Below are 56643 nucleotides of genomic sequence, written 5' to 3'. Positions count from 1 at the left end.
CAAGGTGCGCGCCGATGTCCTGATCGACAGCTCCGAAATGAGCCCGCATGACCTGCGCGCCGAGTTGGGTCGGTTTTTCGACACTGGCAAGATCGAGAAATTGGCCGTATCGGTGCATTCGTTCAGCTACAAGCGTGGCGTGCCGCGCGGGCTGGATCTGATGTTTGACTGCCGCTTTCTGGCGAACCCGCATTGGGAGGCCGCGCTACGCCCGCTTGATGGGCGTGATCCGGCGGTTGCCAGCTATGTAGAAGCTGACCCGCGTTACCAAGAATTCTACTCTAAGGTGATAGATCTATTGTTGTTTCTTCTTCCGACCTATGTTGCGGAAGGTAAGTCGCATCTCTCGGTCGGGTTCGGTTGCACGGGGGGGCAACATCGCTCCGTCGCGATGACACAAAGCGTTGCCAAAGCGCTTGCGGAAGCGGGTTGGCAAGTGTCTAAACGTCACAGAGAACTGGAACGCAAAGCGCCCCAAGGGGCTCATTCGAAGACAGGAGAGCGCGCGTGATCGGGATCGTGATCGTGGCACATGGGGGGCTTGCGCGAGAGTATCTCGCGGCGGTCGAGCATGTCGTGGGGCCGCAAAACGGTATCCGCGCGATCACCATCGAAGATGACCATGACCGTGCCAGAAAGCAGGCCGAAATCCGTACCGCCGCCGATGCTGTCGATTTGGGCGAAGGGGTTGTCGTCGTAACGGATATGTTTGGTGGATCGCCATCAAACCTTTCGTTAATGGCGTGCGAACAGAAGGGGCGCGAGATCATTTACGGCGCCAATCTTCCGCTTTTGATTAAGCTGGCGAAGTCGCGCAGTCTAAACGTGCACGCCGCGGTTGAGGCCGCATTGGACGCAGGGCGAAAGTACATAAACAGTTATAAATTCCGTGAGGCGCCTGCCAAATGTCCGTGACCCGAAGTCTTGAGATTGTGAATGAAAAGGGGCTGCATGCCCGCGCCTCGGCCCGTTTTGTTGAAGTAGTTGAGGCGCATGATGCCTCGGCGCTGGTGAACAAAGACGGTCAAAGCGTTTCGGGCGACTCGATCATGGGGCTTTTGATGTTGGCAGCCTCCCGTGGAACCAGTATTGAGGTCACGACACGCGGGGCCGAAGCCGATAAGCTCGCCAATGCGCTGCAAGCGCTGGTCGAGGATAAGTTCGGCGAAGGCATGTAACCCGCTCGGAACCGAGAGGTCCATATGGTGGATGAGCAGGTCGAAATCGCGACGGACGAAGTGCACCCCAAGATTTACGACAAGCGTCGGCTGTCCTATGCGGGAACGTTTAAAAACCCTTTCAAAGTCGGAACGATCCGTATTCTGGAATGGCTGACGGCAAAGGCTCATTTGCTGTATCTGATCCGCAAATTTGAAAAGCGTGGCGCCCCGACAGGACGTGATTTTTGGCCGCAAGCTCTTGCTATTATGGGTGTTGATGTCACGACGCCACCCGAACAAATCGCCAATATTCCCAAGGAAGGCCCGCTTGTCGTCGTCGCCAATCACCCCCACGGCTTGGTGGACGGAATGGTGCTGGCCTATCTGATCGGGCAGGTGCGCGATGACTATCTGATCCTGACGCGCTCGCTGCTGACGGGCATCCCGGAAATCGAGCAATACATGCTGCCCGTGCCCTTTCCGCATGAGGAAAATGCCCGCGAAGACAGCCTTAAGATGCGCGCGGCATGTATGGCGCAGCTAAAACGGGGCGGGGTTGTTGTGCTGTTCCCGGCTGGGCAGGTGGCGCATTCCGCGACGCTGTTTGGTCCGGTGATCGAGCAAGAGTGGAACCCGTTCACTGCGAAAATGCTTGCGCGCTCAGGCGCTTCGGTCTTGCCTATCCATTTTCCGGGTCACAACTCGCGCGCCTATCAGATCGCTAACAAGCTAAGTGCGACGGTGCGCCAAGGTCTATTGCTATATGAGATCAAACGCGCGCTATACAAGCCACAGCATCCTGCAATCGGCCCGGCGAAAACGGCAGACGAGATCTCGGAGGCGTTGAAAAACCCTCGCCAGTTCCTTGCCGATCTGCGTGAGGAAACGCTGAGGCTCTGATCCGTTCGGCGGAGGGGGCGCTGCCCCCGCGCTTATGCGCCCCCCGGGATATTTCTCAAGAGCGAAGCGCGAAACTGTTTCTTAACCCTAATCGGGCATTCTGCAATCGCGGAACAGGCGGGGACGCCGATGACCGTAAGAGCGAAGACGCCCGGCTGCCGCCTCTCTAATGGCGCGCGCCGGGCGTTGATCTATCGGCTCTTTCGCTCTTGGTAAATATCCCGGGGGGGAGCCCGGAACGGGCGAGGGGGCAGCGCCCCTCTTAGCCGCCCGATAACAAAGACGCTGCGCTTGGGTGCCAAGCTTAGCGAGTGGGTACCGGCGTGTCGCCGCGATAGTCGTAAAACCCGCGTCCGGTTTTACGCCCAAGCCAGCCGGCCTCGACATATTTCGTGAGCAGCGGACAGGGGCGGTATTTCGTATCGGCCAGCCCGTCATGCAGCACGTTCATGATTGCCAGACAGGTATCAAGCCCGATGAAATCGGCCAGTTCCAGGGGACCCATCGGATGGTTCGCGCCAAGTTTCAGCGACAGGTCGATCGAGCGGACATTGCCCACCCCTTCATACAACACATAGACCGCCTCATTAATCATCGGCATCAAGATGCGATTGACGATAAAGGCGGGAAAATCTTCGGCGGAGGCGGCAGTCTTCCCCAGCTTCTCGACGACGGCCAGCAGGGTGTCATAGGTTTCTTTATCCGTCGCGATGCCTCGGATCAGCTCTACTAGCTGCATCACGGGAACCGGATTCATAAAGTGGAATCCCATGAATTTTTCGGGCCGGTCGGTGCGCGATGCAAGCCGCGTGATCGAAATTGACGAGGTATTCGACGTCAAGATTGTCGTCGGCTTGAGATGGGGCAGCAGGTCTTCGAAGATCGCCTGTTTCACGGTTTCGCGCTCGGTCGCGGCCTCAATCACCAGATCAGTCGGACCCAGATCGGTCAGGGTCGTCGTGGTCTTGATCCGCGCCATTGCCGCATCGCGCTCTGCTTGGCTGATTTTCTCGCGCGAAACCTGACGATCCAGGTTCTTGCCAACCGTTGCGAGCGCCTTATCCAACGCTTCAGCACTGATATCGTTGAGCAGCACCTCATAGCCTGCCAATGCGAAAACATGGGCGATCCCGTTGCCCATCTGTCCTGCTCCCACGATGCCAACTGTTTCGATCGTCATATTCTGCCCTTTCACAAAGCCGCCTTGACCATACGCGGCCAGCGCCCCCGTGCAAGAGGTGCGGCGCGATAGATCGTATTTTCTCAATAACCGTTTTGAAAGCCTTTCACGCCAAAGTGAGTTCGGGTGAGTCGAATTTAACTGAGGTGGGAAAAATGGCTTTCGAATATTCGGGCGATGGCGCCCTTGACTACTTTCCGTGTCGCTACGGGAAATCCAAACTGCTGTTTCGCGGTCCGTGCCGGTCGCTTGCGGGCGAGTATATTGCCGCTTTGGGTGGCACGGAAACCTATGGGAAATTCGTGAGTGATCCTTGGCCCACGCTTCTTGAAGAGCGACTCGGGCTGCCGGTCGTGAATTTTGGCTATATGAATGCGGGGACGGATGTCTTCGTCAATGAGCCCCAGATTGTTGAGGCGTCGCGGTCTGCACGTCTGAACGTGGTGCAGTTGATGGGCGCGCAAAACATGTCGAACCGATTTTACGCGGTCCATCCGCGTCGCAATGATCGTTTTTTGCGCGCATCTAGCCTGATGCGGTCGATCTTTCGCGGCGTGGACTTCACCGAGTTCAACTTTACGCGCCACATGCTGATTGCTCTCAAGGCGCGCGCCCCCGACAAGTTCGAAGCGCTGATTGCCGAGTTGCGCATCGCGTGGGTGCAGCGTATGCGCGCGCTTCTGGACTGCCTTGAGGGAGACAAGGTGTTGCTATGGCTTGGGGATTATCGCGCACCCGGTCAGCAAGACCCTCTGGGCGCTGAGCCGCTATTGGTGACAGCGGCGATGGTTGATGCGTTGCGCCCATTCGCAACGAAAGTGGTGCGGGTTGAGCCCTCGGTCACAGCGCGCAGCGGGGGTACGTCCGGTATGCATTTCGCCTCGATGGAAGAACCTGCAGCGCAGATGCTACCCGGCCCGATGGTGCATGCCGAAATTGCCGAGGCGCTAGAGCCTGAGGTGCGTGGCTTGCTATGATCCATTAAAAAAGGGGCCGGGAAAACTCCCAGCCCCTTTTTACGATGTCGGTCGGGGCGCGGTGCCCCGTGTGTGCTTACAGCTTTTCGGTCAGCTCGGGCACGGCGTCGAATAGATCGGCGACAAGGCCGAAATCGGCGACTTGGAAGATCGGAGCTTCTTCATCCTTGTTGATCGCAACGATCACCTTGGAATCCTTCATGCCCGCAAGGTGCTGGATCGCGCCGGAAATGCCGACAGCGATATACAGATCAGGGGCCACGACTTTGCCAGTTTGCCCGACTTGCCAGTCATTGGGCGCAAAGCCGGAATCGACCGCTGCGCGCGAGGCACCAACCGCCGCGCCAAGCTTGTCCGCCAGTGCTGCGATGATCTTGAAATCGTCTTCCGAGCCAACGCCACGTCCACCCGAAACCACGGTTTTAGCCGAGGTCAGTTCGGGACGATCACTTTCAGCGACCTTATCTTCGACCCAGGAACTCAGCGCGGGATCGGCGGCCGCATTCACGGTCTCGACTGGCGCGGCACCGCCTTCACCAGCGGCATCGAAAGTCGAGGTGCGGAAGGTGATGACCTTCGTGGCGTCCTTCGATTTCACGGTCTGGATTGCGTTGCCGGCATAGATCGGGCGCTCAAACGTGCCGGCATCGACGACGCCCGAGACATCCGAAAGGATCATCACATCCAGCAGGGCCGCGACGCGCGGCATCACGTTTTTCGCGTCGGTCGTAGCCGGGGCCACGATATGCGAATAATCACCCGCAAGTCCGACGATCAGCGCGGCGGTCGGTTCCGCCAGACGGTGGCCCAGCGAAGGGTCTTCAGCGACCAGCACCTTCGCGACGCCGTCGATCTTTGCCGCGGCTTCACCCGCAGCCGCAGCCGAGGCACCCGCGCAAAGCACGGTCACATCGCCCAGCGATTTCGCAGCGCTCACAGCCTTGGCTGTCGCATCAACCGACAGCTCACCATTATTCACTTCACCCAGCAGTAGAACGGCCATCACACGACCCCCTTCTCTTTGAGTTTCGCCACAAGCGTATCGACATCGGGCACCATTTCGCCCGCCTGACGCGACTCGGGTTCCTTGGTCGAGACCACTTCAAGACGCGGCGTGACATCGACGCCGTAATCGGCAGCGGTTTTTTCCTCGAGCGGCTTTTTCTTGGCCTTCATGATATTGGGCAGCGAGGCATAACGCGGCTCGTTCAGGCGCAGGTCGGTCGTCACGATTGTGGGCAGTTTGACCTCAATCGTTTGCAGGCCGCCGTCAACCTCGCGGGTGACTTTCGCCGTCTCGCCTTCGACCACGACTTCGGAGGCAAAGGTCGCCTGACCCCAGCCCAGCAGCGCCGCCAGCATCTGGCCAGTGGCGTTCATGTCATTGTCGATCGCCTGCTTGCCAAGGATCACCATTTTGGGCGCCTCTTCCTCAACCACTTTGGCGAGGATCTTGGCGACAGCCAGCGGCTCGATGTCTTGATGCACATCATCGGCAGCCACGACAAGGATCGCGCGATCCGCGCCCATCGCCAGCGCCGTGCGCAGGGTTTCCTGCGCCTGTTTGACGCCGATCGAGACGACGACGATCTCTTCGACCGCGCCTTTTTCTTTCAGTCGGATTGCCTCTTCGACGGCAATCTCGTCAAACGGGTTCATCGACATTTTGACATTGGCTAGATCGACACCGCTGCCATCCGCTTTCACACGGGCTTTCACGTTATAGTCGATCACGCGCTTTACCGGCACCAGCACCTTCATCGGCGTGTCTCCCTAATCTGGGTCCGCCTGTTGCGGGCGGACAGGTTCGTTCGGTAATTTTGTTACAAGAGCACGCGCCCAAGGGACAGGGGTAAAACGTCACTTTTGGGCGCGGGACGTCACGTCTTGACGACTGTTTGCGCTATCGCGCCGGATCGCCTGCCGTTACGTCGCCTTATAAGGCAGAATCGTAAAGGCCGCCCCGGTTAGGAGCGGCCTTCGTTTTGTCACATGCGTGAGGCAAGATCAGTCGGTCTCGGTCTCACCTGCGATTTTGCGATCGTTCTGCATCTCGAGCCACATTGCATTGGCCACCGCGATCAGCGCGGCCAGTGGAAGCCCGAGGATCCATGCGAAATACCACATATCTTGGTCTCCTTTCAGTAGGAATGGCTGTCGCTTTCGATCTCTTCGACCGTCACTTTGCCCCACAGAACCTTATAAACCCAGGCAGTGTAGGCAAGAATGAGCGGCATGAAGATGAGCGTGACGACGAGCATGACGAACAGCGTTTGCTGCGAGGACGACGCGTCCCAGACAGTCAGCGACGCATCGGGTTGAATCGAGCTGGGCAGGATGAACGGGAACATCGTCAATCCGACCGATGAAATCACCCCGAAGATGCCAAGTTTCGACAACAGCAATGTCGAGCCTTCGCGGCCCGCACGCAGACCCAGCGTGGCCAGTGCGATACCCAGCAGGCCAAGGATCGGCGCAATTGCGATCCACGGGCGATCCGAATAGGCCGATAACCAGCTGCCACCGTGTTCAACGGTCGAGAACAGCGGGTTGGAGGGGCCATTATCGGGCACGACCGAAGTGATCGCATAGCCCTTGATGCCAAAAGCCAGCCAGACACCTGCGAGGATATAGGTGACAAAGGCCACTATCCCCGCCACTGACCCGATTGCCCGAGCGCGAAGTTGCACCGGACCTTCGGTTTTCAGCGTGAGCCATGCCGCGCCATGCATCATCAACATCGAAATCGAGACGACACCGGCGAGCAAAGCAAACGGGTTAAGTAGCGAGATGAACTTGATGAAGAAGTTGCCCGGATAGAGCGGCATCAACATATCGTTCAATTGGAAGGGCACACCTTGCAGCACGTTGCCCACGGCCACGCCGAAGATAAGGGCAGGCACCGCGCCACCGACGAACAGCGCCCAGTCCCAGCCGTTGCGCCAAGCGTGACCGTCACGCTTGGAGCGATATTTGAACGCCACGGGCCGCAGGATGAGCGCGGCAAGGATCGCGAACATCGCAAGGTAGAAGCCCGAGAAGCTGACCGCATAAAGTGGTGGCCAAGCGGCAAAGATCGCACCGCCGCCAAGGATGAACCACACTTGGTTGCCCTCCCAGACCGGGCCGACGGTATTGATCGCTACACGACGTTCCGTGTCGGTTTTCCCAACGAATGGGAGCAACGCGCCCACACCCAGGTCAAAGCCATCAGTCAGCGCGAAGCCGATCAACAACACACCCAGCAAGAGCCACCAGATCACGCGCAGCACATCAAGGCTGATTAATTCGGAAAGAATCATTTGCTTACTCCGCTGGCATGGTGACGGAGGAACTGCGACCCGACAGGCGGTCTTCATGCCGTTGCTGCCAGTCCTGCGTCAGTTCCACGTCTTGATAGGGGCCTTTTTTGATGAATTTGATCATCAAGCCCATTTCGATGATGAAGAGCACGGTGTAGAGCGCGACAAAGCCTGCCAATGTGATCAACAGATCGCCAACCGACAGGTGGCTCACCGACAGCGCCGTGGGCAGAACCCCATCCACCGTCCAAGGCTGACGCCCGAATTCGGCAGTAAACCAGCCCAATTCGGCGGCAATCCACGGGGTCGGGATGATCCAGACCGCCGCGTGCAATGCCCAACGCGGATAGCGCATGCCTCTCCAGTTCGAGATGAAGAAGAAATAGGCCATCACAGCGATGAACGAGAAGCCAAGCGCCACCATGATGCGGAACGACCAGAAGATCGGCCACACGGTCGGCACCGTATCATTCGCCGCCTGCTCGATCTGTTCCTGCGTTGCGGTGCGCGGGTCATCGACATAGCGCATCAGCAGGTAGGCATAGCCCAGATCGCCGACATTCTCTTCGAACTGCGCTTTGACCTCGGGGCTGACATCGCCTTTGGCTTCGCGGATTTTGAGCAGATCGTCATAGGCGATGATGCCCTTTTTAATCCGCTCTTCCGAGCCTTCGACCAACTGGTTGATACCCTCGATCTGACCCGTCAGCGAGCGCGTGCCGATCAGGCCCATCGCCCACGGAATATGCACCGCATACTTGGTTTCGCGCGCTTCCTGATCGGGGATGCCGAACAGCGTGAACGAGGCAGGTGCCGGTTCGGTGTCCCACATTGCTTCCATCGCAGCGAGCTTCATTTTCTGGTTATGCGTGGTCTCATAGCCCGACTCATCACCCAGAATGACAACCGACAGCGCCGAGGCCAAACCAAAGGCCGCGGCAACTGCGATTGAGCGGCGCGCCAGTTCGAAGTGGCGTCCCTTGAGCATATACCAAGCGGAAACGCCCATCACGAACACGGCCGCCGTCACATAGCCCGCAGAAACGGTATGCACGAATTTCGCCTGTGCGACGGGGTTGAACACAACGTCGAAGAACGAGGTCATTTCCATGCGCATCGTTAGCGGGTTGAACGCAGCTCCGACGGGGTTTTGCATCCAGCCGTTTGCGATCAAAATCCACAGCGCCGAAAAGTTCGACCCGATGGCGACCAGCCACGTCACGACCATGTGCTTGACCGGGCTCAGCTTGTCCCAACCAAAGAACATCAACCCGACAAAGGTTGCTTCCATAAAGAAGGCCATAAGCCCCTCAATGGCCAGCGGTGCCCCAAAGATGTCGCCCACATAGTGGCTGTAGTAGCTCCAGTTCATGCCGAACTGGAATTCCATCGTTATCCCGGTGGCCACGCCCAGCACGAAGTTGATGCCAAACAGTGTTGCCCAAAACTTCGTCATCTGCCGCCAGATGGGGCGGTTGGTCATTACATAGACCGTCTCCATGATCGCCACGATGATCGAAAGACCAAGCGTGAGCGGCACGAAGAGGAAGTGATACATGACGGTCATGGCAAATTGCAGCCGTGACAGGTCAACGATCCCGATATCCATTCTCGTTCTCCGTTCCCTACTTACATCTGAGCTCAAGCTTAACCACATGGAAATGTGATTCTAAGATGTATTTTGTGATCGCGGGTCTGCACCCGATGGACCGATAGTTCAAAGGGCGAGTTGTCGCACGAAACTGTGAAGGTGTCGTTACGAGCGATTATTAATAGTGTTTTTTGGGTTTTGAAGTCGATCGAGGCGATTCGTCGCAGCGTTGACTGAAATCAAGGCAACTTCGCGACTGGCAAAAGCCCGGTCCGGGCTGCGATGCGACACGACAATGATACCCGAGTCGGGCAGCAGTTGACGCAATCCTTGCAGTGTTGCGCGCGCCGTTTCAGGGTCGAGGCCCTCGGTCGGCTCATCGAGTAGCAACACATCGGGGCGGCGTAGCGCGGCGCGTGCCAGTGCCAAACGTTTGGCCTGACCGCCAGAAAGGCCCGCCCCGCCTTCGCCCAGTTGCGCCGCAAATCCGCCGCGCAACTCGATCACCTCGTCAAGCGCGACCGCTTGCAGGGCGGCGTGGGCTTCGGCCTCGGGCAGCTTGGCCCCCTGGGGCAACGCCAAGGCCAGATTGTCGCCCACCGTCCCGCCGATCAACTGGCTACGTTGGGCCACCATCGTCAGATGCTCGCGCAAATCGGTCTCGGGCCATTGCGCCATCGCGACTCCGCGCATCTCAAGCGTGCCTACGCTGGGTGCAAGTAGCCCCGCCAGCACCGCCAAAGCAGTCGATTTTCCAGCCCCTGACGGCCCCGTCAAAAACAGCGTCTCGCCACGATGCAGATCGAAATCGAGCCCCTCAAACACCGGAGCCTGCGCACCGGGGCGCATAAAGCTAAGACCCTTCGCGCACAGTAGCGGTGCATCGGAGACGGGAGCAGGCTGGGTCGTGGCATCAGGGCGCGCAGGCGTGTCGCTAAGGTCCAGAACACGCGCGCCCGCCTCTTGCATCCGCCCGATTTCGGCCATGCCCCGGCGCAACAGCATCAGCGATTCCGCCAATGCCAGCGCGACGAACAGACCGATTGCGGCCCGCGCAGGCGTGATTTGCCCCGCCGCCGCCATTTGGCCGCCGATGGCCAAGGCCGCCGCCCCTGCAAGGGCCGTGGTCGCGCTGATCACTGCGCCAACGCGGCGATCCAAGGCTTCAAGGTTGCGCTTGGCGATCGCTTCGGCGTCGATCTGCGCCGCAATCTGCGCACTTTGCGCGCGCAAGGCACCCGCCACCGCCAGATCGGCCCGCCCGCGCATCAATTCCAGCGCATGGGTGCGGATTGCTTGCAGCGCGGTTTCCGCCTTGCGGGCATCGGACCGCGCGGCACGCGCCACCCAGATCAGACCGCCTCCGCCGCCGATCAGGTAAATCACGAACACCGCCAAGCCAATCGGCAGCCCTTCCAGCCACCACAGCATCAACAGCGCCGAAACCTGCACCATACCACCCGCCAGAAACGGCAGCGCAAGGCGCAGCAGCAACCCGTCCAGCGCATCAACATCAGAAGTCATCCGGTTGAGCGCCTCAGCGCCGCGCAGTTTCGCCTGATCCTCATGCGGACGTCGCGAGACGCCATCCATCAGCGCCAGTCGCAGATCGGCCAAGGCGCGCAGGGTCGCATCGTGAGTCAGCACCCGCTCGCCATAGCGCGCAACCGCCCGCCCCAGTGCCAGCCCGCGCACGCCTGCCGAGGGTTGGAAGAAATCAAAGCCCAGACCAATTCCGGCGACCCCGGCAGCAGCGGCCGCCGTCACGAACCAGCCCGACAGTCCCAGCAGCGCCGCGCCCATTGCAAGCACCAGAAAGGACAGGGCAAGCCCGCGCGTGAAGGCCGTCTTTTGCTGCGCGATAAGGCGCTCGATCAGGATCAAAAGCACTTTCATGACGCAGCCTCCAACGCGATGGCGCGATCCAGCGCGCTGACCATGGCGGGGTCGTGGCTGGCGACGATCAAGGTCACGCCCTGCGCGCGCAGCCCGACCAGCCCGGCAATGACTTTGGTGGCGGTGTCCGGGTCCAGATCAGCGGTCGGTTCATCGGCCAGCAGCAAGGGGCGATGGGCGAAATGGGCGCGCGCGATCAGCAAACGGCGCGCCTCGCCACCGGAAACACCGCCGCCCATATCGCCAAGCCGCGTCTCTAGCCCTTCAGGCAGCGAGGCCACGATTTCGCCCGCCGCCGCCGCATCAAGGGCCGCGTCGATATCGCCCTCTTGGCCCAGCGTGATCAACTGGCGCAGGGTCATATCGGCAAAGCGCGGTGTTTGTGGAATCCAGCCCAAGGCGGCGCGCCAATCATCTGCGCTGGCATCGTCCAGTCGCGCCTCACCCAGCGTGATTTCGCCCGCCTCAGGCACGATCAGCCCGGCGAGTGTGGTCAATAGCGTGGTTTTGCCGGCCCCCGAAGCGCCAGTGATCGCCACCGCCTCGCCGGGTTCAATCGCACCGTCGGGCATCGGAATGGACGCGGCCCCCTTGGCGGGGCGGATTTGCAACCCGGACCAGCGCAGCGTGCCACTCGCCAAAGGCTGCCCTGCGCCACCTTGACCTAACATCTTGCTGGCTTTGGCGATCTCGGTCTCGGCCGTGTCCAATTCGCCCGCCACGGCCAATGCGGCAGCGCGGTCATGCCAAGCGGCGGCCAGATCGCGCAGCGGCTGAAAGAATTCGGGCGCGATCATCAGCAGGAAAATCCCGGTCGCCGGGGTCATCTGAATGCCCCAAGTGCCAAAATGCATCCAGCCAATCAGGGAAAATCCGACATAAACAGCAACCATCGCCACGCCAATCGCGGCGAACAGTTCCAGCACCGTCGAGGACAAAAACGCGACGCGCAGCACCGCCATCGTGCGGCTGCGCAGATCCTCGGTCTTGACCTCCAGATCGGCACGCGAGCGCGCCTCGGCCCCCAAAAGCCGCAGATCGGTAATCGCTGCGATCCGGTCGATCAGCAGCTTGTTAAGCGCGCCGATCTCGACCATTTGACGCTCTGAAGCATCCTGCGCGGCCATCCCGACCAACGCCATGAACAGCGGAATCAATGGCCCCGCGAGCAGAAATATCACCGCCGCGGCCCAGCTTTGGGTCATGACGATGAGGATAAAGGCAAGCGGGACGATCCGCGCGCGAATGAAAGTGGGTTGATAGCGCGTCGCCCAAGGGCCAAGGGCTGCCAGCTTTTCGGCCATCAGCGAAGCGGTCTGCGAGGGCGAAAGCGCCGCCGCCCCGGTGGCTTGGCGCACGGCATGCTCTATCAGCCGCTTGCGAGCCTCGGTCAGGATCGCCTCGGCGGCATCCGCGCTTAGTTTCAGCGCCATCCAGTCCAGCACGATGCGCACAAGCGCGAGGGCGATGAAACCAGTCGCCCCCATCAGCGGCGACAGCGGCGGCGAGACGCCCGGTGACACCAGATCGCCAAGCACAAGCCCGACAAGGGCGGCCTGCACTGGCCAGATCAGCGCCGCAAAAACCGACAGCCAGCCCGCAGCTTTCAGGCGGCGCGCCTGTGGGGCGGCCACGCGCGAAAGGATTTGCTTTGGCGTCTGTAGAGTCGTTTCCGTCATATCATGTCCTGCGCTTGCTTCGCCAGATAGCGGGCTGCAGGGGGCGGGGCAATGGCCCTGCGACAATCGGCGCAAGACCGTAAGGCAATAAAAAACCGCCCGGACACGAGGCCCGAGCGGTGTTTTCGAGGGTTACCAGTCTCGAAAACGATGACCTCTTGGAGGGGTATTAACAGGGGGCAATATATTCGCGCCCGTAGGCATCACGATAGCGGCACTGGCCGGGCTGGTTCGCTTGCCCGATGAGGGCTCCGGCAACGCCGCCAGCAGCGGCGCCAAGCGCTGCACCCTTGATGCGGTCGCCATCTTTGGACACAGCGGCCCCCAATACGGCACCGGCCACAGCGCCAGTTGCGGCAGACCGATTTTGCGAGTTGCCCTGATACCCCTGAGTCCCCTGGCAAGCCGCAAGGCCCGTCACGAGCGGTAGAACGAGAAGGATTTTCTGCATGCGAATACGTCTCCCAATATTTTGCGCGTCCCAGTATAACGCTTTTATGCGCTCATGGGTTCCCAAATATTTTACGCATGTTTCGGTTGCGCAAAGGGTCGCGGACTTGACAGGCGGAAAGATAGTTGCGTCAAGCATGCCTGACATGAATTGCCAGTAAGGAAGCTTTGCCAATGACCTCTAATCCCGTGCGTGTCACACTGGTCGGTGCGCTGGTGACATTTGCGCTGTTTGCGACGGTGCTGATGATGATGCGCCCGCTGATGGCGATTGACGAGACGCGCTATCTGACCGTTGCATGGGAGATGTGGCAGGGCGGCTCGAAATTCGTCCCCCATCTCAATGGCGAGATCTATTCGCACAAGCCGCCGCTGTTGTTCTGGCTGGTCAATCTGGCGTGGATGGCATTCGGGCAAAGCGAATGGGCGGCGCGATTGGTGGCCCCTGCTTTCGGGTTGCTGTCGGTCTATTTGGTGGCGCGTCTGGCGCGAGCGATGTGGCCGGATGCGCCCGAGCGTGGCGGTTTGGCGGCGCTGATACTTGCGACCTCGGGGCTGTTCTTACTCTATGGCTCGACCACGATGTTTGACACGATGCTTACCGCAGCGACGCTGATCGGGATGCTGTCGATCTGGTCGTTGCAGCGCGGATTGCGGCTTGGGCCGGTGATCGGGCTGGGCGTTGCGCTGGCGCTTGGGGTGCTGGCCAAGGGTCCGGTGATCTTGGTGCATGTGATGCCGGCGGCGCTGTTGATGCCGCTTTGGGCGGCGCGCGAGGAACGTGTGCGGATCGCGGGTTGGTATGGCCGCATCGCTTTGGCCTTCGCAATCGCACTGGCGCTGGTGCTGGTCTGGCTTGGGCCTGCGGTGATCCTTGGCGGGGCGGAGTATCGTGAGCAAATCCTGTGGAAGCAAAGCGCGGGTCGCATGGTGAAGAGCTTTGCGCATAGTCGCCCCGACTGGTTCTTTATCGCCTTGCTGCCGCTTTATTTGTGGCCGTGGGGCTGGAGCCGGGCCGGGCTCGCGTCGCTAAAACCCAGCCGCCTTTGGGCCGATCCCGGCGCGCGGATGGTGAGCATTTGGGCGGTTGCGGCGCTGATCGCCTTTTCGCTGATTTCGGGCAAGCAGGCGCATTATTTGCTGCCAGAAATGCCCGCGCTTGCGCTGTTGCTGTCGGGAATGGTGCCAACAGCCGAGCCGCGTCACCGCGCTTGGCGTCTGGCTTGGCTGCTGCCCGGTTTCGGTGTGGCGATTGCGGCGGCGGCGGTGCCCTTTGGCGCGTTTCCCGAGCTGCCCGACGGCACGGGGTCTTGGATGTTCTGGATCATCGGCGTGGCGGTTCTTGCGCTGGCGGCGCTGATCTTGCTGCGCGCGCATGCCGGTTGGCGTGCCGAGGCTTGGGCCGCGCCGCTTGCTCTGGTGGCGATACAGGCGATGGTCTGGCCGATCCTCTGGCCGATTTACGATCCGGCACCACTGGGCGCGCTATTGGCGGCGCATTCACAGCATGGCGTGGCCACGACAGATACGGGCTATGCGGGGCAGTTCTCCTATGCCGGGCGGTTGCAGAAACCGGTGCAAGTGCTGGGCAATAGCGCCGATCTGGGGCGCTGGATGGCGGCGCATCCGGGCGGTATCGTGCTGGCCCCTAAAAAGATTGCCGATGTCACGGGGCTGGGCCAGATCGCCGAGCGTCATTTCCGCCAACGCGACTGGCGGATCTATCAGGTTGCCTTGCCTGCCGACCCCGCACCAGCCGATGTGCCAGCGCCCGACGCAGCACAATAGATCGCGCATAAAAATCACGCCCGACGCGCAAGGCCTCGGGCGTGATACTGCTTTCGACAGGTTCCGATTATCCTGCAGACTTATCGGTGGGCCGCTCTTCCAGCTTGACGGAGACGGTGAGCGGTTTGTTCGCGCGCAGCAACGAGAGTTGCACCGTGCTGCCCGGATTATCCGAGCCAATCGCACGCGTCAGATCGCGCGGGGTTTTCATCGGCTTGCCATCGACCGCCACGACAATATCGCCACGTTTCAGGCCCGCTTTTTTGGCGGGGGTGTCGTCGCTGACATCGGCCACCAGCACGCCTTCGGGCTTGTCCAGACCCAACGCTGCGGCGATATCGTCGCTAACCGGCTGGATCGCGACACCCAAGAAGCCGCGTTTGACCGAGCCGTCGTCTTGCAGGTCAGCCACCACGCTTTTGATCGTATCCGAGGGCACCGAGAACCCGATCCCGACCGAGCCACCCGTGGGCGACAGGATCGCGGTGTTCATGCCGATCACCTCGCCATTATCGTCAAATAGCGGCCCGCCCGAGTTGCCTTTGTTGATCGCGGCATCGGTCTGGATGTAGTTGTCAAACGGACCCGATTGCAGATCGCGCCCGAGCGCCGACACGATCCCGGTCGACACCGAGGTGCCAAGCCCGAACGGGTTGCCAATCGCGACCACCGGCTCACCGACTTCGGCCTTGTCGGAATCGCCAAAGCCAACGGTTGTCAGGTCTTTCTTGGTATCAACCTTGATCAGCGCAATATCGGTGGCCTTGTCTGCGCCGATAACTTTTGCATCTGCCGTCGAGCCGTCCGAGAACGTCACTTTCACAGTATCTGCACCATCAACAACATGGGCATTGGTGACGATGTAGCCGTTTTTCTCGATGATAAATCCCGTGCCAAGCCCGGTGATTTCGGGGCGTTGCGCTTGCTGACCCTGACCTTGGCCCTGACCGTTCTGATCGCCGGGCATCGGCATACCGAAACGGCGTGAGAAGAATTCGTAGGGGAAGCCTTCGGGCAGGCCCATCTGGGCCATTTCCTGATCATCCGCCTTTTTCTTGATCTCGATCGTTACCACGGCGGGCATGACTTTTTTGACCAGATCAACGGTGTTGGTGAAGGTCTCGGCAGCCGCCACATTGGGCATCAGCACCAGACCGCTCGTCGCAACCGAACCTGCTCCGATCATTGCCGTTGCAGCCAACGTGCGTAGCAGACGGGCTTTGCGAATGTCCTGCATCTTTCTCTCCTTATGTCAGGGATGCCTTTTTCTAACGCGCAAGCCTGTCGGGAACTCTGCAAGAAGATTGCAGCGGTGTAATCCTGTTCACCTTTGGGAGAGTAGGGCGTGACTTGAGGTCCGGCAGCCGCCATTTAGAGCGCAGATGACAGGGAAGTCCCTTAGATGAAGTTACTGCTGATCGAAGATGATGTGACCACGGCCGATTATGTCGCCCAGGGTTTGCGCGAAGAGAGCCATCTGGTCGATGCGCTTGCCAATGGCCGCGACGGGCTGTCTCAGGCGCTGGGCGGCGAGTATGACGTGATCATCGTGGACCGGATGCTGCCCGAGCTGGACGGGTTGTCAATCGTGCGGGCCGTGCGCGCGGCCAAGATCGCCACGCCGATCATCTTTCTGACTGCGATTGGCGGGGTGGATGACCGGATCGAGGGGCTGAATGCGGGCGCGGATGATTATCTTGTCAAACCCTTCGCCTTTGGCGAGTTGTCGGCACGTCTGATGGCCCTCGCGCGCCGTCCGCAGACTCAGGCCGAGCAGGTGGTGCTGGAGGCGGGTGACTTGCGGATGGATCTGATCGCGCGCCGTGTCACGCGAGGGGGGCAGGACATTGACCTGCTGCCGCGCGAGTTCGGGCTGCTGGAGTTTTTGCTGCGTCGCAAGGGGCGGGTGCAGACGCGCACGATGCTTCTGGAAGGGGTGTGGGATTTGAACTTTGATCCGCAAACCAATGTTGTCGAGACCCATATTTCGCGGCTTCGTAACAAGGTGGATAAACCCTTTGATCGCGATCTGATCCACACCGTGCGCGGCGCTGGCTACCGGATCGAGGGCGGATGACGGGGCGGTTGAATCGCGCGGGCATCCTAGCCTCGACGCCGCTGCGTCAGGCGCTGGGCTTGATGGCGCTTGTCTTTGCGATCCTGCTGGTGACTCTGGGGTTTGCCTATGTCGCGCTGCGCTCCTCGACCGAAGATACGATCCGCGCTGATCTAAAGCAGCAAACGGCGGTGTTTCAGGTCGCTGCCAACCCCGAGACGTTGTCGATCATCGTGTCTGCCGAGGCACATGCCTCTGATCCTGCTGAACGTGCAATTGCCTTTGTGCTGCCTGATGGGCGTCAGGTCGGCAATGTGCGGGTCACTCAACGAGATGATCAGTGGGTCGTATCGCGCCATCCCGAATACGCGCCGCTGTCCAAACACGGCTATTACACGCTGAAAATGCCGCTGGCGGGCGGGCTGCTGCTGATCGGAGAAAGCCGCGCGCCGATTGCCGAACTGACCTCGACGTTTCTGGCGATCCTGATCTTTTCCTTTGTGCCCTCGGTGTTGGTTTCGGCGGCTTATGGCGCTTGGGCCGGGATGCGCGCGCGCCGTCGGGTCAGCGCGATTGAGACTACGCTGGACGATCTGACCGAGGGGCATTTGGCCGCGCGCGTGCCGGAAACGACGATCAAATCGGCACGCGGGGACGATCTGGCGCGCATCGGCTCGCGGTTGAATCGGATGGCAGAAACGCAGGAATCCACGGTAGAGGCGTTGCGGCAGGTGTCCGCGGATATTGCGCATGACCTCAAAACCCCGATGCAGCGCGTATCGGTGCTGCTGGCGCAATTGCGCACGGCTTTGCCCGAAGATGGCGAGGCGCATCAAATCGCGGTTCGCGCTGGCGACGAAACCGAGCGCGCCGTGGCGGTGTTTCATTCGTTGCTGCAAATCGCGCAGATCGAAGGCGGGAGCCCGAAAGCGCGGTTCAAGGCGCTTGATCTGGGGGCGTTGGCAAGCGATATCACCGAACTCTATGCCGCAAGCGCCGAAGAGGCAGGCGGGCAATTGCTGCTACGTGACCGCGCACAGGGCCAAGCGCGTGTGCTTGGGGATCGCGGGCTGTTGGGACAGCTCCTGTCGAACCTGATCGAAAACGCGATCCGTCATGCTGGCCCCACGCCCCAGATCAGCGTCGAAATTGCGCGCCAACCCGAGTTGGTTGTGCTGCGTGTGCGCGATCATGGCCCCGGCATCCCCGAGGCCGAGCGCACGCAGGTCTTGCGCAGGCTGTATCGGTTGGAGCGCTCGCGCACGACGCCCGGCAATGGTTTGGGGCTGGCCTTGGTTCACGCGGTGGCGGGATTGCACGAGGCCGAGCTGTCGCTGGCCGACAATCACCCCGGCTTGATTGTGGAACTGCGCTTTCGCCCCGCATAAGCCCATCAGTGCGCATGAAAAAACCCGCGCCGGTCGTGGCGCGGGTTGTCGTTTTCTCAAACGGATTGGCTTAGCCCTTGGGGCCAGCTTCCAGCGCGTCCTCAAAGGTGCGCAGACCCGTTTTGGGCGCTTGCACCAGCACGGCCATATTGCCCGGTTTGTGCTCGTTGCGCAGCATTTTTGTGTGCGCCTGCGGGATTTGATCCCACGGGAAGACCTCGGACATGCAGGGGTCGATGCGACGCTCCATCATCATCCGGTTGGCCGAGGCCGCCTGTTTGAGATGCGCAAAGTGGCTGCCTTGCAGACGCTTCTGGTGCATCCACATGTAGCGCACGTCGAAGGTGCAGTTGAACCCCGAGGTGCCGGCGCAAATCACGACCATGCCGCCCTTTTTCACCACGAGTGAGCTGACCGGGAAGGTCGCCTCGCCGGGATGTTCGAACACCATATCGACGCTCACGCCCTTGCCGGTGATCTCCCAGATCGCCTTGCCGAACTTGCGCGCCTCTTTGAGCCAGGCGTTATATTCGGGCGTGTTGACCGTGGGCAGTTGTCCCCAGCAGTTGAAATCCTTGCGGTTGATCACGCCCTTTGCGCCCAGCGAGAGCACGAACTCGCGCTTGTCCTCGTCTGAAATCACACCGATCGCATTCGCGCCCGCCGCATTGATCAACTGGATCGCAAAGCTGCCCAAGCCCCCCGATGCGCCCCAGACCAGCACGTTCTGGCCGGGCTTGAGGTCATGGGGTTCGTGGCCGAACAGCATCCGATAGGCGGTGGCCAGCGTCAGCGTGTAACAGGCGCTTTCTTCCCAAGTCAGGTGCTTGGGGCGGGGCAGCAATTGCTGCGCTTGCACGCGGGTGAATTGGGCAAAGCTGCCGTCATGGGTCTCATAGCCCCAAATCCGCTGGCTGGGCGAGAACATCGGGTCGCCGCCGTTGCACTCCTCATCATCGCCGTCATCTTGGTTGCAGTGAATCACCACCTCGTCGCCGACTTTCCAGCGGGTGACCTTGTCGCCGACCTTCCACACGATCCCCGACGCATCCGAGCCCGCGATGTGATAGGGCTGCTTGTGCCCGTCAAAGGGCGAGATCGGCACGCCAAGACCGGCCCAAACGCCATTGTAGTTCACGCCAGCCGCCATCACGAGCACCAGCACCTCGTGGCTGTCGATCTCCCATGTGTCGACAACCTCAACCTGGAAAGACTGCTCTGGTTCGCCGTGACGCTCGCGACGGATCGCCCAAGCATACATTTTCGCCGGAACATAGCCGAGCGGCGGCATTTCACCGATCTCGTACAGGTCCTTTTCGGGGGCGTCATAGGGTGCAATCCCGGTATCTTGATCAAGGGCCATTGGCGTCTCCTGTCTATTCTTGCCGCACCGCAGAATCGCGCGGGGTTCGATCTGAGGGATACGCAGGGCCGCGCAACTTTGCAATCCCTGACGTTAGGTTTTTGTAATTTTATGTCTCTCGCGTTTTCGATCCCTCGTGCGCGCGTTCCATTTATAAGGCGAAACGCATCTCCTTGGCGTCAATGCGCCTTGCGCCGCAGCGCGGCGAATTGACAGGGTCACAAACTTCAATCTATGACGGGTCAACGCGCAACAATATTGCGCAGCTTAGATTCGCCAGTTGATGGAGGCCGCCATGACCCAAGACGCCAAACCCGCCAAGGACAAGCCGTGGCTGTTTCGCACCTATGCAGGCCACTCGACCGCCAAAAAGTCGAACGAGCTGTATCGTTCCAACCTGTCCAAGGGGCAGACCGGGCTGTCGGTGGCCTTCGATCTGCCGACCCAGACCGGCTATGACAGCGACCATATCCTCAGCAAGGGCGAAGTCGGCAAGGTCGGCGTGCCGGTCTGCCATTTGGGCGATATGCGCGCGCTGTTTGACGATATCCCGCTTGAAAAGATGAACACCTCGATGACGATCAACGCGACTGCGCCGTGGTTGCTGTCGCTCTATATCGCCGTGGCCGAGGAACAGGGCGCCGATGTCAGCGCGCTGCAAGGCACTGTGCAAAACGATCTGGTCAAGGAATACCTGTCACGCGGCACCTATATCTGCCCGCCCAAGCCCAGCCTTACGATGATCACGGATGTCGCCGCCTACACGCGTGAGCATCTGCCGAAATGGAACCCGATGAACGTGTGTTCCTATCACCTGCAAGAGGCGGGCGCTACGCCCGAACAAGAGCTGGCCTTTGCGCTGGCTACGGCGATTGCGGTGCTGGATGATCTCAAGACCAAAGTGCCGCCCGAGGCGTTTCCCGCGATGGTCGGGCGGATCTCTTTCTTCGTGAATGCGGGCATTCGTTTCGTCACCGAGATGTGCAAAATGCGCGCCTTTACCGAGCTGTGGGATGAAATCACGCGCGACCGCTACGGCATCGAGGACGCCAAGTTCCGCCGGTTCCGCTATGGTGTGCAGGTGAACTCGCTGGGCCTGACCGAGCAGCAGCCGGAAAATAACGTCTACCGCATCCTGATCGAGATGCTGGCCGTGACGCTCAGCAAAAACGCGCGCGCCCGCGCCGTGCAACTGCCCGCTTGGAACGAGGCGCTGGGCCTGCCGCGCCCTTGGGATCAGCAATGGTCGCTGCGCATGCAGCAAATCATGGCCTATGAAACCGATCTGCTGGAATTCGGTGATCTGTTTGAGGGTAACCCGGCGGTTACCGCCAAGGTCGAGGCGCTTAAAGATGGCGCGCGCGCCGAGTTGGAGACGCTGGATTCCATGGGCGGCGCGATTGCTGCGATTGACTACATGAAGGGACGTCTGGTTGACAGCAACGCCGCCCGGATCAACCGCATCGAAGCCGAGGAAACCATCGTTGTCGGCGTGAACCGCTGGCAACAGGGCGAGCCCTCGCCGCTGACGGCCGGAGACGGCGGGATCATGGTGGTCGACCCCGCGACGGAGCAGGACCAGATCGGCCGTCTGAACGCCTGGCGCGCCGAGCGCGACGAGGGCGCGGTGCAACTCGCGCTGGGCGCGCTGCGCGATGCGGCGAAGGCGGGTGAAAACATCATGCCCGCATCAATCGCTGCGGCCAAGGTTGGCGCGACCACGGGCGAATGGGCAGGCATCATGCGTAAGGTTCACGGCGAATATCGCGGCCCGACGGGCGTGTCGCGCAGCCCCTCAAACCAGACCGAAGGACTTGATGAGATCCGCGAGGCCGTGGATGCGGTCAGCACGCAACTGGGCCGCCGCCTCAAGTTTCTCGTCGGCAAGCCCGGCCTTGACGGGCATTCTAACGGCGCCGAGCAAATCGCCTTCCGTGCGCGTGATTGCGGCATGGACATCACCTATGACGGCATCCGCCTGACGCCCGAGCAGATTGTCGCCAAGGCAATCGAGGATCAGGCGCATGTGGTCGGCCTGTCGATCCTGTCGGGCAGTCACATACCGCTAATCGAAGAACTGATGGAGCGGATGCGCGCTGCCGGGCTGGATCATGTGCCCGTCGTGGTCGGCGGGATTATCCCGGATGAAGACGCTGCCCGGCTGCGCGGATTTGGCGTCGCACGTGTTTACACGCCCAAAGATTTCGAACTTAACCGGATCATGATGGATATCGTGGCGCTCGCCACACCGAGCGAGGCCGCAGCCTGACATCGCCGGGGGGTTCACACCCCCGGACCCCCGTGGGATATTTCGATCAAGAGGAAGGAGTTTCGGCTTCCTCTTGACATAAATATCCCCGCCGGAGGCCCCACCATCTGCCATCACCTACGATGATCAGAGTTTTCGCCCTTCCGCCCGCCACGGGGCGCAGATAAAGTCGCGCCATGACCTCCTCTGCGATCCAGTTTTCCGACGATCAGGCCGAAGCCTGGGATGCCGTTGCCGAGGCGTTGCAGGCCGCCGGTGTTGATATTCTTGAGGGCCATTTGCAGCCCGAAGGGGGCGGCAATCGCGTGCTGTCGGTGATCGGCAAGGCGGGCTCGGGCAAGACGTTGTTGTTGGCCGAGATGTATAAGGCGCTTGAAGCGGCGGGCGTTGATCTGGTGTCGGGCGATTTCGAGGGTAAGAAGCGGCGTGAGCGACGCACATTGGCGATTTTGGCCCCGACAAACAAGGCGGCCAGCGTTTTGCGCACGCGCGGGGTGCCTGCGACCACGATCCACCGCATTCTCTACACCCCGGTGTACGATCCGGAATATGAGCGCATCGCGGAATGGTTGACCGGGCAAGGGACGCGCCCCGATATCACGCAATTGCAGATTCCCGGCCTGACCGAAGCAGCGCTGGATCGCGCCAAGGCGTTTTACGATGTGCAAAAATCGATCCCCGGCGCGCTGGCGGCGGCGGGGTTGCGCGGGTCGGATTTCATCAATGGCTGGAAGCGGCGCGATGATCCGCTTGATATCGGCTTTGTCGATGAGGCCTCGATGCTGGATGAGCGCCAGCTTGATGATCTCAAAGAGATTTTCCCGACTCTGGTGTTATTTGGAGATCCTGCGCAACTGTCTCCGGTGAACCAATCGGGGCAGATGGTGTTTGAACGCTTGCCCGATGAACAAAAGCATGTGCTGCACCGCATTCACCGTCAGGCTGAGGACAACCCGATCCTCGATCTGGCGCATATGCTGGGCGATGAAACCGTGACGTTTGAGGCCTTCGAGCGCGCAATCGAAGAGGCTGCCGCCAAGGATGATCGCGTGGTTTGGGCCGAGCGGGTGGAGAGCGATCTCATGGCGCGCTCTCCGGTGCTGGTCTGGCGCAATGCGACGCGGATCCGGCTGATCCATGCCTTTCGCGCCGCCCATTCTGCGCCTGCGGATATGTTGCTGCCCGGCGAGCCATTGGTGTGCGACGGCATCGAACTGCCGGTGAAGCATCGCAAGAAGCGCATCGATCTAGAGGCGCGCGGGCTGATCAAGGGGGCGCAGGTGGTCTATCTTGGACCGGGCAACAAACCCGGTTTCTCTCGGCTGCATGTGATGGGGGCTGAAGAGCCGCGCTTGTCGGCGGCCTCGATCATCAAGATCGAACTGCCCGATCTGGAAGAGCCCTTCATTCCCTATGCCGCGCGGATGGGGGCGGCGTTTTTGCATGGTGCGGCGGTGACAATTCACAAGGCGCAGGGCAGTCAGTGGGAGGACGTGCAGGTTTTCGCCCCCGATATCTACGCCGCTTATCGCGCCGGTCGTGTCGAAGCTGGTATTCCGCTGTGGAAGCGGCTCGCCTATGTCGCGATCACGCGGGCGCAGAACCGGTTGCTGTGGGTTGTGCGCCCACGGCTCGCGCGGCCCTCGGCGCCGCTGTCGATTGAGGATTTGCCCAAGGGCGGGGCGGCGCTGAAACTGGAAGCGCAAACGCAGGACGGCTAGCCTTGAATGCCTTCGGCGAGAGTATTTTTGGCCAGATGAAAAGGAACCGCGCGATGAGTGTGATGGTGGTGACAGGCGCAAGCGCCGGGATCGGGCGCGCGGTGGCGGAAATGGCCTTGGCGCAGGGTTGGCAGGTCGCCTGTCTGGCGCGACGGCTAGACGTTTTGCAAGACATCGCGGCCAAGGGCGACGGTCTGGCACTGGCCTGTGATGTGACCGACGCGGCAGAGGTCGCATCGGCCTTTGCACAGGTTGTGGCGCGGTTTGGTCGGGTTGATGTGCTGTTTAACAATGCGGGCCTGTTTCCAAAAGCTGCGCTACCCGACGAGATTGCGCTTGAGGAGTGGAACGCTTGTATGGCGGTCAATTTGACGGGGATGTTTCTATGTGCCCGTGCCGCTTTTGCGCAGATGCGGGCGCAAGAGCCGCAAGGCGGGCGGATTATCAATAACGGCTCGATCTCGGGGCAGGTGCCGCGCCCGCGCTCGATGGCTTATACGGTCAGCAAGCATGCGATCAACGGCATGACCAAGCAATTGGCGCTGGACGGGCGGGCGTTCAACATTGCGGCGGGGCAGATTGATGTTGGCAATACGCGCACCGAATTGGCCGCGCAGATGGAAAAAGGCGTGATGCAGGCCGATGGCTCGATCAAGCCCGAAGCGATGATGGACGTCGCAGAGGTCGCCAATGCCGTGATGCATATGGCCTCACTGCCAGAAGGGGCGAATGTGCTCAACATGACGGTGATGGCCACCGCGATGACGTTTGTCGGGCGCGGTTAGCGCACGAAGCGGAACACCGCCGCCGCCGCCCAGCCCGCGACCACTGCAAGTGCCAGCGCGAGAAGCCCATAAAGTGCAGCGTGTTCGTGTGCGAGCGCATAAAGCCAGCGCTCCAGCCCGACTTTGCGCACTTCGATGGCGGATTGATAGCGATCCACCAACTGGCCGTCGCGCAGCAGGAAAATACGGGTTTTATAGGCCCCTTCGATCAGGTTCGCGGGCAGCTCAAAATCTGCGCGAAACAGCGTGTTATCCACCAGACGCACGCCGCCGGTTTCAAGTTTATAAAGGCCTTGGCGTTCGCGAATGCGGATCATCGCCTCGGTGAAGGGTTTGGTATCGGCCACCCGAACGGAACTGGAAAAAGCGCGCATCGCGAGGGGGATCGAGATGCGTTGCTGCACATCTAATCTCGGGCTGAGAATTTCCTGAAGCGGCCCCGAAGTCGCCACCGCATAATAGCTGGGCGCCGAGGCCACGCCGACCGAAGCCGTGTTCACCCAGATCCCCAATTCGCGCGACTTGCGCCGGATCGTGATCGGTACAAGCGGGCCTTCGAGCGTTACAATCACGGCCAGCTTGTCGTTTTCGGGTTCAGGCGCCTCGCGTTTGATCGCGCCGTAGATCAGAATTTGCGAGCCGTCAAACGAGGTAGTGATGCCAATATTATCGCGGCTCAGACCGGCGACGATTTGCTCGGGCGGTGGTTTCGGGGCATTGGGCTGCGCGGCTTGCTGGGCCGGGGCTACGATAGGCAGCAGCGCAAGCATCAGCGCAAGGCGTAAGCGGCGGGCGAGGGCGCGCATCATCAGTGGCTCCCCGCAGCGATTGAGTAAAGATCGTGTGGGCGAATGATCAGATCTGCCCCCAGTTTCGCCGCAACGAGAATGACCAAAAGCGCCAGTAGAATACGCAACTGTTCCGCCTTGAGCCGCGCGCCCAAACGCGAGCCGATCTGCGCACCCACCACGCCCCCCACGATCAGCAAAAGCGCCAGCATCACGTCGACCGTCTGGTTGGTGATCGCGTGCATAAAGGTGGTGAAGGCCGACACGAACAGAATCTGGAACAGCGAGGTTCCTATCACCACTTTGGTGGGCATGTTCAGCAGATAGATCATCGCCGGAACCATGATAAAGCCGCCGCCTACGCCCATGATCGCGGCAAGGATACCCACGACCACCCCCACGATCAGCGGAGGGATCACGGAAATATACAGCCCCGAGGCGCGGAACTTGAACTTGAAGGGCAGGTTATGCGCCCAGGTGTGTTGGTTGCGTTTCTTGCGCGCGCCGGTGCCTTTTCTTTGGCGGCGCATGGTGCGTACGGCCTCTTGCAGCATCAACAGGCCGATTGAGCCGAGGAACACCACGTAGCAAAGCTGCACCGCGAGATCGATCTGGCCAAGTTGGGTCAGCAGGTTGAACACCCAGATCCCGCCTGCAGATCCAAGGATACCGCCCACCAGCAGCACCAACCCCATCGGGATGTCCACGGCCTTGCGCTTGAGTTGCGCCAGCACCGCAGAGACCGAAGACGCCACGACCTGATTGGCCCCCGTCGCGACCGCTACTGCGGGCGGTATGCCGATAAAGAACAGCAGGGGCGTGATCAGGAACCCGCCACCCACGCCAAACAATCCTGACAACAGCCCGACGATGCCGCCAAGGCCCAGCAGGGTATACATGTTGACCGAAATCTCGGCGATGGGCAGGTAGATTTGCATTCAAGGCACCTGCGGGGGAAGGGTCGTTCCTGTTTGCCCGTGGCTAGGGATCAAGTCAAACCCCCGCCGCGCGCGCGATCACATCTGTTGCAGATATCGTCGCAAAACGCGTTCCAGCTTGGCCGCGCCCATGGGAGCGATGGCTTTGGTCTGTTCGTGGCTGATTTGCTCATCCGCCATGCCTGCGCCCATGTTGGTGACCACGGACACGGCGGCCACGCGCAGGCCCAGAAAGCGCGCGAGGATCACTTCGGGGACGGTGGACATGCCCACGGCGTCCGCGCCAAAGATCTTGGCGGCGCGAATTTCGGCGGGGGTTTCGAAACAGGGGCCGGAGAACCAGCAATAGACGCCTTCGGGCAGCTCGATGCCCTCATCTTGGGCGGCTTGGGCAAGCCCGGCGCGGATGGCGCGATCATGCGCCTCGGTGAGCGGCACGAAACGCGCGTCTGACGGTTCACCGATCAAGGGATTATTGCCCGAGAAATTGATGTGATCGTTTAGCATCATCAGCCCGCCGGGGCGGATATCTTCGCGCAAAGACCCGGCAGCATTGGTCAGCAAAAGCTGCTCGCATCCGAGTTCGCGCAAGATTTCCAGCGGCAGGCGCATTTCGGCGGGGTTGCCGTGTTCGTAGTAGTGCACGCGGCCACCGAACACCGCGACGCGCACGCCTTCAAGCGTGCCGATCACCAGTTTCGGGTTGTGGCCTGACACGCCCGCATGGGGAAAGCCCGGCAGATCGGAATAGGGGATAGCGACGCCGTCCACCTCCTCGGCCAAGTGGCCAAGGCCCGAGCCAAGGATCAGCCCCAGAACGGGGGGCGCATCGCCCGCGCGGGCGCGGATCAGATTGGCAAGCTCAACGCTCTTTGACATAGGGCTGGCCTCCGGCACGAGGTGGGATGGCTTTGCCGATGAAACCGGCAAGAATGACAACGGTCAGAATATACGGCACGGCTTGCATGAACTGGATCGGCAGGTTCACCACGCCCAGATCAATGTTGGGATAACGGTTCGAGATCGCCTCAAGCAGACCAAACAGCATCGTCGCGCCAAGGGCAGGCACGGGGCGCCATTTCGCAAAGATCAGCGCCGCCAGCGCGATATAGCCCCGTCCGGCGGTCATTTCCTTGACGAAGCCTGCGGCCAGACCGGTCGCCAGATAGGTGCCCGCCAGACCCGACAAAACGCCGGTAATCGCCACCGCCGTATAGCGCAGACGGATCACCGACACGCCCGCCGTGTCCACCGATTCCGGATTCTCTCCGACGGCACGCAGGCGCAGACCAAAGCGCGTGCGAAACAACACCCACCACGTCAACGGCACCATCGCAAAGGCGACATAAACCAAAATCGTGTGCCCTGAGAGCAGGTTGTCATAAATCTGGCCGATCACGGGCACATCTTTGACGGCATCGGCGCCGGGCAAGGTGATTGGCTCAAACCTTGCATTGCCCGAGAGCTGGGGCGTGCGCCCGCCCTGCTGGAACCAGCTTTGCGCGATCAGCACGGTAAAGCCCGAGGCAAGGAAGTTCACCGCCACGCCCGAGATCAGCTGATTGCCACGGAAGGTGATCGAGGCAAGGCCGTGCACCAGCGTCAGGCTCATCGCGCCGCCGATCCCGGCCAACAGGCCAAGCCACGCTGATCCGGTGACCGCAGCGACCGCAGCCGAGAAGAACGCCGCCATCAGCATCTTGCCCTCAAGCCCGATGTCGAAAATCCCTGCGCGCTCTGAAAACAAGCCCGCCAAGCAGGCCAGCAGCAGCGGTGTGCCAAGGCGCACCGCGCTATCGAGCAGCTCGATGATCGTTGCGAAATCCATGGCTCACGCCTCCTTTTTGGCGTTGGCACGCGCGACGAAAAAGCTTTCGATTGGCGCGCGCAGCATGTTGTCAAACGCCCCCGTGAACAAGATCACCAGCGCTTGGATCACGGTGATCAATTCGCGCGGGATCGTGGTTTCCAGCGCCAACTCGCCGCCGCCTTGATAGAGAAAGCCAAATAGCAGAGCGGCAAGAAACACGCCAAACGGGTGATTGCGCCCCATCAGCGCCACGGCGATGCCGATAAAACCCGCACCCTCGACCGAGTTCAAAACAAGGCGGTGGCCCGTCCCCATGACATTGTTGATCGCCATCAGCCCCGCCAACGCCCCCGAGATCAGCATTGCTGCCATCACGATTTTCACTGGCGAGATGCCAGCATAGCGCGCAGCCGATTCCGAGCGCCCAAAGGCGCGGATCGCATAGCCCAGCCGCGTGCGCCAGATCAGCCCCCAGACGAGGAAACACGCCAGCACCGCGATGAAGAACGAGATATTGGCAGGCACCGATTTACCGAAGAACTGCCCGATCAGGGGCATATCATGGAAGGTCGGCAAATACGTGGACTTGGGAAAGCGCGCCGTTGCCGGGTCCATCGAGCCGCGCGGGCGCAGCACGTTAACCAGCATGTAATTGAGAAGCGACGCGCCGATAAAGTTGAACATGATCGTGGTGATCACGATATGGCTGCCGCGCTTCGCTTGCAGATAGGCCGGGATCGCGGCCCAAGCTGCACCAAACAGCGCGCCACCGATCATCGCCGCAAGCAGCGCAATCGACCAATGCGGCCATGGAAAGGCGAGGCAAACCAGCGCCACACCGAGACCGCCAAGCGTCGCCTGCCCCTCACCGCCGATATTGAACTGGCTGGCGTGATAGGCCACGGCCACGGCCAGCCCGGTAAAGATGAAGTTGGTGGCGTAAAACAGCGTGTAGCCCCAGCCATAGGGCGAGCCCAAAGCGCCATCAATCATCACCTTGATCGCCTGCACCGGGTTCTCGCCGATCAGCAACACAACGATGCCGGAAATAACAAAGGCAATCAGTAGGTTGAGCAGCGGGATCAGCCCCACGTCAATCCATTTCGGGGTCTTTTCCATTACGTCGCTACCCCTGCCATCATCAGTCCCAGTTCTTTTTCATTGGTGTCTTCGGGCAGGCGCTCACCCATGATCTGGCCGTCAAACATCACCGCAATCCGATCAGACAGCGCAAAGATTTCATCCAGTTCAACCGAGACCAGCAAGATCGCCGCGCCTTGATCGCGCAGCTCGACGATGCGTTTGTGGATGAACTCAATCGCGCCGATATCGACGCCGCGCGTGGGTTGGCCGACCAATAGCAAAACCGGATCGCGTTCTATCTCGCGCGCGAGCACGATTTTTTGCTGGTTGCCGCCCGAGAAGCTTTTGGCGGGCAAGGTCGGGATCGGCGGGCGCACGTCAAAGCGCTCCATCGCGCTGGCGGTATGGGCGATGATCCCGGCATTATCCATAAGGAGCGGATTTTTCTGATAGGCCGGGTCCGAGTGATAGCCGAAAATCATGTTCTCCCACGCCATGAAATCAAGGATCAGCCCCAGATGATGGCGATCCTCGGGGACATGGGCGATGCCGCGCGCGCGGCGCGACTGGCCATCGGAGTGTTTTCCGGTCAGATCAAGATCCTGACCGTTGACGCGGATCGTGCCGGTGCCATTGGCAAAGCCGCCCAGCACTTCGAGCAGTTCGGACTGACCGTTGCCTGCCACACCCGCAATGCCCAGAATCTCGCCTGCGCGAATGGTGAGGTTGATGCCCTTGAGCCGTTCGACCTTATCTTCATCGCGCACGCGCAGATCTTCGATCTCTAGCACGGTGTCGCCGGGGTTGGCCTTGGTCTTGGTCACGTTGAGCAACACTTTGCGCCCGACCATCAGCTCGGCGAGTTGCTCGGGCGAGGTCTCTGACGTTTTCACCGTTGCCGTCATTTCGCCGCGTCGCATCACCGAAACCGTATCGGTGATTTCCATGATCTCGCGCAGTTTATGGGTGATCAGGATGATCGTTTTTCCCTCTTTGCGCAGGAAATCGAGGATGCGGAACAGGTGGTCGGCTTCATCCGGGGTCAGCACGCCGGTCGGCTCGTCCAGAATCAGGATATCGGCCTGACGATACAGCGCTTTGAGGATTTCCACGCGCTGCTGGTGGCCGACGGAGAGCTCTTCGATCTTTTCGTCAGGATCGACGTTCAGCTCGTATTCATCGGCCAGCCGTTTAAGTTCCTTGCGGGCCTTGGCCAGCGAGGGGCGCAGCAGCGCGCCCTCTTCTGCACCAAGGATAATGTTTTCCAGAACGGTAAAGTTCTGCACCAGTTTGAAATGCTGAAAGACCATGCCGATGCCAGCGCTGATCGCGGCTTGGCTATCGGGGATCTGCGTGCGCTTGCCTTTGATCCAGATCTCGCCCTTATCGGCTTTGTAAAACCCGTAAAGGATCGACATCAGCGTGGATTTCCCCGCGCCGTTTTCGCCGATGATGCCGTGAATCGCGCCGGGCATCACCCGGATCGCGATGTCTTTATTCGCCTGCACGGTGCCAAAGGCTTTCGAGATGCCTTTCAGCTCGATTGCGGGCACTTTTGCGGGCGTGGCTGCTTCTTTAGCGCCAAGGGCGGCAGTTGCCTGCCGCCCCGCGTTGGTTTGATCTGCTGCGCTCATCACTTAACCGGGCAGCTGTCATCCGACATGTAGTCATGGACCTGAACTTTGCCCGAGATGATATCGGCCTTGGCCTGATCCACCGCTTTCAGCATTTCGGGGGTCACCAGCGCTTTGTTGTTATCATCCAGCGCGACGCCCACGCCATCATCACCAAGACCCATCACCTTGATGCCCGGCTTGATGTCGGTGCCTTCTTTGAAGATGTTGTAAACGGCTGTATCGACGCGCTTGAGCATCGAGGTCAGAACTTTGCCCGGATGCAGGTAGTTCTGGTTGCTATCCACGCCGATCGACAGGATGTTTCCGTCAGCGGCAGCTTGCAACACGCCGATCCCGGTGCCACCAGCGGCAGCATAGATCACGTCAGCGCCTTGGCTGATCTGGGCTTTGGCAATCTCGCCACCCTTCACCGGATCGTTCCATGCCGCCGGGGTCGTGCCGGTCATGTTCTGGATCACTTTGGCATCGGGGTTGGCCGCCTTGACGCCTTGGACATAGCCGCAGGCGAATTTGCGGATCAGCGGAATATCCATGCCGCCGACAAACCCAACGGTGCCGGTTTTCGATGCCATACCTGCCATCAGACCAACAAGATACGAGCCTTGCTCTTCTTTGAAGACGACGGATTCGACATTGGGCTGATCGACAACCATGTCGATGATCGCGAATTTGGTGTCGGGGTAGTCGGGGGCCACTTGGTTGAGCGTGTCCCCAAAGGCGAAGCCGGTCATCACGATCGGGTTGGCCCCGGATTCAGCCAGCTTGCGCAGCGCTTGTTCGCGCTGGGCTTCGGACTGCATTTCCAGTTCCTTGTATTTGCCGCCGGTTTCATCTGCCCAACGCTTCGCACCGTGAAAGGCGGCTTCGTTAAAGCTTTTGTCGAACTTGCCGCCCAGATCATAAATGATCGCAGGTTCAGCAAGCGCGGCACCAGCGCTCAGCGCAAGCGTGGCTGCGGCGCCAAGAAACTGTTTGAAAAAGGTCATGAAACACTCCCGGTTATTCTGGCCATTTCGGATAGGCCTGTTGGCGGGCCTCGCATGGGCCCGCGTATCCCTGAATTTGGGCAGAGCTTGCCAAGAGGGTCAAGCGACAAAATGGTGCTGACGTCGGGGAGAGCTACAAATTTGATTGATTGGTCAGCCGTCAGCGCCGTCAACAGGCAAGACCATGATGATCGCATCGCGCCGAGTGCCGTCGGGGGCGTGGTAATAGGCCTTGCGCCGCCCCGATTCTATCCATCCTGTCGCACGATAAAGTGCGCGCGCGGCGGTGTTGTCCTCGGCCACTTCGAGAAAGGCTGTCTGCGCTTCACGCGTTTTCACGTTTTCGTGGAACGCGCCGACCAAAGCGCGCGCGATGCCAGCGCGGCGTTGGCTCGGATCAACGGCAAGCGTCAATAACTCGGCTTCCCCCGCGATCACGCGGCCCAGTAGAAACCCACCCGGTTCGGTGAGGAGAAAGACGCCCCGCGCTTGAAGAAGCGAGTCGAACTCTGCCTGCGACCAAGGGCGCGGCGTGGTGAAACAGGCGGCGTGCAGTTGGGCGAGTGTCTCGGGTGTCATCAGTCCAAAATTACTGGCGGCGGATCCGAGGGTGGTGCGGCATCGGCAGGTTGCAGATAGAGCGGCGCGGGGCGCAGGCCTGGCACGAGGTCACGTTGCGCGGCGATACGCGCGATGGCGCTGGCGGGCGCAAAGGCGGCGGGGCGCACGGTTGCGCCAAGGGTTGCGGCGGCGTCTTCGGCGGCAGAGCCGATGCAGGTCAGCCCCGGCTCTGCCCAATCGGTGGGGAGATTGGCCAGTTCACAAATTTGCAACTCTACCGGGCGTGCCATTCGGTAGCCCTCAAAGTAGCCCCGGCTGCGCGGCGCGGCGATGGCAGCAAGCACCGGTCCTTGGCTGGCATGGGCCACGGCCTCAAGGCTGGAGACGCCGATAGCGGGGATTTTCAGGCTAAGCGCCAGCCCGCGCGCCGCCGAAACCCCGATGCGGACACCGGTGAAATTCCCCGGCCCGATCCCCACGCCAATGCGCGTAAGATCGCGCCAGTTAACCCCCGCCTCGGTCAGCACCTCTTCGAGCAGCGGCATCAGGCGTTCCGCTTGGCCGCGGGTCATGTCTTCTTGGCGCGCGGCGAGACATTGATCGCCACACAGCAAAGCGGCCGCGCAATGCGCGGCCGATGTGTCAAAGCCTAAGATCAGCGCGTCACGCATTGACCGGGCGCACCTCGGTTACCTCGGGGATGTAGTGGCGCAGCAGGTTCTCGATGCCCATTTTCAGCGTCAGCGTCGAAGACGGGCAGCCAGCGCAAGCCCCTTGCATGTGCAGATAAACGATGCCGCGTTCAAACCCGTGGAAGGTGATGTCGCCGCCATCCTGAGCGACCGCCGGGCGCACGCGCGTGTCCAGCAATTCCTTGATCTGGGCAACGATGGCACCGTCTTCGCCATCGTGGTCTGCATGGCCCGAGGGCGCAGCCTCACCCTCAATCACCGGAGCGCCGGATTGGAAATGCTCCATGATCGCGCCAAGGATCGCGGGTTTCGCGTGATCCCACGTGGCGTCTTCAGCCTTTGTCACGGTCACAAAATCAGACCCGAAGAACACGCCCGTCACACCGGGCACGGCGAAGATACGCGCGGCCAGCGGCGATTTCACAGCCGCCTCTGCCGAGGGGAAGTCAGCGGTGCCTGCCTCTAGCACAGTTTGACCGGGCAGGAATTTCAGCGTTGCGGGGTTCGGGGTCGTTTCAGTTTGGATGAACATGGCGGGCCTCCTTGGCGTGGGGCACATATGCGCCTTCTGAGTGAAAGTATCAAGTATTCGGACTGCGGCGCGGCGTCACCCTCAGGTGATTTGCTCTAGCTTTTCTTTGGACATCTCGCCGGGCACCACGGTCAGCGGGCAGGGCAGGGTTCCGGCTTGTTTCGTCATCTGCGTGACCAACGGGCCGGGGCCGGATTTGTCCGTCCCCGCACCCAGCACAAGCACCCCGACTTCAGGATGTTCGCTAATGACGTCAAGGATCTCTGAACAGGGATCGCCTTCGCGCACCAGCAATTCAGGATCGACGCCTTGACGGTCACGCATCCATTTCGCGAAGACCTCAAAATGGGCCTCGATCCGGTCGCGGGCCTCTTCGCGCATGATTTCGCCCACGCCGATCCAGTGTTGATATTCCTCGGGGGGAATCACCGAAAGAATCAGCACGCCGCCCCCGGTATGAGACGCGCGCATTGCCGCATAGCGCATGGCGTTGAGGCATTCGCGGGTATCGTCAAGAACGACCAGAAACTTGCGCATTTTTCCTCCGGGCTCGCAGCGCGATCATCGCGCGGGAGGGTCGCTTTGGCAACCGCGCTTACAGCGGTGCGCCAAGCGCCCAGTCCCAATAGGTCTCACGCGCCGCTTTCGTCAGCGGGCCGATTTCATAGCGCGTGTCGTCAAAGGCCGCGACGGGCGTGACCTTGGCGAAATTGCCCGACAGGAAGACTTCATCAGCCGCGTGGAAATCATCAAGCGTCAGCACGGCTTCATGCACGCTAAATCCCGCCGCGCGCAGGTTCTTGATATGGCGCGCACGAGTGATCCCCGCGAGGAACGTGCCATTGGCAATCGGCGTGAACAGCTCGCCATCGCGCGCCATAAAGACGTTGGCCGTGGCGCTTTCCGCGACATTGCCTTGGGAATCCTGCACCAGCGCATTACCGAACCCTTTGCGCTGGGCCTCAACCAGCATCCGCGCGTTGTTGGGATAAAGACAGCCTGCCTTGGCGTTGCAGACGTTATCGGCCAAAACGGGGCGACGGAATTGCGTGGTGGTCAGCGTGGTCGCTACGTTGGGATCCGGCATCGCGACCTCTTCGAGACACAGCGCAAACCGCGTTTCCCCCAGTTTCGGCGCAACGCCCAGATCCGAGCCTGCAATCGCCCAATACATCGGGCGCACATAAACGGCGGCGTCCTTGGCGTATTTACGCAAGCCCTCGCGGGCGATCTCGACCATCTCGGCGGGGTCGATCGTCGGCGTGATCATCAGCGCCTCGGCCGAGCGGTTGGCGCGCGCGCAATGCAGGTCGAGATCGGGCACCAGCCCGTCAAACAGTCGCGCCCCGTCAAAGATCGAACTGCCTTGCCACAGGCCGTGATCAGCGGCGCGCATGACGGGAATGTCGCCCTCGTGCCAGCTACCCTCGAAATAAGTGCGGATATTCGTACCGAATGCCATTGGACCCTCCTGAAGTCGGCGGAGAGAACCACCCCACGCCCGCGCTGTCCAGAGATGTGATTGTATCGGTGTCAGAGGAATAGGGGTAGCGTGCTCACGATTGCGTTAAGGACAGTTCTTGATCTTAACGCTTGGACGCGATGATAGTGCGTTGGAATATTGGCCCGAGATATTTATCAGAATGGATTTTGCGATGCCCGTCGATACCAAGCCCATGCGCACCGATCTGCCACGCGTGTTGATTCTCGGGGGGGCGGGACGGCTTGGCACGATGATGCGGGCCGCTTGGCAAGCCGCGCCTCAGGCGGTGGGGATTACGCCGATCTGGCAGGCCCGGCGTGAGGTCGGTCTGAGCGGACCGGTGTTTGACATTCTCACCGCGCCGGGGGCCTTGGCGCGCGCCTGTGCGCAGGCGGATGTGGTGTTGCTGCTGGCCGGGGTGACCGATGGCTCTGCCGATGATCTGGCGGTCAATGTCGCGCTGGCCAAAGCGGTTCGCAAACACGCGCAGATGGCGGGACTGCCTTTGATCGCGGCATCCTCGGGGGCGGTTTATGGGCGCGCGAGCGGGCCGCTGGGCGAGGATACGCCTTGCGCACCGCTCAATGATTATGGTCGCTCGAAATGCGCGATGGAGGCCGCTCTGACCGGGATGAAGCGCGCCTGTGCGCTGCGTATTGGCAATGTGGCGGGGGCAGATGCGCTGCTGGGGGTGCCTGCGCCGGAAGGCGGGCGAGTGCTGCATGTCTTTGCCGACGGGCGCGCGCCGGAACGTAGCTATATCGGGCCAGGCGCGCTCGCGGAAGCGGTTGCGCGGCTGGCGCGCTTGGCGGTTGAGGCCCCCGCGCGCTTGCCCGAGCAGCTTAACCTGGCGCTGCCCGGTGTGGTGGGGATGGACGATCTGCTACGTGCCACGGACGAGCATTGGCAACCAGCGCCCGCGCCAGACACGGCTCTCCCTAAGGTTGAGCTTGATGTAACGCGTGCGGTGGGGTTAGGATTGGTGCCCGAGGTACGCATTAACGCGGCGGCAGTGGTCGCAGATATGAGGCGCGTACGGCAAAGGATGGCATGACGCGCACGCAACGATTGGCGAAACGGCTCTTTGATCTTGTGCTGGCTGTATTGTTGACGCCTCTGGTTGCGGTGCTGTTTTTGTTCACGCTGATCACGGTGATGATTTTTGAAAAACGGCCTTATTTTTATGCTGCCGAGCGGATGAAGACCCCCACCCAGAGCTTTCGCCTGCTGAAATTTCGCACGATGGAGGTCGCGCAGAGTGATTCGGGGGTTTCGGGCGCGCACAAGCAACAGCGGATCACGCGGATGGGCAGAATCATGCGCAAGACGCGGGCAGACGAATTGCCGCAGTTCTGGAATATCTATCGTGGCGATATCAGCTTTGTCGGACCGCGCCCGCCGCTGCGGGAATATGTCGAACGCTTTCCGGAACTCTACTCAGAGGTGTTAAAGACGCCGCCGGGGGTCACCGGGCTGGCATCTCTTTGTTTTAATAGGCATGAGGGATGGATTCTTGGGCAATGTGCGACCGCTACAGAGGTCGATGCGGCCTATGCGCGCCGCTGCGTTCCAGCCAAAGCCAAGCTGGACCTGATCTATCAAAAGCATATGTCGATCTGTTTTGATCTCGTGCTTATTTGGCGGACATTCAAAAGCGTCTTTGGCTGAAATTTGCCGCAACGCAGAACGTCTCAGATTAACAACATTTTAATGATGTCGATTTAGCTATGGATCTGCCAATAAGATGTATAGAAGATTCGTTGCACAACCATAGCGAGTATTTTGACAAATGTTTAAGCGGTTCGTGGCCCTCACGCGCAAACAGAAGGATCTCTTCCTTTTGGCGGTTGATGTGGCGATGGTGCCGATTGTCGGTTGGATAACTGCCCTTCTGTTGCTTGAGCATAACCGAACGATCTTTGAGGTGGGCCCCCGATATCTGCCTTTTTTGATGATCGTTGCAGGCGGTCTGTCGATGGCGCTCGGTCTGCATCGCGTGCAGTTAAAGCATTTCGATGCCGATGCGATGATACGCGCCTTGGTTATGTCCATTGGTCTGGCGCTCTCGGCGGGGCTTATGGATGCGGTATCTGTCCATAGTGCCGGAATCGCTGTGCCGATCTTTTTCGGAATGCTGTATTTCCTAGGCTACATCATGCTGCGGCGTAGCATGTTGCGGCTTTTGACCACGCTCTATCGTCGGTCACGGATCGTGTCTCGCGTCGTTATTTATGGGGCCGGGTTCACCGGTATCAAACTGTCGCGCGAGATGATGGATCGCTCGGATGTGATGGTTTACGGCTTTATCGACGACAATCCGGCACTACGCGGCTCGCATGTGAACGGCCTGACCGTCTACCCGGTATCGAAGGCTGAGAAACTGCGTGAAGTGTACAATATCAACCGCGTGATCCTTGCCGATCCGGATTTACCCGCAGATCGCAAGACCGCGTTGTCGCGTCACTTTGAGGGGCTTGGTATCGCGGTTGAGTCCCTGCCCGCCTTCGCTCAGCTTTTGGATGATAGTGCTTTGGTATCGCGTCTTGAGCCGATCAAATCCGGCCATCTGCTAGGGCGTGATGATCTATATGCGGCGCTGAGTTCAAGCTGTGTTGCCTATACTGGTAGCACGGTGCTGGTGTCAGGTGCCGGGGGCTCGATCGGTCTGGAATTGTGCCGCCAGATCGTTGCCTGCCGCCCGGCCCGGTTGATCCTGCTCGAACTCTCCGAGCTTGCACTTTACGCCGCAAATCAGGAATTGAGCCTGCTTGCCGAACCATTTGGAACGCAGATCGTGCCCGTGCTTGGCTCTGCGGCCGATCCGGTGCTGGTGACAAAACTGTTTGCGGACAATGCGGTGGATGTAGTGATGCATGCCGCAGCCTACAAACATGTCCCCTTGGTCGAGGTCAATCTGCGTACCGGGCTGCAAAATAACGTGTTCTCCACGCAGGTTTTGGCGCGCGCCGCACGCGAAGCGGGGGTGGCGCGGTTCGTGCTTGTGTCTTCGGATAAGGCCGTGCGTCCAGGATCGGTGATGGGGGCCTCTAAGCGCCTGTCGGAATTGGTTGTGCAGGACATGGCAGAGCGTGCCGAGGGGACAATCTTTTCCATTGTGCGGTTTGGAAATGTGTTGGGCTCTTCGGGCTCTGTTGTGCCGTTGTTTGAGGAACAGATCCGTCGCGGTGGCCCTGTGACGCTGACCGATCCACGGGTGACGCGCTATTTCATGACCATCCAAGAGGCGGCGCGACTGGTGCTTCTGGCGGGAAGCTTTGCCGATGGCGGCGAGGTTTATGTGCTCAATATGGGTAAGCCAATGTTGATCCGCGATCTTGCGCGTCGGATGATCGAGACGCGCGGGTATAAGGTGCGCGATGCAGCGCATCCCGATGGCGATATCGAGATTGTCACCACCGGCCTGCGCGCAGGTGAGAAACTGCATGAGGAATTGATGGTGCGCAAAGGGGCGGATAGCACCTCGCATCCCAAGATCATCCGCGTGCGCGAGGATCGCCTGTCAGAATGGCAAACGGCTGCGATGCTGCGCGATCTGCGCGAGGCGGTTGACCGTGATGACGCCGTAGAAATGCTGGCAATCCTCGCGCGCGCTATTCCAGAATACCAACCACAAAGTTCTGCGGCGGAGAGCCTACAGATGCGCGCCATCCACGAGCGCAACACCCCTAACCGTATGGCCACTCATCCTGCACAATGATCCAGGTTCAGGAAAAAGGGTCATCGGGGTAGCCAACGCCGGCCAGATATAAACCTTGCGGCGGGCAAACGGGGCCGCAAGCGGCGCGATCACGTGCTTCAAGCGCCTCTTTGACACGCTCCGGCGCCCAAGATCCTGCGCCGACCCGTTCCAAAGTTCCAACAATCGAGCGCACCTGATTGTGTAAGAACGAGCGCGCGCGCAAATAAAAGCGATACTCCATTCCGCGTGCGATTTCATGCGCCTCGATGGTTATCTCATCCATGGTTTTTTCGGGGGATTTCGCCTGACAAAAGGTCGAGCGATAGGTCGTGAAGTCGTGATGCCCGATCAGATGAGCTGCGCCTGCGCGCATCGCGTCCAGATCAAGCGGTTTGCGAATGTGCCAAACCTGCCCACACTCAAACGTCGGCGGCGCACGGCGTTGCATCAAGCGAAATGCATAGCGCCGCTCGATCGCTGAAAAGCGGGCGTGAAAATCGTCGCTGACCCGTTCACAGGCCAAAATCGCGATGGGATGCGGGCGCAGATGGTGGTTGAGCGCCTCGGAAAGACGGTAGGTATCCCAGTCTTTCGCCAGATCCACATGCGCCACCTGCGCGCTGGCATGAACGCCCGCGTCGGTGCGTCCGGCCGCGATAACCGAATGGGGACCGGGCTCAAGGCGGGCCAACGCGGCTTCGATCGAGCCTTGCACTGAAGGCTGGTTAATCTGGCGCTGCCAACCGGCGAAGGGGCTACCGTCATATTCAATTTGAAACGCGTATCTAGGCATAAGCTGCCCATAGCGCGCCGCCCCCTGTGGCTGCAATCCCTTTCCGCGTGCTGATACACAAGACGTGTGCAAGCGATTTTGCGTATCAAACGATTTGCACGCTGGTGTCCCATTGCGCGCAACGCTCGCGCAGCGCTTCGGGCAGGGCTGCGTCGATAAAAATCGTATCAATCTCGCTAAGAGAGGCCAGCCGCACGGGTGCAGAGCGCGCCAGTTTCGAGGCATCCGTGACCAGAAACACCTTGCGGGCACGGCGCAGGATCATCCGGCTGACGCGCACCTCGGCCAGATCGAAATCGAGCAGATCGCCCTCTTCATCCAATGCCGATGCACCGATCACCGCGTAATCGACCTTGAACTGATTGATGAAATCCGCCGTCAGATCGCCGACCAAGCCACCATCCACGCGGCGCAAATTGCCGCCCGCGACCATGATGTCACAGCTATCGTTGGCCAATAAGATATTGGCGACGTTGATGTTATTCGTCACCACTGTAATGTTGCGATGGCCCAGCAACTCACGGGCCACAGCTTCGGTCGTCGTGCCAAGGTTGAGAATGATCGAGCAATTGTCGGGGATCGCGCGCGCGCAGGCCTTCGCAATCGCGGATTTGGCTGTTTCATTCATCCGACGCCGCGCCTCATAGGCGAAATTTGTCACGCCGGTGCGGATCACGGCACCGCCATGGACGCGCTCGATTAGACCCGCCTCGGCCAGCTCGGACAGATCGCGCCGGATCGTCTGCACGGACACGGTGAACTGATCGGCGAGATCTTCGACCGCCACGCTGCCCGCATCCCGTGCGCGCTCCAGAATTTTGCTTTGTCGAACATTCAGCGTCATGTGACCCCCTGTTTAGAGGTGCCATATGCGGGGGCGGTTGTCACTCGGAAATGCTCGTTTTGAGATATTTTTTGCTTTTATTGCTTTCGTTTGTCGGATTTGCGATCAAAATCGAAATACAAAAGTTGACTTACGCGCGAAATGCGCTCTTTTTAGACACGCAACCGTAAACGAAAGAGTGCCCATGCTTTCAGATCATCAACACCAAAACCCCGTGGATATTTTCGTCATCGGCGGTGGCGTGAATGGCTGTGGGATTGCGCGCGATGCGGCGGGGCGGGGTTTAAACGTCGCGCTGGCTGAGCAGGGCGATTTGGCGCAGGCGACCTCATCGGCCTCGACCAAGCTGTTTCACGGTGGGTTACGTTATCTGGAATATTTCGAGTTTCGTCTGGTGCGCGAGGCGCTGAAAGAGCGCGAGGTGCTGCTCTCCGCAATGCCCCATATCTCGTGGCCGATGCGGTTCGTTTTGCCCTATCACCGCGACATGCGCTTTGAGAGCGAGACGCCGACCTCAAAACTTCTTTCCTTCGTAATGCCTTGGATGAAGGGCCGCCGTCCGGCGTGGCTGATCCGGATGGGGCTGTTCATGTATGACCATCTGGGCAAACGCAAATTGCTGCCCGGCACCTCGACGCTGGATCTGACGCAAGACCCGGCGGGCAAGCCGCTAAACCCGAAATTCCACAAGGCTTACGAGTATTCCGATGGCTGGGTGCAGGATGCGCGGCTGGTGGTGCTGAATGCGCGTGATGCCGAGGCGCGTGGCGCGAAAATCATGGTGCGCACCAAGGTGGTTTCGGCGGCGCGCGAGGGCGATCTTTGGCATATCGTGACCGAGGGGCCGCATGGGCACGCCGATCACTACGCTAAGGCGTTGGTAAATGCGGGTGGCCCTTGGGTCGATCAAGTGCTGCGCGGCACGATCGGGATCGACTCGCGTGAGGGCATACGTCTGGTGCGCGGCAGCCATATCGTGACGCGCAAGCTGTTTGATCACGACAAATGCTACTTCTTTCAGGGTGAGGACGGGCGGATCATCTTCGCGATCCCCTATGAACAGGATTTCACGCTGATCGGCACGACCGATCAAGATCATAAGGGGCCGCCATCGCAAGCTGAATGCACGCCTGAGGAACAGGATTATCTATGCGCTTTCGCGTCGAAATATTTCGCCAAGCCGGTGACGCGCGACGATATCGTTTGGACCTATTCCGGCGTGCGTCCACTTTATGATGACGGGGCAAGCTCGGCGACGGCGGCGACGCGCGATTATGTGCTGTCGCTGAACGATGCGGGCGGCGCGCCGGTGCTTAATGTGTTTGGCGGCAAGATCACGACCTATCGGCGCTTGTCCGAGCACGCGCTGGAAAAGCTCGCACCGTTTTTCCCGGGTCTCAAGGAGGCTTGGACGGCAGGGGTCTCGCTGCCCGGTGGCGCGTTCAAGCCGCAGGAGACCACGCAGGTCACCGCCGATCTGGCGCGCGATTACCCGTTTCTTGGCGCGGCTTGGACGCAGCGGATGATGCGCCATTACGGGCTTGATGCGCGCGAGATACTGGGCGCGGCGAAATCCGCTGCCGATCTAGGCCGCGATTTCGGGGCGACGCTAAGCGAGGCCGAGGTGATTTGGCTGATGGACAAGGAATGGGCGCGCTCGGCTGAGGATGTGATCTGGCGGCGCACCAAGCTGGGGCTGCGGCTAAGCGCGGAACAGGTCGCGACGCTGGAGAGCTTCATGCGCCACCGCCTGTCGGATGGCGCTGAGACAACGCGACGCGACATGACATCATAAGCCGGACTCGAACGGCCCCCTCTTACCTTTGGCAGGATGCGCAAAATGACTCATATTCTTGCAATCGATCAGGGCACGACTTCCTCGCGTGCAATCGTTTTTGATGGCGATTTGCGACCCGTGAATTCGGCGCAGCAAGAGTTTGGTCAGCATTTCCCGCATTCGGGCTGGGTCGAGCATGATGCCAATGAGATCTGGGACTCGGTTCTTGCCACCACGCGCGAGGCCATTGAAAAAGCTGGAATCGCGCCGGATGATATCGCAGGAATAGGTATCACCAATCAGCGCGAAACCACCGTTGTCTGGGATCGCGAGACCGGCGAGCCGATCCACAACGCGATTGTCTGGCAGGATCGGCGCACCTCGGAGTTTTGCCGCGAATTGCGCGATGACGGGTTTGAGGAAACCATCACCAAGCGCACCGGGCTGCTGATTGATCCGTATTTCTCGGGCACGAAACTGCGCTGGATATTGGCAAACATAGAAGGCGCGCGCGCACGGGCCGAGGCGGGCGAATTGGCCTTTGGCACGATCGACAGCTGGCTGATCTGGAAGCTGACGGGCGGGACGGCGCATGTCACCGATGCCACAAATGCGGCGCGCACGATGCTGTATGATATCGCCAAGGGGCGCTGGTCGAGCACGATTTGCGAGCGTCTTGGCATCCCGATGAATATGCTGCCCGAGGTGCGCGATTGCGCTGCCGAATTTGGCACCGCGCAGCACGATCTTCTGGGTGCCAAGATCCCGATCCTGGGCGTCGCGGGCGATCAGCAGGCCGCAACCGTGGGGCAGGCCTGTTTTAAGCCGGGCATGTTGAAATCAACATATGGCACGGGGTGTTTCGCACTGCTCAATACCGGCGATCAGATGGTGCGCTCGGATCATCGCCTGCTGACAACCATCGCCTATCAGCTTGATGGCAAGGTGACCTATGCGCTGGAAGGCTCGATCTTCGTGGCAGGCGCGGTGGTGCAATGGTTGCGCGATGGATTGCAGATCATCGAGGCCGCCAGCCAGACTCAAAGCCTTGCTGAAGCTGCCGATCCCGAGCAAGAGGTCATCATCGTGCCCGCCTTCACCGGGCTTGGCGCGCCCTATTGGGAGGCCGAGTGTCGCGGTGCGGTTTTCGGGCTGACGCGCAGTTCCGGCCCGGCTGAATTTGCCCGCGCGGCGCTGGAATCGGTCGGGTTTCAGACCCGCGATTTGTTGGCCGCGATGCAGGCCGATTGGGCTGATGACGCGCCCCCGACGCTGCGGGTGGATGGCGGCATGACAGCCTCGGATTGGGCGATGCAATTCCTTGCCGACATTCTGGGTGCGCCGGTCGATCGCCCCGAAGTGCTGGAAACCACCGCGCTGGGCGCGGCTTGGCTGGCGGGGCACAAGGCGGGGATTTATCCTGACCAAGATGAATTCGCGAAGTCATGGGCGCTGGAGCGGACGTTCGAGCCGCAAATATCCGAGGATACGCGTGAGGCCCGCTATGCGCGCTGGCAAAAGGCGGTGAAGGCGACGATTGCGGCGGTTTGACGGGGCGCGCGCCCCGTCGCTCGACTTACGACGGATCAGCCAGCAGCACATCGCCAAATTCGTCGCGCAACTTGGTCTTTAGCACCTTGCCCGTGCTGCCCAACGGCAAAGTCCCGACGAAAATCACCTTATCGGGCACCTGCCAACCCGGCACCTTACCCGCGTAGCTTTCCAGAATGTCTTCTTCGGTGACCTGCGAGCGGATCGCGCGTTGCACGATCAGAACCGGGCGCTCTGTCCATTTTTCATGACGCGCGGCAATCGCGGCAGCATTGGCCACGCCGGGATGCGCAATGGCGATATTCTCCAACTCGACCGTCGAAATCCACTCGCCGCCCGACTTGATAATGTCTTTTGAGCGATCCCGAATGATCAGATAGCCGTTGGCATCCAGCGTTGCGATATCGCCCGTGTCGAACCAGCCATCGACCGTCAGCGCGCTTTCATCTTGGCCGAAATATTGCGCGACGATCCAATGGCCGCGGATCTGCAACTCGCCTTGGGTTTCGCCGTTGCAAGGCAACAAATGGCCCTGCGAATCCACCAGCCGCAATTCGACCCCATAAGGCGGCCGCCCTTGGCCAAAGCGGATTTCCTCGCGCGCGCTGTCATCAAGCGGGCGATGTTTGGCGAGCAATTGGTTCACCGTGCCAAGCGGGCTGGTTTCGGTCATGCCCCAAGCGTGGATCAGTTCTACCCCATAACGGTCACGAAACGCGCTAAGCATCGACGGGGGCAGGGCGGCCCCGCCGACGACAGTGCGCTTGAGGCTTTCGGCTTTTGACCCCGTCGCCTCTAGCCCGTTCAGCAGGCCCATCCAGATCGTGGGCACGCCAAGCGCGAGGCTGACCTGTTCGGCATCGATCAAGCGCGCAAGGCTTTCGCCGTCAAGGTTTGGCCCCGGTAGCACCAGTTTGCACCCCGTCATCGCCGCGATATAGGGCACGCCCCAAGCGTTGACGTGAAACATCGGCACCACCGGCATCACCGTTTCGCTGGCGCCGATCCCAAGCCCGTCGGGCTGGTTGCCGCCCAAAGTATGCAGCACGGTCGAACGGTGGGTATACAGTACCCCTTTCGGATTTCCGGTCGTGCCGGACGTATAGCAAAGCGACGAGGGCGTGGTTTCATCCAGCTCGGGCCATTGATACTCGGCATCGCCCTCGGCAATCAGATCGTCGTAAAACAAGAGGCCGTTGATCTGACTTGCGGCTTCGTCGTCCTGCGGCCCTAAAAGAACAAAGGCTTTCACCGTGCTCAACTGGTCGCGCAACGCGACAACGAGGGGCAGGAAGGTGCGATCGAAAAACAGCACGCGATCCTTGGCGTCATTGATGATAAAACCCATCTGCTGGGGCGACAGGCGCGGGTTGATCGTGTGACAAACCTGCCCTGCGCCCGACACGCCGAAGTAGATCTCAAGATGGCGGCGGTTGTTCCAAGCCAGCGTGGCGCAGCGATCACCCTGCACCATTCCGCGCCCCTCAAGCGCCGAGGCAAGCTGGCGCGCGTGGCCCATCACCTCGCCCCAGGTCGAGCGTTCAACACCGCCGGTCGTTTTGACCGAGACCACCTCGCCATCTGCATGATAGCGTTGCGCATGCGTGGCAATTGCACTGATCAACAGCGGCATATGCATCATCGAATTCATCGTACCCTCCCGCTCGGCGCAAAGCCGACTCCGTTCCCACACCCAACGTGGCCATCATCAGGACGCTTGGGAAGAGAGTTTTGCAAAGCTGCGCGACATTTGGTGCAATAACGGTGCGTCATCGGGTGGCGGGTGGATGGTCTTTCGCGCCGCTCTTGCGGAGGCAAGCAGCCGGGCTGCTTGGCAAAACTCCGGCAAAGCCACATATAGCCTGTGCAAAGGAGACCAGCATGAGCACGCGAAACCTATATGAGATCACCGGGCCGGATCGTGAGCACTTCCTGCAAGGGCTGATCACCAACGATCTGCGCAAGCTGGCGCAGGGGCCGATTTACACGGCCCTGTTGACGCCGCAGGGGAAGTATCTGGCCGATTTCTTTTTGATCGCGCGCGGTGAGGCGATTGTGCTCGATATCGACAGTGCGATTGCTGAGAGCACGATCAAGCGGCTGTCGATGTACAAGCTGCGTGCTGATGCTGCCATCGCCCCCTCCGAGCTGCAGGTGTATTGCGGCACCGGGCCGGCCCCCGAAGATGCGCTGATGGACCCGCGCGATCCGGCGATGGGCTGGCGGGTTTATGGCGCGCGCTCGGGCGATGATGGCAGCGATTGGGATGCGATTCGTGTCGCCCATTGCATCCCCCAGACGGGGATCGAGCTGACGCCGGATACCTATATTCTGGAAGCAGGGTTCGAGCGCCTTCACGGCGTCGACTTCCGAAAGGGCTGTTACGTCGGCCAAGAGGTTACGGCGCGCATGAAGCATAAGACCGAGCTGCGTAAAGGTTTTGTCACCGTGGCGGTGCAGGGGAGCGCGGATCTCGGGGAAGAGATCACGGTAGATGGGCGCAAGGTCGGGCAACTCTTCACCCGCGCGGGCGACCGCGCCATCGCCTATCTGCGTCTGGATCGCGTAAGCGGCGAAATGCAGGCGGGATCGGCGCTGATCACATTAATATGATCACGGCGCCTACGCGATTTTGGCAAAGGTCAAGACCCCGCGCGCGCTTTCTGCGCGAGCGTGTTGGGCCAGAAACGGATAGTGCATTTTGCAATTCTGACGGCGCTCAAGAAATAACCTCGGGAGCGCGTTGATGCTGAGAATTTCGCGCAACATATTGATTCATATTATTAAAAATGATCGCATTGCGATGGGTGGCCGCCCAGCCATCTGCCCACTATGCCCTTGAATTCTTTGCGCCCTTACTTAAATCAAGCCGCGAAATACTTTGCTTTATGAGAGATATGCGATCTTTGGCGGGTGTGGTATGCGTCAGGCGCATGCCTGACATGTGTTAAGGACCGTATCGAATCGGCGGCAAACAGCCATACATGGCCGTCACGCCGCGAAACGCAAGAGCAATAACAAAGGACGGAAATATGCGCGATTTTGTTGATGGCTCGGCCTTCAATTACGAACAGGGCCAGCGGGCCCGCAAGTTGTTTGCTGCCGTCGTCTTGGCTGCTCTCGATGATGCCATCGCTGACGATAAGAAATACGGTAACGGTCCCGAGCAGATCGCCCGCTGGGCGCGGTCGCGCGATGGTCGTGAAGTGTTGTCCTGTGCCGGCATCGACCCTAACGAGCGGGTCGTCAACGGGCTTATGGAGTTCGTCGGTAAAGGTGTGCGCACCTCGGTGGCCCTGTCGCGCGAGGAAAGCGAACGTCGTATGGCTGCGAACTCGGATGAGGCAGAAGCGGCCTAAACCCGAGACTCAGGCACTTGCATGAAAAACGGCGCGTCCCGCGTGGGCGCGCCGTTTTCTTATGCCGTGCTGGCACGCAGAGCGCGCGCTACCACTGTGTTATTCGAGATCGCGGCTTACGAGCGCACGTTGGATCTCGCGGCGCACCAGTTTGCGCACGTTGCGCGTGATCCGCGCTCCGATGACCCCTTGCAGCTCTTTGCGGATCAGATCGGAGACCAGTGCATGCAGCGCGTCTTCGTCAATCGGCAGCGCGGCGTCGATCAGATCGCTATTCTCATCGTCGCTGTCGATATCATCCAGTTCCGCGAACTCATCCTCAAGCGCGATCTCTTCGCGCGTGCTTTCGTAGGTTGAGGCGCGCTGCGGTGTTTCGCTATGAACTTCGGCGGCATCGCCCAGATGTAGGCGGCGGGGCGCTGTGGTGGCCGCGACAAGCTCGGCGTCTTCAATCGTATCGGCCGGTGACAGGTCAGGATCAGGCCAGTGCGAGTCGTCCACTGCGCTTTCGGCCCAGTCGCCATGTTGCAGGTCAGGATCGACATCGGACGGATCGCCTGCGGCTTGCGCGAGCGAGGTCTCGTCGTCCATCTCGGCCCCAAAGCCCGTTTCCAAGCCGCTATCGTCGGGTTCAAGCGGCTCGGTGGTCGGGAGGTCCGACTGCGCAAGCTCGATATTCTCGACCTGCAAATCCGCCTCATCAAAGCTTTCCGGTAGATCGGCGAGGGGCGCCATGCCATCGGCGGCAAAGGTATCCCCGGTTTCGGATTCAAACTCGGCTTCACTCACGGAGACTTCCGCCTCAAGCCGCGCGATCGTATCCTCAAGCCGCGTCAGCTCATCGCCGAGACCGGTTTCAGCAGTTGCCACCTGCGCATCAAGAGCGTCTGCTTGCGGCCAGTTCTGCGCAGCGCTGTCATCGAAATCGGGTTCCCAGTCTTGCGGGGCGCTCATCGGGGCAGGGCGCGGCGCATCGGGGGACGAAATAGCCTCGGGCTCTGGCGGCTGCGCTATTTCACCGACAGCCGGGCCATGCGTCTTTTCCACTGCCTCAGTTTCAGGCGGCTCCATCACATCGACCGATGGATCTTGTGGAATCAGCTGGGCGGGCGTCAGAACCAATGTATCGGGCGCTGATGTCCGCGACTGCACAGTCACAGGCGGGCGCGTGTCCTGCGACACGAGCCGGCGGATGGAAGACAACACGTCTTCAGTTTCAGGTCGGGTTCCGGTTTCAGCCATTGTAGCGCCATCCTGAGGCGCAAAGCGGCGCCTGTCCAGTCTCAGTCAATGAAAGAAATGTACCAAACCGGACCGGCGACAGTCGATTTGACGTGAAAACTGCGGATAGGCGCGACCGGAATGGGGCCGCGCCCGTCACGCGATCAGTTCTGGCCGATGGCCTGCAAAACACGATCAAGCTTCTTGCCCTGCGGGCTAAGCGTGATGGGCGCATTGCGCACTGCGTTATAGTAAGCTGCCGGATCATAAGTCGGGACACCAAGTTTGAGGTTTTCTACCGTCAACAAACCCATAGAGGATAAAAGTTGATAATATGCTACCTGCAACGTGGCTGCTGCCGTAATCCGTCCGGCTTGTGCATCCAGAAGGTCTTGCTCGGCTGACAGCACGTCCAATGTGGTGCGCGCGCCCAGAAGCGCCTCTTCCTTGACGCCATTATAGGCCGTGCGGGCCGCTGTAACCTGCTGGTCATAGGCCGAAATCTGTGCCCGCGCGATTTCGATCGCTGACCACGCATTCGCGACCCCTTGGGAAACAGTCACGCCGGCCTGGCTCAGCTGCGCGCGCGCCGATTGCGCATTCGCAATCGCCTGACGTTGCGCCGAAACCAACGCCCCGCCGCCGTAAAGCGTTTGGCTCATGTCGATACTGGCCTTGGTGCCGTGCACGCCGCCTTCATCAAGGCCATAGCCAAGCGATCCGGTCACTTTGGGCATGCGATTGGCCCTAGCGTAATCAACCGCCAGATCATTTGCGGCAACCGAATGCTGAAGCTGCTTGATCGAGGGCTGACTGCGCAGCGCAATCGACTGCGCGGCTTTCAGGGTCTTGGGCAATGCCGGCCTTTTCGGGAAGGGAGCCAGCTTGCCCGGGTAGTGCCCTGTCGCGGCTTTATAGGCTTCGCGGGCGGATTTCAGGCTGCCTTGCGAGGAGGCAAGCGACGCGCGTGCCGAAGCAAGCTGCGCCTGCGCCAGCGAGACATCGGTCTTGGTCACTTCGCCCACTTCGAAGCGGTCGTTAGAGGCCTTGAGCTCTTCGTTCAGCAAGCGCACGGAGTTTTGGTTAATACCGACCTGTTCCGAGGCGCTTTTTACGTCGGAATAGGCCTGAATGGCGGCAAGTAGAACCGATTGCTCGACCGAGCGCAGCCCTTCGCGGGTCGCAAGGACCGTTTCCTTCTGAATCGCAACGGCGATCCGATTGCGTCCAAATCCAAGCAGCGTCATCGTTGCGCCCAGCGTGGTTGAAGCCGCACGCGTCGTAAGCGACTGTCCGGTCGGGGCGGCCTTGTTGGTGTGCTGCGCGGTGTAATCGGCGGTCCATTGAATAACCGGGCGCAGCGCGGCAACGGCCTGCGCCACGTCTTCATCCGCAGCGCGCAATGTGGCGCGGTTCTGTTCCAGAAGATTGGAGTTTCGATAGGCCGAGACCAGCGCATCGGCCAGCGTTTCGGCACTGGCCGCAATCGGAGCGGTCACTAGCAATAGCGAGCTTGCACCCGCAAAAACGAAATTTTTCAAGCTCTTACGAAGCATGCCTCTGCCCTCGATTTTTGTTCGCGCCGGTTCTATACACCAGCATTCGTAGCATTTGAGTGTACACCCAATGCCTGTTTAATCAATTCGCGCTAGTGACGCGTTGAAAAAATGTGCCTTTCAGAGCACGAAGCCTCGTTCGGCCACAAATCCCGGCAAGACCGGCGCGGTCGCGTTGAAAATATCGCGCCAGTTGATTTGATTGTCGATTTTATAGCCGATTCGGGCGATTCCAAGCGCGCCTTCCATGAAGATCGCCGTGATCCGGCCACCCTCTTTGAGCTGTGAAAGAATAGTATCGGGCACTTGTTCGACAGCGCCCTCAATGATGATGGCATCGTAGGGCCCGTGACGCGCAGCACCTTCGGCCAGATTGCCAGCAACGACAGCGACATTGTCCGCCGCCATTTCTGACAACAACGTCTCAGCCTGAGTCGCCAGATCTTCGAGATCAAGCGCAACAACCGCCTCGGAAAGTCGCGCGATCACGGCCGCCGAATAGCCCAGCCCACAGCCGATATCGAGCACCAGATCATCGGGTTGCAGATCCAGCGCATCCAGCATCTTGGTAAAACTGCGCGGCTCCAGCAAGACGCGGCCCGACGCGATTTCAAGGTTTTCGCCAATATAGGCTGCCTCACGCCGTCCCGCGGGCACGAATTCCTCGCGCGGCACATGAAGCATAGCCTCGATAATCGGGAACTTGGTCACGTCATTGGGGCGAACCTGCGTATCCACCATCATGGTGCGGCGCGTGGCAAAATCTTGCATGGTGTGAACTCTTCGGTGTGAAACCTTCAATTCGGGTTTTGCCATAGAACCCTTCACGGGGCAAGAAGAGCTAGGCTCTCAACCTTCAACCCGGCGCACAACAAGCGCGCGCCCGGCGCACAATCGCCCTCAAGCGCGCAGAAGCCCCTTGCGCGAAGTCCAGCGATACCGTATCTGATCGCGCACATCACGGATGGCGAGTTGGCGGAGTGGTGACGCAGCGGATTGCAAATCCGTGTACAGGAGTTCGATTCTCCTACTCGCCTCCAAAATTCCACATTATATTGCTTCAGCCTTCGGCGACGTGCGCGCGAATTTTGATACAGGCTTTGAAACATTCATGTTTCCTTATTGTTCCGCTCAAAGCGATTCCGCGCGTCTTGCGCACGCGTTGCCAGTTCGCGTTGGCAGATTTCTCCTCAATATTTTTCAGTATCTCGACGCCTGCTCGATCCCTTAACTCAGGCGCGCGATCCAGCAGGGTCAGGCGTCTTGCGCCGTTTGCTGGTGGCCCTCACGATATTGGGTTCGCGACAATGTCACGATCGTGTGGTGGCCGTCGGCTTGCCGTTCAAAGCGAATGTCGCCGCTCGCTGCGGTGATCGCGTCGGTGGCGATTGCCAGACCCAGACCCGAGCCGGATGGATCGACATTATTCCCCTTAACGAACTTCTCTTGCGCCTGCCGCGCGATGGCGGGCGGGAGGCCCGGGCCGCTATCGCGAATGTCGATGAGAACATGCGTCTCGGTATCGCTGATTTTTACCTGCACATCAGAGCCCGTCGGGCTCGCCTGAATGGCATTCTCGATCAGGTTGCGTAGTGCAAGCGTGAGCAGAAACGGATCACTTGAAAGGGTCTGCGACCGCGCGGGCGGCTCCAACGCAAGACTGATGGTTCGACGATCCGCGACCTCGGTCAGATCGCCAAGAACTTGCCGCAGCAGGGCTTGTAGTTCTAGCGGCGTCGATCGGGTCTCGCGGCTGTCGACCTGCGCAAGATCCAACAACTGATGCACCATGCGATCGGTGCGGTCCACCGATGTGGAAATCGCCTCTAGCGCGCGGGCGCGCGTCGCCTGATCTTGCGCCCGACCTGCAATATGGGCTTGCGTCTTAAGCCCGGCGAGGGGCGTTTTCATCTCATGGGCCGCGTAGGCGATGAAATCGCGCTCGCGTTCGCGTGCTCGTGCAAGCCGCGCAAGGAGGTCGTCCAGCGCACCCGCGAGGGGCCGGATTTCGCGCGGGCGCTGCTTTGCCTCGGGCAGCGCACCAAGATCATCCGTGCGCCGCGCCTCGAGATCGCGCGCAAAACGGGCCAGCGGCGCAAGCCCGGTGGTGATAGACAGCCAGATCAGCCCCCATATCACCGGCAAGATCACCAAAGCGGGCCAGAGAAACCCTGCAATGACATCCCGCACCAACTGGTCGCGAATTTCCTGACTATCCCCCACCGTGACCTGCCCGCCCAGATCGGGCTCAACGATGGTGTAGACCCGCAGCGCCTTACCGTCGCGCGTGATCGTGCGAAACCCTGTGGCGTCCGCTGGCACCAGCCGCTTGCGCGGTGCCCCGGTCGAGCGCCCAACAAGCCCGCTTGAGAAGGACCATATCTGGCAGAACTGTTGATAATCGTAATCCGCGCTTGCTGGCAGGGTTATCTGATCGCGATCATCGCGATTAAGTGTGATCTGGTTTTTTGAGACCAGCGATGCAACCATCTGAGCGGCTTCTACCAGACGTGCGTCAAGCACGCGCGTCAACTCGGCGCGGGTCGAGCGTTCGATCCAGAACACAGCCGAGAGCCAGACCGCGAGCGTCGCGCCGGTCAGGATCAGGAAAAGGCGGAGGCGGAGGGAGATGGCGTTTGCTCCTCTGGGCGGATGCGGTAGCCGATGCCGCGCAGGGTTTCGATGAACTCACGCCCCAGCTTGGCGCGAAGATGGTGGATGTGAACCTCGACGGCGTTGCTTTCGACTTCCGCGTCCCAGCCGTAGAGACGTTCTTCAAGATCGGATTTCGCCAGCACGCGGCCGGGGCGTTCGGCAAGCGCCTGAAGCACGGCAAATTCACGCCGCGAGAGTTTGAGCGGTTGATCGTCGAATGTTGCGGAGCGGGCGCTGAGATCAAGCACGAGACCGTCATGGGAAATGCGCGCCGAGGCTCGTCCGTCCGCACGTCGGGTCAATGCGCGCAGTCGCGCCGCCAGTTCGTCAAGATCGAAGGGCTTGCCCAGATAGTCATCCGCGCCCGCATCCAGCCCCGCCACGCGGTCCCCGACATCGTCGCGCGCCGTCAGCAACAGCACCGGCATGTCGCCGCGTTGCGCACGCAGCTCGCGCAGCAGTTCAAGGCCAGATCCGTCGGGCAGCATCAGATCCAGCACGAGCGCGGCATACCGCGTGCCGGCAAGGGCGGCCCGCGCATCTTCAAGCGTGCCCACCACATCGGGGGTAAAGCCCGTCATGCCAAGCCCCACCTTGAGCCCATCTGCCAGAATGCTGTCATCTTCGACGACGAGTAGGCGCATATTTTCTCCTTCGCCGTGCTTGGAGCGCACGAACCTTAAGACTGACTTAAGATTCGCCCGCGATTTGGCCAGCATGAACACTTATACCCAACCTCCCGTCTTTCTTCGCGTCCTGATCGCCCTTGGGATCGCGATTTGTCTTGCCTTGCCGGGTCTCGCGCAGGCGCAGGGGTTTGAGCTGCTCAAACCCAAGGGCGGCGGCCCGCTTAGTCCCGAACAGGCGTTTCAGGTGCAGACGCATTGGGCGGAGAACGGCACGCTGGATGTGTCGATTGATATTGCGCCGGGCTATTACCTGTATCGCGACCACCTGACGGTCAGCGCCAAGGACGGTGTCGCGCCCGTGCTGCATAGCGAAGCGGGGGCAATGAAGGACGATCCCAATTTCGGCACGGTCGAAATTTGGCACGATCACACGCAGGCCACGGTGAGCGGGATCACCGGGCCGTTCACGCTGCATTGGCAGGGCTGCGAGGAGAAGGGGCTGTGCTATCCGCCGCAAAGCCGCGAGATTACGCCGCCTGCGGGGGTTTGCGCGACCCCAGATAATGCCGTTCCAAATAAGTCCTCCGCTGTTTCGCCGTCCAGTCAGCCCTCGGGCGCTGCAACACCCACATCTGCGCAAAGCGCGCCGCAAAGCCTGAATCTGTCCTCCGATGGCGGGCTTGTTTCCGGGATCGCGGCAAGGGGCGGCGCGGTGCTCGTCGTGCTCAGCTTTTTCGGCTTTGGCCTGTTGCTGGCGTTTACGCCTTGCGTGCTGCCGATGGTGCCGATTGTGGCCGCGATGTTGGGCGCGCAGGGCAAGGGGTTGACGCCCGCGCGCGGCTTGGCGCTGACGGGCACCTATGTGCTTGCGATGGCGTCGGCCTTTGGGGTGCTGGGCATTGTGGCCGCGTGGTCAGGCCAAAACCTGCAATTCCTGCTTCAGGCCCCGGCGGTTATTGCCGCATTGGCTGCACTATTTGCGCTGCTCGCGCTGGCCTCGTTTGGTCTGTTTGATCTGCGCTTGCCCCAAGGGCTGACCAACAAGGTCAGCTCGCTCAAAGGGCCGCGCGGGACGCTTGGCGGGGCGGCACTGCTGGGCTTTACCTCGACGCTGATCGTGGGGCCTTGCGTGACCGCGCCGCTGGCGGGGGCGTTTCTGTATATCGCGCAAACCGGCGATGCGGTGCTTGGCGCTGCGGCGCTTTTCGCGCTGGGGCTGGGGCAGGGCGTGCCGCTGCTTGCGGTGGGCGTGTTCGGCTCGGCTGTGCTGCCGCGCATGGGCGGCTGGATGACCGCGATCAACCGCGCTTTCGGGTTTGTCTTTCTTGGCATGGCGATCTGGCTGCTGGGGCGGGTGTTGCCGGGAGCTGCGCTGCTTGCGCTTTGGGCGCTGTGGTTGATCGGGGTGGGCGTTTGGCTTGGCGGGCGCGATCGCTTTGACGCCGAAACCTCTGCAATCCGCCGTTTTGGTGGCGCGCTTGGGATTGCCGCATTGCTGGCCGGAGCACTTGAGGCGATCGGCGCGGCCAGCGGGGCAAGCGATCCGCTGCGCCCGCTTGATCGGTTTACGGCGCGTGCAGGCGCGCCTGCGCAAGGCTCAACCATCCTGACCGAAGCTGATTTTACCCATGTCGAGACGCCCGAGGTGCTCACCGCCGCGCTCGCCAGTGCCAAAAACAGGCCGGTGATGCTGATGGTCTCGGCAGATTGGTGCACCGAATGCGCCACGATCAAGCGCAAGGTGCTGCCCGATCCGCAGGTGCAGGCCGCGCTGAAACAGGTCACGCCAATTGCCGTCGATGTGACGAAAACGGGCGCATCGCAACAAGCGCTTTTGAAATCGCTTGGGGTGATCGGCCCGCCGACGCTGATCTTTCTTGGCGCGAACCATCACGAAGCGCAGGGCAGCCGCCTTGTCGGAGACGTCACGGCCCCCGCCCTGACCGCATCGCTCAAGGAGATCGCGCAATGATGCCTGCAAAAATCGCCATGCTCGCCCTCGTCGTTCTTGCCGCTTGCGCGCCCGAACCGCCCCAGACTGCGCCCGCCCCGGCCACGCCACAGCTTAGCCCGCAACTGCGTGCGATCTATGGCGCAACCGAGGATGACGGTCGCACAATTCCGGCGGTCAATCCGAAATATCTCAGCGAAGAAAAGGCCCGTCAGGAGGTCGATTACTGGACGGACAAGCCGCCCGGCACGATTGTCGTCGACCCTTGGGCGCGCAAGCTTTACCTCGTGCAAAAGAACGACCGCGCGCTGCGCTACACCGTGGCGGTGGGCGAGGACGGGCGCGGGTTTGCCGGCAAGGGCCACATCCCCTATCAGCGCGACTGGCCAAGTTGGACTCCGACGCAGAACATGATCAAGGACGACCCCGCGCTTTACGGCCCCGTCAAGGACGGGCTTGAGGGCGGGCTTGATAATCCGCTGGGTGCGCGCGCACTTTATCTGCATCGCGGCAACAAGGACACGTTGTATCGCATCCACGGCACAATGGACGATTCCAGCATCGGCAAGGCGACCTCGGCAGGCTGCATCCGGCTGTTCAACCAGGACATCATCGACTTGGCTGACCGGGTGCGCTCGGGCACGGATGTGGTCGTGCTGACGCGCGCGCAAAGCGGTCAGGGCACAGTGCCGCCGGGCCAGCCGCTGCCACCGGTGCTCTATAGCGCCGACGATTTCCCCAATCCCCAAACATCCACAGGAGAGCAGACATGATCGACCGCAGAACCTTTCTTGCGTTGACCGGCACCGCACTGATTTTGCCCCGCGCAAGCCTTGCCGCCGACATCACCCCAAAGGCCGTCTTTCACGACCCCGACGCCCCCGCGATTGGCAACCCCAAGGGCGATGTGACCCTTGTCGAGTTCTTTGATTACCAATGCCCCTATTGCAAATCGAACCACCCCGTCATCGAGCAGGTGATGAAAGAAGACGGCAATCTGCGCGTCGTCATGAAGGACTGGCCGATCTTTGGTGCGCCGTCGGTCTATGCCTCGCAACTGGTGCTGGGCGCGCAGAGCATGGGCAAGTATGACACCGCGCTCGAGGCGCTGATGGCGACCAAAGGCAAGCTGTCAAACGCGCAGATAGACTCTGTGCTCAGCGCGGCGGGCGTTGATCCGAAACAAGCCATGGCGGGCTACAAAGCCAACCGCAAACAGATCGACGCGCTGCTGATCCGCAATGACGGGCAGGCGGTGGCGATCGGGTTGCAGGGCACGCCTGCCTATATCATCGGGCGCGATGTCTATCCCGGCGCAGTCGATGCCGACACTCTGCGCGATGCGATCAAGAAAGCCCGCGCATCCTGAAACCTTGCCGTTTCCGCTCTCCGGCGGCCCGAGATGCTGCCGGAGACTTAACTTCAAGCGTATCTCGCACGTGATCGAACCTCGCCAGCGCCGCTATCGCGTGGCGTTAAACCTCCGCGCCAAGCTCCCTCTTGGCTGCTGCGCTAAAGGGCTGGCCTCATCAGGCGTCCGGGCCTAGTTCAAGCTTCTTCTAACCCTAGGTGTTCAGTCCCGGCATCTGGTG

52 protein-coding genes and 1 tRNA gene (1 of these 53 only partly in view) are annotated in these 56643 nt (G+C 60.5%); 22 read left to right on the top strand and 31 right to left on the bottom strand.

Annotation, left to right across the window (positions count from 1 at the left end; translation table 11 throughout):
- The 4 genes in view from rapZ to DT23_RS16305 are tightly spaced (at most 24 nt apart) and all read left to right on the top strand, a layout consistent with a single transcriptional unit that may run on beyond the window.
- On the top strand, positions 1-511 hold the 3' portion of the coding sequence (gene rapZ / locus DT23_RS16320; protein WP_240473647.1) for an RNase adapter RapZ. The gene continues 410 nt to the left of window position 1, outside the view; only the last 511 of its 921 coding nucleotides appear in the window; its start codon lies off the left edge, out of view; it ends in the stop codon at positions 509-511.
- Complete coding sequence (locus DT23_RS16315) at positions 508-915, top strand: PTS sugar transporter subunit IIA (protein WP_038132967.1); 408 nt, start codon at positions 508-510, stop codon at positions 913-915. The genes rapZ and DT23_RS16315 overlap by 4 nt, the downstream gene beginning before the upstream one ends.
- Positions 906-1178, top strand: a complete 273-nt coding sequence (locus DT23_RS16310; protein ID WP_038132966.1) for an HPr family phosphocarrier protein — start codon at positions 906-908, stop codon at positions 1176-1178. The genes DT23_RS16315 and DT23_RS16310 overlap by 10 nt, the downstream gene beginning before the upstream one ends.
- Before the next feature lie 24 nt (positions 1179-1202).
- Positions 1203-2060 carry a lysophospholipid acyltransferase family protein gene (locus DT23_RS16305; protein ID WP_038132964.1) on the top strand — a complete coding sequence of 286 codons (858 nt, stop codon included), beginning with the start codon at positions 1203-1205 and terminating at the stop codon, positions 2058-2060.
- A gap of 304 nt (positions 2061-2364) precedes the next feature.
- Here the strand turns inward: DT23_RS16305 and DT23_RS16300 are convergent, their stop codons facing one another.
- Positions 2365-3240 (bottom strand): 3-hydroxybutyryl-CoA dehydrogenase, encoded by an 876-nt coding sequence (locus tag DT23_RS16300; protein ID WP_038133121.1) that lies wholly within the window; start codon positions 3238-3240, stop codon positions 2365-2367.
- 155 nt (positions 3241-3395) lie between these two features.
- Here DT23_RS16300 and DT23_RS16295 point away from each other — a divergent pair, with 155 nt between their 5' ends.
- Positions 3396-4217 carry a DUF6473 family protein gene (locus DT23_RS16295; RefSeq protein WP_038132961.1) on the top strand — a complete coding sequence of 274 codons (822 nt, stop codon included), beginning with the start codon at positions 3396-3398 and terminating at the stop codon, positions 4215-4217.
- Positions 4218-4293: 76 nt separating this feature from the next.
- Here DT23_RS16295 and DT23_RS16290 read toward each other — a convergent pair whose 3' ends face one another.
- The 8 genes from DT23_RS16290 to DT23_RS16260 form a co-directional block, all read right to left on the bottom strand.
- Positions 4294-5220 (bottom strand): electron transfer flavoprotein subunit alpha/FixB family protein, encoded by a 927-nt coding sequence (locus tag DT23_RS16290; protein ID WP_038132960.1) that lies wholly within the window; start codon positions 5218-5220, stop codon positions 4294-4296.
- Positions 5220-5978, bottom strand: a complete 759-nt coding sequence (locus DT23_RS16285) for an electron transfer flavoprotein subunit beta/FixA family protein (RefSeq protein ID WP_038132957.1) — start codon at positions 5976-5978, stop codon at positions 5220-5222. Before DT23_RS16285 ends, DT23_RS16290 begins: the two co-directional genes overlap by 1 nt.
- A gap of 246 nt (positions 5979-6224) precedes the next feature.
- Complete coding sequence (cydX, locus tag DT23_RS18750) at positions 6225-6344, bottom strand: cytochrome bd-I oxidase subunit CydX (protein WP_051697377.1); 120 nt, start codon at positions 6342-6344, stop codon at positions 6225-6227.
- Between the two features lie 14 nt (positions 6345-6358).
- Entirely contained in the window at positions 6359-7519 is a 1161-nt protein-coding gene (cydB, locus tag DT23_RS16280) for a cytochrome d ubiquinol oxidase subunit II (RefSeq protein ID WP_038132955.1), read from the bottom strand.
- 4 nt (positions 7520-7523) lie between these two features.
- Positions 7524-9128, bottom strand: a complete 1605-nt coding sequence (locus tag DT23_RS16275) for a cytochrome ubiquinol oxidase subunit I (protein ID WP_038132954.1) — start codon at positions 9126-9128, stop codon at positions 7524-7526.
- Between the two features lie 147 nt (positions 9129-9275).
- Entirely contained in the window at positions 9276-11006 is a 1731-nt protein-coding gene (locus DT23_RS16270) for an amino acid ABC transporter ATP-binding/permease protein (RefSeq protein ID WP_051697376.1), read from the bottom strand.
- Positions 11003-12685 carry a thiol reductant ABC exporter subunit CydD gene (gene cydD, locus DT23_RS16265; RefSeq protein WP_081847251.1) on the bottom strand — a complete coding sequence of 561 codons (1683 nt, stop codon included), beginning with the start codon at positions 12683-12685 and terminating at the stop codon, positions 11003-11005. The genes DT23_RS16270 and cydD overlap by 4 nt, the downstream gene beginning before the upstream one ends.
- 169 nt (positions 12686-12854) lie before the next feature.
- Positions 12855-13136: a YMGG-like glycine zipper-containing protein gene (locus DT23_RS16260; protein ID WP_038133116.1), complete on the bottom strand. Its 282-nt coding sequence runs from the start codon at positions 13134-13136 to the stop codon at positions 12855-12857.
- Positions 13137-13309: 173 nt separating this feature from the next.
- Between DT23_RS16260 and DT23_RS18745 the strand changes: the two genes are divergently transcribed.
- Positions 13310-14923 (top strand): ArnT family glycosyltransferase, encoded by a 1614-nt coding sequence (locus DT23_RS18745; protein WP_051697375.1) that lies wholly within the window; start codon positions 13310-13312, stop codon positions 14921-14923.
- A gap of 67 nt (positions 14924-14990) precedes the next feature.
- Here DT23_RS18745 and DT23_RS16250 read toward each other — a convergent pair whose 3' ends face one another.
- Entirely contained in the window at positions 14991-16160 is a 1170-nt protein-coding gene (locus tag DT23_RS16250) for a S1C family serine protease (protein WP_038132952.1), read from the bottom strand.
- 165 nt (positions 16161-16325) lie between these two features.
- Here DT23_RS16250 and DT23_RS16245 point away from each other — a divergent pair, with 165 nt between their 5' ends.
- Together DT23_RS16245 and DT23_RS16240 are read left to right on the top strand one after the other, a co-directional pair.
- Positions 16326-17000: a winged helix-turn-helix domain-containing protein gene (locus DT23_RS16245; protein ID WP_038132950.1), complete on the top strand. Its 675-nt coding sequence runs from the start codon at positions 16326-16328 to the stop codon at positions 16998-17000.
- Entirely contained in the window at positions 16997-18367 is a 1371-nt protein-coding gene (locus DT23_RS16240; RefSeq protein ID WP_038132946.1) for a sensor histidine kinase, read from the top strand. The genes DT23_RS16245 and DT23_RS16240 overlap by 4 nt, the downstream gene beginning before the upstream one ends.
- A gap of 70 nt (positions 18368-18437) precedes the next feature.
- Here DT23_RS16240 and ccrA read toward each other — a convergent pair whose 3' ends face one another.
- Complete coding sequence (gene ccrA / locus DT23_RS16235; protein ID WP_038132944.1) at positions 18438-19730, bottom strand: crotonyl-CoA carboxylase/reductase; 1293 nt, start codon at positions 19728-19730, stop codon at positions 18438-18440.
- A 295-nt stretch (positions 19731-20025) separates the two neighbouring features.
- On the opposite strand from ccrA, the gene DT23_RS16230 reads away from it, so the two are divergent.
- The 3 genes from DT23_RS16230 to DT23_RS16220 all read left to right on the top strand — a co-directional run bounded on the left by DT23_RS16230 (position 20026) and on the right by DT23_RS16220 (position 24505).
- Positions 20026-21999 (top strand): protein meaA, encoded by a 1974-nt coding sequence (locus DT23_RS16230; protein WP_038133112.1) that lies wholly within the window; start codon positions 20026-20028, stop codon positions 21997-21999.
- Between the two features lie 176 nt (positions 22000-22175).
- On the top strand, positions 22176-23720 hold the full coding sequence (locus tag DT23_RS16225) for an ATP-dependent DNA helicase (RefSeq protein WP_038132942.1): 1545 nt from the start codon (positions 22176-22178) through the stop codon (positions 23718-23720).
- Positions 23721-23773: 53 nt separating this feature from the next.
- Complete coding sequence (locus DT23_RS16220) at positions 23774-24505, top strand: SDR family oxidoreductase (RefSeq protein WP_038133110.1); 732 nt, start codon at positions 23774-23776, stop codon at positions 24503-24505.
- Here DT23_RS16220 and DT23_RS16215 read toward each other — a convergent pair.
- The 12 genes from DT23_RS16215 to DT23_RS16160 form a co-directional block, all read right to left on the bottom strand.
- Positions 24502-25314, bottom strand: coding sequence for a TIGR02186 family protein (locus DT23_RS16215; protein ID WP_038132940.1), 813 nt, complete (start codon positions 25312-25314; stop codon positions 24502-24504). The two genes, DT23_RS16220 and DT23_RS16215, sit on opposite strands and share 4 nt — an antisense overlap.
- A complete protein-coding gene (locus DT23_RS16210; RefSeq protein ID WP_038132939.1) occupies positions 25314-26231 on the bottom strand; it encodes a sulfite exporter TauE/SafE family protein in 918 nt (305 codons plus the stop codon). The genes DT23_RS16215 and DT23_RS16210 overlap by 1 nt, the downstream gene beginning before the upstream one ends.
- A 78-nt stretch (positions 26232-26309) precedes the next feature.
- Complete coding sequence (locus tag DT23_RS16205) at positions 26310-27110, bottom strand: purine-nucleoside phosphorylase (RefSeq protein ID WP_038132937.1); 801 nt, start codon at positions 27108-27110, stop codon at positions 26310-26312.
- A complete protein-coding gene (locus tag DT23_RS16200; RefSeq protein WP_038132936.1) occupies positions 27094-28059 on the bottom strand; it encodes an ABC transporter permease in 966 nt (321 codons plus the stop codon). The genes DT23_RS16205 and DT23_RS16200 overlap by 17 nt, the downstream gene beginning before the upstream one ends.
- 3 nt (positions 28060-28062) lie before the next feature.
- Positions 28063-29160 (bottom strand): ABC transporter permease, encoded by a 1098-nt coding sequence (locus tag DT23_RS16195; protein WP_038132934.1) that lies wholly within the window; start codon positions 29158-29160, stop codon positions 28063-28065.
- On the bottom strand, positions 29160-30758 hold the full coding sequence (locus DT23_RS16190) for an ABC transporter ATP-binding protein (RefSeq protein WP_081847249.1): 1599 nt from the start codon (positions 30756-30758) through the stop codon (positions 29160-29162). Before DT23_RS16190 ends, DT23_RS16195 begins: the two co-directional genes overlap by 1 nt.
- The gene (locus tag DT23_RS16185; protein WP_038132931.1) at positions 30758-31747 is read right to left on the bottom strand and encodes a BMP family lipoprotein; all 990 of its coding nucleotides are present in this window, start codon (positions 31745-31747) and stop codon (positions 30758-30760) included. Before DT23_RS16185 ends, DT23_RS16190 begins: the two co-directional genes overlap by 1 nt.
- A gap of 153 nt (positions 31748-31900) precedes the next feature.
- Positions 31901-32326, bottom strand: a complete 426-nt coding sequence (rimI, locus tag DT23_RS16180; RefSeq protein ID WP_038132929.1) for a ribosomal protein S18-alanine N-acetyltransferase — start codon at positions 32324-32326, stop codon at positions 31901-31903.
- Positions 32326-32979 carry a tRNA (adenosine(37)-N6)-threonylcarbamoyltransferase complex dimerization subunit type 1 TsaB gene (gene tsaB, locus DT23_RS16175; RefSeq protein ID WP_038132928.1) on the bottom strand — a complete coding sequence of 218 codons (654 nt, stop codon included), beginning with the start codon at positions 32977-32979 and terminating at the stop codon, positions 32326-32328. The genes rimI and tsaB overlap by 1 nt, the downstream gene beginning before the upstream one ends.
- Positions 32972-33532 carry a NifU family protein gene (locus DT23_RS16170; protein ID WP_038132926.1) on the bottom strand — a complete coding sequence of 187 codons (561 nt, stop codon included), beginning with the start codon at positions 33530-33532 and terminating at the stop codon, positions 32972-32974. Before DT23_RS16170 ends, tsaB begins: the two co-directional genes overlap by 8 nt.
- A gap of 81 nt (positions 33533-33613) precedes the next feature.
- The gene (locus DT23_RS16165) at positions 33614-34069 is read right to left on the bottom strand and encodes a universal stress protein (protein ID WP_038132925.1); all 456 of its coding nucleotides are present in this window, start codon (positions 34067-34069) and stop codon (positions 33614-33616) included.
- 58 nt (positions 34070-34127) lie between these two features.
- Complete coding sequence (locus DT23_RS16160; RefSeq protein WP_038132923.1) at positions 34128-34994, bottom strand: branched-chain amino acid aminotransferase; 867 nt, start codon at positions 34992-34994, stop codon at positions 34128-34130.
- 118 nt (positions 34995-35112) lie between these two features.
- Here DT23_RS16160 and DT23_RS16155 point away from each other — a divergent pair, with 118 nt between their 5' ends.
- From DT23_RS16155 to DT23_RS16145, 3 genes are all read left to right on the top strand, one after another.
- The gene (locus tag DT23_RS16155) at positions 35113-36069 is read left to right on the top strand and encodes an NAD-dependent epimerase/dehydratase family protein (protein ID WP_156023990.1); all 957 of its coding nucleotides are present in this window, start codon (positions 35113-35115) and stop codon (positions 36067-36069) included.
- Positions 36066-36683, top strand: a complete 618-nt coding sequence (locus DT23_RS16150) for a sugar transferase (protein WP_038132922.1) — start codon at positions 36066-36068, stop codon at positions 36681-36683. The genes DT23_RS16155 and DT23_RS16150 overlap by 4 nt, the downstream gene beginning before the upstream one ends.
- A 121-nt stretch (positions 36684-36804) precedes the next feature.
- Entirely contained in the window at positions 36805-38733 is a 1929-nt protein-coding gene (locus DT23_RS16145) for a polysaccharide biosynthesis protein (RefSeq protein WP_051697373.1), read from the top strand.
- A 7-nt stretch (positions 38734-38740) separates the two neighbouring features.
- On the opposite strand, the gene truA is transcribed toward DT23_RS16145, so the two are convergent.
- A complete protein-coding gene (gene truA, locus DT23_RS16140; protein ID WP_038133104.1) occupies positions 38741-39508 on the bottom strand; it encodes a tRNA pseudouridine(38-40) synthase TruA in 768 nt (255 codons plus the stop codon).
- 85 nt (positions 39509-39593) lie between these two features.
- A complete protein-coding gene (locus DT23_RS16135; RefSeq protein WP_038132921.1) occupies positions 39594-40352 on the bottom strand; it encodes a DeoR/GlpR family DNA-binding transcription regulator in 759 nt (252 codons plus the stop codon).
- 184 nt (positions 40353-40536) lie between these two features.
- Here DT23_RS16135 and glpD point away from each other — a divergent pair, with 184 nt between their 5' ends.
- Together glpD and glpK are read left to right on the top strand one after the other, a co-directional pair.
- Entirely contained in the window at positions 40537-42147 is a 1611-nt protein-coding gene (glpD, locus tag DT23_RS16130; protein WP_038132919.1) for a glycerol-3-phosphate dehydrogenase, read from the top strand.
- Between the two features lie 45 nt (positions 42148-42192).
- Complete coding sequence (glpK, locus tag DT23_RS16125; protein WP_038133102.1) at positions 42193-43680, top strand: glycerol kinase GlpK; 1488 nt, start codon at positions 42193-42195, stop codon at positions 43678-43680.
- Between the two features lie 25 nt (positions 43681-43705).
- Here the strand turns inward: glpK and DT23_RS16120 are convergent, their stop codons facing one another.
- Positions 43706-45331 carry a long-chain fatty acid--CoA ligase gene (locus tag DT23_RS16120; protein ID WP_038132917.1) on the bottom strand — a complete coding sequence of 542 codons (1626 nt, stop codon included), beginning with the start codon at positions 45329-45331 and terminating at the stop codon, positions 43706-43708.
- 230 nt (positions 45332-45561) lie between these two features.
- Here DT23_RS16120 and ygfZ point away from each other — a divergent pair, with 230 nt between their 5' ends.
- Positions 45562-46293, top strand: coding sequence for a CAF17-like 4Fe-4S cluster assembly/insertion protein YgfZ (gene ygfZ, locus DT23_RS16115; protein ID WP_038132914.1), 732 nt, complete (start codon positions 45562-45564; stop codon positions 46291-46293).
- A 419-nt stretch (positions 46294-46712) separates the two neighbouring features.
- Entirely contained in the window at positions 46713-47039 is a 327-nt protein-coding gene (locus DT23_RS16110; protein ID WP_038132913.1) for a DUF6280 family protein, read from the top strand.
- A gap of 99 nt (positions 47040-47138) precedes the next feature.
- Here the strand turns inward: DT23_RS16110 and DT23_RS18740 are convergent, their stop codons facing one another.
- The 3 genes from DT23_RS18740 to DT23_RS16095 all read right to left on the bottom strand — a co-directional run bounded on the left by DT23_RS18740 (position 47139) and on the right by DT23_RS16095 (position 50587).
- Positions 47139-48281, bottom strand: a complete 1143-nt coding sequence (locus tag DT23_RS18740) for a hypothetical protein (RefSeq protein ID WP_156023989.1) — start codon at positions 48279-48281, stop codon at positions 47139-47141.
- Between the two features lie 143 nt (positions 48282-48424).
- A complete protein-coding gene (locus tag DT23_RS16100) occupies positions 48425-49816 on the bottom strand; it encodes a TolC family outer membrane protein (protein ID WP_038132912.1) in 1392 nt (463 codons plus the stop codon).
- 120 nt (positions 49817-49936) lie between these two features.
- Positions 49937-50587 carry a protein-L-isoaspartate O-methyltransferase family protein gene (locus DT23_RS16095; protein WP_038132910.1) on the bottom strand — a complete coding sequence of 217 codons (651 nt, stop codon included), beginning with the start codon at positions 50585-50587 and terminating at the stop codon, positions 49937-49939.
- A gap of 195 nt (positions 50588-50782) precedes the next feature.
- Here DT23_RS16095 and DT23_RS16090 point away from each other — a divergent pair.
- Positions 50783-50856 (top strand) — tRNA-Cys (locus DT23_RS16090).
- 214 nt (positions 50857-51070) lie between these two features.
- Here DT23_RS16090 and DT23_RS16085 read toward each other — a convergent pair.
- Together DT23_RS16085 and DT23_RS16080 are read right to left on the bottom strand one after the other, a co-directional pair.
- Positions 51071-52417 (bottom strand): sensor histidine kinase, encoded by a 1347-nt coding sequence (locus tag DT23_RS16085; protein WP_276202227.1) that lies wholly within the window; start codon positions 52415-52417, stop codon positions 51071-51073.
- 2 nt (positions 52418-52419) lie between these two features.
- Positions 52420-53115, bottom strand: a complete 696-nt coding sequence (locus tag DT23_RS16080) for a response regulator (RefSeq protein ID WP_038132909.1) — start codon at positions 53113-53115, stop codon at positions 52420-52422.
- Positions 53116-53188: 73 nt separating this feature from the next.
- Here DT23_RS16080 and dsbD point away from each other — a divergent pair, with 73 nt between their 5' ends.
- Genes dsbD through DT23_RS16065 form a run of 3 tightly spaced genes read left to right on the top strand, consistent with a single transcriptional unit; the run spans position 53189 to position 56420 of the window.
- On the top strand, positions 53189-55072 hold the full coding sequence (dsbD, locus tag DT23_RS16075) for a protein-disulfide reductase DsbD (RefSeq protein WP_038132907.1): 1884 nt from the start codon (positions 53189-53191) through the stop codon (positions 55070-55072).
- Complete coding sequence (locus DT23_RS16070) at positions 55069-55824, top strand: L,D-transpeptidase (RefSeq protein ID WP_081847247.1); 756 nt, start codon at positions 55069-55071, stop codon at positions 55822-55824. Before dsbD ends, DT23_RS16070 begins: the two co-directional genes overlap by 4 nt.
- Complete coding sequence (locus DT23_RS16065) at positions 55821-56420, top strand: DsbA family protein (protein WP_038132904.1); 600 nt, start codon at positions 55821-55823, stop codon at positions 56418-56420. Before DT23_RS16070 ends, DT23_RS16065 begins: the two co-directional genes overlap by 4 nt.
- The last annotated feature ends 223 nt before the right edge of the window (positions 56421-56643 follow it).

This window comes from Thioclava indica, from assembly GCF_000714545.1.
Classification (GTDB): Bacteria; Pseudomonadota; Alphaproteobacteria; order Rhodobacterales; family Rhodobacteraceae; genus Thioclava; species Thioclava indica.
The sequence above is the reverse complement of the archived record's forward strand: the minus strand, read 5'-3'. Positions and strand labels throughout refer to the sequence as shown.

Coding starts and splice junctions, on each gene's coding strand:
- DT23_RS16310 (WP_038132966.1), top strand. CDS start 906: ATGTCCGTGACCCGAAGTCTTGAGATTGTGAATGAAAAGGGGCTGCAT.
- DT23_RS16305 (WP_038132964.1), top strand. CDS start 1,203: ATGGTGGATGAGCAGGTCGAAATCGCGACGGACGAAGTGCACCCCAAG.
- DT23_RS16300 (WP_038133121.1), bottom strand. CDS start 3,240: ATGACGATCGAAACAGTTGGCATCGTGGGAGCAGGACAGATGGGCAAC.
- DT23_RS16295 (WP_038132961.1), top strand. CDS start 3,396: ATGGCTTTCGAATATTCGGGCGATGGCGCCCTTGACTACTTTCCGTGT.
- DT23_RS16290 (WP_038132960.1), bottom strand. CDS start 5,220: ATGGCCGTTCTACTGCTGGGTGAAGTGAATAATGGTGAGCTGTCGGTT.
- DT23_RS16285 (WP_038132957.1), bottom strand. CDS start 5,978: ATGAAGGTGCTGGTGCCGGTAAAGCGCGTGATCGACTATAACGTGAAA.
- cydX (WP_051697377.1), bottom strand. CDS start 6,344: ATGTGGTATTTCGCATGGATCCTCGGGCTTCCACTGGCCGCGCTGATC.
- cydB (WP_038132955.1), bottom strand. CDS start 7,519: ATGATTCTTTCCGAATTAATCAGCCTTGATGTGCTGCGCGTGATCTGG.
- DT23_RS16275 (WP_038132954.1), bottom strand. CDS start 9,128: ATGGATATCGGGATCGTTGACCTGTCACGGCTGCAATTTGCCATGACC.
- DT23_RS16270 (WP_051697376.1), bottom strand. CDS start 11,006: ATGAAAGTGCTTTTGATCCTGATCGAGCGCCTTATCGCGCAGCAAAAG.
- cydD (WP_081847251.1), bottom strand. CDS start 12,685: ATGACGGAAACGACTCTACAGACGCCAAAGCAAATCCTTTCGCGCGTG.
- DT23_RS16260 (WP_038133116.1), bottom strand. CDS start 13,136: ATGCAGAAAATCCTTCTCGTTCTACCGCTCGTGACGGGCCTTGCGGCT.
- DT23_RS18745 (WP_051697375.1), top strand. CDS start 13,310: ATGACCTCTAATCCCGTGCGTGTCACACTGGTCGGTGCGCTGGTGACA.
- DT23_RS16250 (WP_038132952.1), bottom strand. CDS start 16,160: ATGCAGGACATTCGCAAAGCCCGTCTGCTACGCACGTTGGCTGCAACG.
- DT23_RS16245 (WP_038132950.1), top strand. CDS start 16,326: ATGAAGTTACTGCTGATCGAAGATGATGTGACCACGGCCGATTATGTC.
- DT23_RS16240 (WP_038132946.1), top strand. CDS start 16,997: ATGACGGGGCGGTTGAATCGCGCGGGCATCCTAGCCTCGACGCCGCTG.
- ccrA (WP_038132944.1), bottom strand. CDS start 19,730: ATGGCCCTTGATCAAGATACCGGGATTGCACCCTATGACGCCCCCGAA.
- DT23_RS16230 (WP_038133112.1), top strand. CDS start 20,026: ATGACCCAAGACGCCAAACCCGCCAAGGACAAGCCGTGGCTGTTTCGC.
- DT23_RS16225 (WP_038132942.1), top strand. CDS start 22,176: ATGACCTCCTCTGCGATCCAGTTTTCCGACGATCAGGCCGAAGCCTGG.
- DT23_RS16220 (WP_038133110.1), top strand. CDS start 23,774: ATGAGTGTGATGGTGGTGACAGGCGCAAGCGCCGGGATCGGGCGCGCG.
- DT23_RS16215 (WP_038132940.1), bottom strand. CDS start 25,314: ATGATGCGCGCCCTCGCCCGCCGCTTACGCCTTGCGCTGATGCTTGCG.
- DT23_RS16210 (WP_038132939.1), bottom strand. CDS start 26,231: ATGCAAATCTACCTGCCCATCGCCGAGATTTCGGTCAACATGTATACC.
- DT23_RS16205 (WP_038132937.1), bottom strand. CDS start 27,110: ATGTCAAAGAGCGTTGAGCTTGCCAATCTGATCCGCGCCCGCGCGGGC.
- DT23_RS16200 (WP_038132936.1), bottom strand. CDS start 28,059: ATGGATTTCGCAACGATCATCGAGCTGCTCGATAGCGCGGTGCGCCTT.
- DT23_RS16195 (WP_038132934.1), bottom strand. CDS start 29,160: ATGGAAAAGACCCCGAAATGGATTGACGTGGGGCTGATCCCGCTGCTC.
- DT23_RS16190 (WP_081847249.1), bottom strand. CDS start 30,758: ATGAGCGCAGCAGATCAAACCAACGCGGGGCGGCAGGCAACTGCCGCC.
- DT23_RS16185 (WP_038132931.1), bottom strand. CDS start 31,747: ATGACCTTTTTCAAACAGTTTCTTGGCGCCGCAGCCACGCTTGCGCTG.
- rimI (WP_038132929.1), bottom strand. CDS start 32,326: ATGACACCCGAGACACTCGCCCAACTGCACGCCGCCTGTTTCACCACG.
- tsaB (WP_038132928.1), bottom strand. CDS start 32,979: ATGCGTGACGCGCTGATCTTAGGCTTTGACACATCGGCCGCGCATTGC.
- DT23_RS16170 (WP_038132926.1), bottom strand. CDS start 33,532: ATGTTCATCCAAACTGAAACGACCCCGAACCCCGCAACGCTGAAATTC.
- DT23_RS16165 (WP_038132925.1), bottom strand. CDS start 34,069: ATGCGCAAGTTTCTGGTCGTTCTTGACGATACCCGCGAATGCCTCAAC.
- DT23_RS16160 (WP_038132923.1), bottom strand. CDS start 34,994: ATGGCATTCGGTACGAATATCCGCACTTATTTCGAGGGTAGCTGGCAC.
- DT23_RS16150 (WP_038132922.1), top strand. CDS start 36,066: ATGACGCGCACGCAACGATTGGCGAAACGGCTCTTTGATCTTGTGCTG.
- DT23_RS16145 (WP_051697373.1), top strand. CDS start 36,805: ATGTTTAAGCGGTTCGTGGCCCTCACGCGCAAACAGAAGGATCTCTTC.
- truA (WP_038133104.1), bottom strand. CDS start 39,508: ATGCCTAGATACGCGTTTCAAATTGAATATGACGGTAGCCCCTTCGCC.
- DT23_RS16135 (WP_038132921.1), bottom strand. CDS start 40,352: ATGACGCTGAATGTTCGACAAAGCAAAATTCTGGAGCGCGCACGGGAT.
- glpD (WP_038132919.1), top strand. CDS start 40,537: ATGCTTTCAGATCATCAACACCAAAACCCCGTGGATATTTTCGTCATC.
- glpK (WP_038133102.1), top strand. CDS start 42,193: ATGACTCATATTCTTGCAATCGATCAGGGCACGACTTCCTCGCGTGCA.
- DT23_RS16120 (WP_038132917.1), bottom strand. CDS start 45,331: ATGAATTCGATGATGCATATGCCGCTGTTGATCAGTGCAATTGCCACG.
- ygfZ (WP_038132914.1), top strand. CDS start 45,562: ATGAGCACGCGAAACCTATATGAGATCACCGGGCCGGATCGTGAGCAC.
- DT23_RS16110 (WP_038132913.1), top strand. CDS start 46,713: ATGCGCGATTTTGTTGATGGCTCGGCCTTCAATTACGAACAGGGCCAG.
- DT23_RS18740 (WP_156023989.1), bottom strand. CDS start 48,281: ATGGCTGAAACCGGAACCCGACCTGAAACTGAAGACGTGTTGTCTTCC.
- DT23_RS16100 (WP_038132912.1), bottom strand. CDS start 49,816: ATGCTTCGTAAGAGCTTGAAAAATTTCGTTTTTGCGGGTGCAAGCTCG.
- DT23_RS16095 (WP_038132910.1), bottom strand. CDS start 50,587: ATGCAAGATTTTGCCACGCGCCGCACCATGATGGTGGATACGCAGGTT.
- DT23_RS16080 (WP_038132909.1), bottom strand. CDS start 53,115: ATGCGCCTACTCGTCGTCGAAGATGACAGCATTCTGGCAGATGGGCTC.
- dsbD (WP_038132907.1), top strand. CDS start 53,189: ATGAACACTTATACCCAACCTCCCGTCTTTCTTCGCGTCCTGATCGCC.
- DT23_RS16070 (WP_081847247.1), top strand. CDS start 55,069: ATGATGCCTGCAAAAATCGCCATGCTCGCCCTCGTCGTTCTTGCCGCT.
- DT23_RS16065 (WP_038132904.1), top strand. CDS start 55,821: ATGATCGACCGCAGAACCTTTCTTGCGTTGACCGGCACCGCACTGATT.